This is a genomic window from Modestobacter sp. SYSU DS0875, assembly GCF_054050915.1.
Map to the genome: position 1 here is coordinate 1 of NZ_JBJHAH010000021.1, position 55234 is coordinate 55234.

The 55234-nt window shown below is 74.6% G+C and carries 57 protein-coding genes; 28 read left to right on the forward strand and 29 right to left on the reverse strand.

The window, feature by feature from the left end; genetic code table 11:
* The first annotated feature begins 125 nt into the window (after nt 1–125).
* A complete protein-coding gene (gene pafA / locus ACI79Y_RS13490) occupies nt 126–1484 on the forward strand; it encodes a Pup--protein ligase (protein WP_457158965.1) in 1359 nt (452 codons plus the stop codon).
* A 217-nt stretch (nt 1485–1701) separates the two neighbouring features.
* Here the strand turns inward: pafA and ACI79Y_RS13495 are convergent, their stop codons facing one another.
* Nucleotides 1702–2820, reverse strand: coding sequence for a DUF3866 family protein (locus ACI79Y_RS13495; RefSeq protein WP_457158966.1), 1119 nt, complete (start codon nt 2818–2820; stop codon nt 1702–1704).
* A gap of 57 nt (nt 2821–2877) precedes the next feature.
* Between ACI79Y_RS13495 and ACI79Y_RS13500 the strand changes: the two genes are divergently transcribed.
* The 7 genes from ACI79Y_RS13500 (at nt 2878) to ACI79Y_RS13530 (ending at nt 10117) form a co-directional block, all read left to right on the forward strand.
* Nucleotides 2878–3855 (forward strand): helix-turn-helix transcriptional regulator, encoded by a 978-nt coding sequence (locus ACI79Y_RS13500; protein WP_457158967.1) that lies wholly within the window; start codon nt 2878–2880, stop codon nt 3853–3855.
* The gene (locus ACI79Y_RS13505; RefSeq protein WP_457158968.1) at nt 3852–4832 is read left to right on the forward strand and encodes a helix-turn-helix transcriptional regulator; all 981 of its coding nucleotides are present in this window, start codon (nt 3852–3854) and stop codon (nt 4830–4832) included. The genes ACI79Y_RS13500 and ACI79Y_RS13505 overlap by 4 nt, the downstream gene beginning before the upstream one ends.
* Before the next feature lie 62 nt (nt 4833–4894).
* Nucleotides 4895–5113: a hypothetical protein gene (locus ACI79Y_RS13510; RefSeq protein WP_457141353.1), complete on the forward strand. Its 219-nt coding sequence runs from the start codon at nt 4895–4897 to the stop codon at nt 5111–5113.
* A gap of 97 nt (nt 5114–5210) precedes the next feature.
* Nucleotides 5211–5537: a Sec-independent protein translocase subunit TatA gene (gene tatA / locus ACI79Y_RS13515; RefSeq protein WP_457082835.1), complete on the forward strand. Its 327-nt coding sequence runs from the start codon at nt 5211–5213 to the stop codon at nt 5535–5537.
* A gap of 93 nt (nt 5538–5630) precedes the next feature.
* A complete protein-coding gene (gene tatC, locus ACI79Y_RS13520) occupies nt 5631–6536 on the forward strand; it encodes a twin-arginine translocase subunit TatC (protein ID WP_457158969.1) in 906 nt (301 codons plus the stop codon).
* A gap of 75 nt (nt 6537–6611) precedes the next feature.
* Entirely contained in the window at nt 6612–9452 is a 2841-nt protein-coding gene (locus ACI79Y_RS13525) for a DEAD/DEAH box helicase (protein WP_457158970.1), read from the forward strand.
* 65 nt (nt 9453–9517) lie between these two features.
* Nucleotides 9518–10117: a DUF4333 domain-containing protein gene (locus ACI79Y_RS13530; RefSeq protein ID WP_457158971.1), complete on the forward strand. Its 600-nt coding sequence runs from the start codon at nt 9518–9520 to the stop codon at nt 10115–10117.
* 6 nt (nt 10118–10123) lie between these two features.
* Here the strand turns inward: ACI79Y_RS13530 and ACI79Y_RS13535 are convergent, their stop codons facing one another.
* Nucleotides 10124–11041, reverse strand: coding sequence for a 5'-3' exonuclease (locus tag ACI79Y_RS13535; RefSeq protein WP_457159028.1), 918 nt, complete (start codon nt 11039–11041; stop codon nt 10124–10126).
* Nucleotides 11042–11116: 75 nt separating this feature from the next.
* Here ACI79Y_RS13535 and ACI79Y_RS13540 point away from each other — a divergent pair, with 75 nt between their 5' ends.
* From ACI79Y_RS13540 to ACI79Y_RS13550, 3 genes are read left to right on the forward strand one after another with little or no spacing between them, the layout of a single operon-like run.
* Nucleotides 11117–12262 (forward strand): M24 family metallopeptidase, encoded by a 1146-nt coding sequence (locus ACI79Y_RS13540; RefSeq protein WP_457158972.1) that lies wholly within the window; start codon nt 11117–11119, stop codon nt 12260–12262.
* On the forward strand, nt 12237–12710 hold the full coding sequence (locus ACI79Y_RS13545; RefSeq protein ID WP_457141359.1) for an Lrp/AsnC family transcriptional regulator: 474 nt from the start codon (nt 12237–12239) through the stop codon (nt 12708–12710). The genes ACI79Y_RS13540 and ACI79Y_RS13545 overlap by 26 nt, the downstream gene beginning before the upstream one ends.
* Nucleotides 12711–12753: 43 nt before the next feature.
* On the forward strand, nt 12754–13866 hold the full coding sequence (locus ACI79Y_RS13550) for an Rv2578c family radical SAM protein (RefSeq protein WP_457158973.1): 1113 nt from the start codon (nt 12754–12756) through the stop codon (nt 13864–13866).
* A gap of 6 nt (nt 13867–13872) precedes the next feature.
* Here the strand turns inward: ACI79Y_RS13550 and ACI79Y_RS13555 are convergent, their stop codons facing one another.
* A complete protein-coding gene (locus ACI79Y_RS13555; protein WP_457158974.1) occupies nt 13873–14685 on the reverse strand; it encodes a hypothetical protein in 813 nt (270 codons plus the stop codon).
* 377 nt (nt 14686–15062) lie between these two features.
* On the opposite strand from ACI79Y_RS13555, the gene ACI79Y_RS13560 reads away from it, so the two are divergent.
* Nucleotides 15063–16031: a carboxylate-amine ligase gene (locus tag ACI79Y_RS13560; protein WP_457158975.1), complete on the forward strand. Its 969-nt coding sequence runs from the start codon at nt 15063–15065 to the stop codon at nt 16029–16031.
* A 38-nt stretch (nt 16032–16069) separates the two neighbouring features.
* A complete protein-coding gene (locus tag ACI79Y_RS13565) occupies nt 16070–16936 on the forward strand; it encodes a lysophospholipid acyltransferase family protein (protein ID WP_457158976.1) in 867 nt (288 codons plus the stop codon).
* A 1-nt stretch (nt 16937) separates the two neighbouring features.
* Here ACI79Y_RS13565 and ACI79Y_RS13570 read toward each other — a convergent pair whose 3' ends face one another.
* The 3 genes from ACI79Y_RS13570 to ACI79Y_RS13580 all read right to left on the reverse strand — a co-directional run bounded on the left by ACI79Y_RS13570 (nt 16938) and on the right by ACI79Y_RS13580 (nt 19498).
* Nucleotides 16938–18371, reverse strand: a complete 1434-nt coding sequence (locus ACI79Y_RS13570; protein ID WP_457158977.1) for a lipase maturation factor family protein — start codon at nt 18369–18371, stop codon at nt 16938–16940.
* 7 nt (nt 18372–18378) lie between these two features.
* On the reverse strand, nt 18379–18891 hold the full coding sequence (locus ACI79Y_RS13575) for a GNAT family N-acetyltransferase (RefSeq protein WP_457158978.1): 513 nt from the start codon (nt 18889–18891) through the stop codon (nt 18379–18381).
* A 274-nt stretch (nt 18892–19165) separates the two neighbouring features.
* The gene (locus ACI79Y_RS13580; RefSeq protein WP_457158979.1) at nt 19166–19498 is read right to left on the reverse strand and encodes a hypothetical protein; all 333 of its coding nucleotides are present in this window, start codon (nt 19496–19498) and stop codon (nt 19166–19168) included.
* Between the two features lie 40 nt (nt 19499–19538).
* On the opposite strand from ACI79Y_RS13580, the gene ACI79Y_RS13585 reads away from it, so the two are divergent.
* The 5 genes from ACI79Y_RS13585 to ACI79Y_RS13605 all read left to right on the forward strand — a co-directional run bounded on the left by ACI79Y_RS13585 (nt 19539) and on the right by ACI79Y_RS13605 (nt 24777).
* On the forward strand, nt 19539–19664 hold the full coding sequence (locus ACI79Y_RS13585; protein ID WP_457158980.1) for a hypothetical protein: 126 nt from the start codon (nt 19539–19541) through the stop codon (nt 19662–19664).
* Complete coding sequence (locus tag ACI79Y_RS13590; protein ID WP_457158981.1) at nt 19661–21175, forward strand: amidohydrolase; 1515 nt, start codon at nt 19661–19663, stop codon at nt 21173–21175. The genes ACI79Y_RS13585 and ACI79Y_RS13590 overlap by 4 nt, the downstream gene beginning before the upstream one ends.
* A 591-nt stretch (nt 21176–21766) precedes the next feature.
* Nucleotides 21767–23377: an apolipoprotein N-acyltransferase gene (gene lnt / locus ACI79Y_RS13595; RefSeq protein ID WP_457158982.1), complete on the forward strand. Its 1611-nt coding sequence runs from the start codon at nt 21767–21769 to the stop codon at nt 23375–23377.
* Nucleotides 23374–24168, forward strand: a complete 795-nt coding sequence (locus tag ACI79Y_RS13600) for a polyprenol monophosphomannose synthase (RefSeq protein WP_457158983.1) — start codon at nt 23374–23376, stop codon at nt 24166–24168. Before lnt ends, ACI79Y_RS13600 begins: the two co-directional genes overlap by 4 nt.
* A gap of 42 nt (nt 24169–24210) precedes the next feature.
* The gene (locus ACI79Y_RS13605; protein WP_457158984.1) at nt 24211–24777 is read left to right on the forward strand and encodes an FxsA family protein; all 567 of its coding nucleotides are present in this window, start codon (nt 24211–24213) and stop codon (nt 24775–24777) included.
* A 111-nt stretch (nt 24778–24888) separates the two neighbouring features.
* Here ACI79Y_RS13605 and ACI79Y_RS13610 read toward each other — a convergent pair whose 3' ends face one another.
* The 5 genes from ACI79Y_RS13610 to ACI79Y_RS13630 form a co-directional block, all read right to left on the reverse strand.
* On the reverse strand, nt 24889–25233 hold the full coding sequence (locus tag ACI79Y_RS13610) for an RNA polymerase-binding protein RbpA (RefSeq protein ID WP_457158985.1): 345 nt from the start codon (nt 25231–25233) through the stop codon (nt 24889–24891).
* A 194-nt stretch (nt 25234–25427) separates the two neighbouring features.
* The gene (locus ACI79Y_RS13615) at nt 25428–26165 is read right to left on the reverse strand and encodes a thymidine kinase (protein WP_457158986.1); all 738 of its coding nucleotides are present in this window, start codon (nt 26163–26165) and stop codon (nt 25428–25430) included.
* Entirely contained in the window at nt 26162–27538 is a 1377-nt protein-coding gene (locus ACI79Y_RS13620; protein WP_457158987.1) for an MFS transporter, read from the reverse strand. Before ACI79Y_RS13620 ends, ACI79Y_RS13615 begins: the two co-directional genes overlap by 4 nt.
* 46 nt (nt 27539–27584) lie before the next feature.
* A complete protein-coding gene (locus tag ACI79Y_RS13625) occupies nt 27585–28484 on the reverse strand; it encodes a lysophospholipid acyltransferase family protein (RefSeq protein ID WP_457158988.1) in 900 nt (299 codons plus the stop codon).
* Nucleotides 28481–29257: a glycerophosphodiester phosphodiesterase gene (locus ACI79Y_RS13630; RefSeq protein ID WP_457158989.1), complete on the reverse strand. Its 777-nt coding sequence runs from the start codon at nt 29255–29257 to the stop codon at nt 28481–28483. The genes ACI79Y_RS13625 and ACI79Y_RS13630 overlap by 4 nt, the downstream gene beginning before the upstream one ends.
* Nucleotides 29258–29373: 116 nt before the next feature.
* Between ACI79Y_RS13630 and ACI79Y_RS13635 the strand changes: the two genes are divergently transcribed.
* Entirely contained in the window at nt 29374–29772 is a 399-nt protein-coding gene (locus tag ACI79Y_RS13635; RefSeq protein ID WP_457158990.1) for a hypothetical protein, read from the forward strand.
* An 85-nt stretch (nt 29773–29857) separates the two neighbouring features.
* On the opposite strand, the gene ACI79Y_RS13640 is transcribed toward ACI79Y_RS13635, so the two are convergent.
* Nucleotides 29858–30118 (reverse strand): hypothetical protein, encoded by a 261-nt coding sequence (locus ACI79Y_RS13640; protein WP_457158991.1) that lies wholly within the window; start codon nt 30116–30118, stop codon nt 29858–29860.
* A gap of 488 nt (nt 30119–30606) precedes the next feature.
* A complete protein-coding gene (locus tag ACI79Y_RS13645) occupies nt 30607–31161 on the reverse strand; it encodes an isochorismatase family protein (protein WP_457158992.1) in 555 nt (184 codons plus the stop codon).
* 574 nt (nt 31162–31735) lie between these two features.
* Between ACI79Y_RS13645 and ACI79Y_RS13650 the strand changes: the two genes are divergently transcribed.
* Nucleotides 31736–33526, forward strand: coding sequence for a glycoside hydrolase family 15 protein (locus ACI79Y_RS13650; RefSeq protein ID WP_457158993.1), 1791 nt, complete (start codon nt 31736–31738; stop codon nt 33524–33526).
* Nucleotides 33527–33569: 43 nt separating this feature from the next.
* Here the strand turns inward: ACI79Y_RS13650 and ACI79Y_RS13655 are convergent, their stop codons facing one another.
* On the reverse strand, nt 33570–34355 hold the full coding sequence (locus tag ACI79Y_RS13655) for a hypothetical protein (protein ID WP_457158994.1): 786 nt from the start codon (nt 34353–34355) through the stop codon (nt 33570–33572).
* The gene (locus tag ACI79Y_RS13660) at nt 34352–35263 is read right to left on the reverse strand and encodes an ABC transporter ATP-binding protein (RefSeq protein ID WP_457158995.1); all 912 of its coding nucleotides are present in this window, start codon (nt 35261–35263) and stop codon (nt 34352–34354) included. Before ACI79Y_RS13660 ends, ACI79Y_RS13655 begins: the two co-directional genes overlap by 4 nt.
* A 139-nt stretch (nt 35264–35402) precedes the next feature.
* Here ACI79Y_RS13660 and ACI79Y_RS13665 point away from each other — a divergent pair, with 139 nt between their 5' ends.
* The 3 genes from ACI79Y_RS13665 to ACI79Y_RS13675 are packed head-to-tail and all read left to right on the forward strand — an operon-like array spanning nt 35403 to nt 37572.
* Complete coding sequence (locus ACI79Y_RS13665) at nt 35403–36710, forward strand: sensor histidine kinase (protein WP_457158996.1); 1308 nt, start codon at nt 35403–35405, stop codon at nt 36708–36710.
* Nucleotides 36707–37381 (forward strand): response regulator, encoded by a 675-nt coding sequence (locus ACI79Y_RS13670; protein ID WP_457158997.1) that lies wholly within the window; start codon nt 36707–36709, stop codon nt 37379–37381. Before ACI79Y_RS13665 ends, ACI79Y_RS13670 begins: the two co-directional genes overlap by 4 nt.
* Entirely contained in the window at nt 37378–37572 is a 195-nt protein-coding gene (locus ACI79Y_RS13675) for a hypothetical protein (protein ID WP_457158998.1), read from the forward strand. Before ACI79Y_RS13670 ends, ACI79Y_RS13675 begins: the two co-directional genes overlap by 4 nt.
* Before the next feature lie 20 nt (nt 37573–37592).
* Here ACI79Y_RS13675 and ACI79Y_RS13680 read toward each other — a convergent pair whose 3' ends face one another.
* The gene (locus ACI79Y_RS13680; RefSeq protein ID WP_457158999.1) at nt 37593–38198 is read right to left on the reverse strand and encodes an antibiotic biosynthesis monooxygenase; all 606 of its coding nucleotides are present in this window, start codon (nt 38196–38198) and stop codon (nt 37593–37595) included.
* Nucleotides 38199–38292: 94 nt separating this feature from the next.
* On the opposite strand from ACI79Y_RS13680, the gene ACI79Y_RS13685 reads away from it, so the two are divergent.
* Complete coding sequence (locus tag ACI79Y_RS13685; RefSeq protein WP_457159000.1) at nt 38293–39066, forward strand: M50 family metallopeptidase; 774 nt, start codon at nt 38293–38295, stop codon at nt 39064–39066.
* Here the strand turns inward: ACI79Y_RS13685 and ACI79Y_RS13690 are convergent.
* The 3 genes from ACI79Y_RS13690 to ACI79Y_RS13700 all read right to left on the reverse strand — a co-directional run bounded on the left by ACI79Y_RS13690 (nt 39044) and on the right by ACI79Y_RS13700 (nt 43508).
* On the reverse strand, nt 39044–40330 hold the full coding sequence (locus tag ACI79Y_RS13690; RefSeq protein ID WP_457159001.1) for an alkaline phosphatase family protein: 1287 nt from the start codon (nt 40328–40330) through the stop codon (nt 39044–39046). The genes ACI79Y_RS13685 and ACI79Y_RS13690 overlap by 23 nt on opposite strands.
* A 77-nt stretch (nt 40331–40407) precedes the next feature.
* Entirely contained in the window at nt 40408–42780 is a 2373-nt protein-coding gene (locus ACI79Y_RS13695; RefSeq protein ID WP_457159002.1) for a glycoside hydrolase family 65 protein, read from the reverse strand.
* Nucleotides 42777–43508 carry an HAD family hydrolase gene (locus ACI79Y_RS13700; protein ID WP_457159003.1) on the reverse strand — a complete coding sequence of 244 codons (732 nt, stop codon included), beginning with the start codon at nt 43506–43508 and terminating at the stop codon, nt 42777–42779. Before ACI79Y_RS13700 ends, ACI79Y_RS13695 begins: the two co-directional genes overlap by 4 nt.
* 245 nt (nt 43509–43753) lie before the next feature.
* On the opposite strand from ACI79Y_RS13700, the gene ACI79Y_RS13705 reads away from it, so the two are divergent.
* Nucleotides 43754–44299, forward strand: a complete 546-nt coding sequence (locus ACI79Y_RS13705; protein WP_457159004.1) for a YbhB/YbcL family Raf kinase inhibitor-like protein — start codon at nt 43754–43756, stop codon at nt 44297–44299.
* Between the two features lie 36 nt (nt 44300–44335).
* On the opposite strand, the gene ACI79Y_RS13710 is transcribed toward ACI79Y_RS13705, so the two are convergent.
* Nucleotides 44336–45187: a GNAT family N-acetyltransferase gene (locus ACI79Y_RS13710; protein WP_457159005.1), complete on the reverse strand. Its 852-nt coding sequence runs from the start codon at nt 45185–45187 to the stop codon at nt 44336–44338.
* Between the two features lie 92 nt (nt 45188–45279).
* Here ACI79Y_RS13710 and coaA point away from each other — a divergent pair, with 92 nt between their 5' ends.
* Nucleotides 45280–46245, forward strand: a complete 966-nt coding sequence (coaA, locus tag ACI79Y_RS13715; RefSeq protein ID WP_457141803.1) for a type I pantothenate kinase — start codon at nt 45280–45282, stop codon at nt 46243–46245.
* An 88-nt stretch (nt 46246–46333) separates the two neighbouring features.
* On the opposite strand, the gene ACI79Y_RS13720 is transcribed toward coaA, so the two are convergent.
* The 8 genes from ACI79Y_RS13720 to ACI79Y_RS13755 all read right to left on the reverse strand — a co-directional run bounded on the left by ACI79Y_RS13720 (nt 46334) and on the right by ACI79Y_RS13755 (nt 52269).
* Nucleotides 46334–46933: a MerR family transcriptional regulator gene (locus tag ACI79Y_RS13720; protein ID WP_457159006.1), complete on the reverse strand. Its 600-nt coding sequence runs from the start codon at nt 46931–46933 to the stop codon at nt 46334–46336.
* A gap of 235 nt (nt 46934–47168) precedes the next feature.
* Nucleotides 47169–47660 carry a bifunctional nuclease family protein gene (locus tag ACI79Y_RS13725; RefSeq protein ID WP_457159007.1) on the reverse strand — a complete coding sequence of 164 codons (492 nt, stop codon included), beginning with the start codon at nt 47658–47660 and terminating at the stop codon, nt 47169–47171.
* Between the two features lie 115 nt (nt 47661–47775).
* Complete coding sequence (gene ftsR, locus ACI79Y_RS13730) at nt 47776–48486, reverse strand: transcriptional regulator FtsR (RefSeq protein ID WP_457159008.1); 711 nt, start codon at nt 48484–48486, stop codon at nt 47776–47778.
* A gap of 79 nt (nt 48487–48565) precedes the next feature.
* The gene (odhI, locus tag ACI79Y_RS13735) at nt 48566–49111 is read right to left on the reverse strand and encodes an oxoglutarate dehydrogenase inhibitor Odhl (RefSeq protein ID WP_457159009.1); all 546 of its coding nucleotides are present in this window, start codon (nt 49109–49111) and stop codon (nt 48566–48568) included.
* 418 nt (nt 49112–49529) lie between these two features.
* Nucleotides 49530–50342 (reverse strand): DUF881 domain-containing protein, encoded by an 813-nt coding sequence (locus ACI79Y_RS13740; RefSeq protein ID WP_457159010.1) that lies wholly within the window; start codon nt 50340–50342, stop codon nt 49530–49532.
* Complete coding sequence (locus ACI79Y_RS13745; RefSeq protein WP_457159011.1) at nt 50339–50671, reverse strand: small basic family protein; 333 nt, start codon at nt 50669–50671, stop codon at nt 50339–50341. Before ACI79Y_RS13745 ends, ACI79Y_RS13740 begins: the two co-directional genes overlap by 4 nt.
* A gap of 3 nt (nt 50672–50674) precedes the next feature.
* Complete coding sequence (locus ACI79Y_RS13750) at nt 50675–51607, reverse strand: DUF881 domain-containing protein (protein ID WP_457159012.1); 933 nt, start codon at nt 51605–51607, stop codon at nt 50675–50677.
* On the reverse strand, nt 51604–52269 hold the full coding sequence (locus ACI79Y_RS13755; protein WP_457159013.1) for a CDP-alcohol phosphatidyltransferase family protein: 666 nt from the start codon (nt 52267–52269) through the stop codon (nt 51604–51606). Before ACI79Y_RS13755 ends, ACI79Y_RS13750 begins: the two co-directional genes overlap by 4 nt.
* Nucleotides 52270–52517: 248 nt before the next feature.
* Between ACI79Y_RS13755 and ACI79Y_RS13760 the strand changes: the two genes are divergently transcribed.
* Both ACI79Y_RS13760 and ACI79Y_RS13765 read left to right on the forward strand, forming a co-directional pair.
* Nucleotides 52518–53318: a TIGR02587 family membrane protein gene (locus ACI79Y_RS13760; protein WP_457159014.1), complete on the forward strand. Its 801-nt coding sequence runs from the start codon at nt 52518–52520 to the stop codon at nt 53316–53318.
* Between the two features lie 10 nt (nt 53319–53328).
* On the forward strand, nt 53329–53745 hold the full coding sequence (locus ACI79Y_RS13765) for a hypothetical protein (RefSeq protein ID WP_457159015.1): 417 nt from the start codon (nt 53329–53331) through the stop codon (nt 53743–53745).
* A gap of 60 nt (nt 53746–53805) precedes the next feature.
* Here the strand turns inward: ACI79Y_RS13765 and ACI79Y_RS13770 are convergent, their stop codons facing one another.
* Entirely contained in the window at nt 53806–55023 is a 1218-nt protein-coding gene (locus ACI79Y_RS13770) for an acyl-CoA dehydrogenase family protein (protein WP_457159016.1), read from the reverse strand.
* Nucleotides 55024–55234 lie beyond the last annotated feature (211 nt).

Here is a 55234-nt window from a genome sequence, read left to right on the forward strand (position 1 = left end):
CCCCCCCCCCCCCCCCCCCCCCCCCCCCCCCCCCCCCCCCCCCCCCCCCCCCCCCCCCCCCCCCCCCCCCCCCCCCCCCCCCCCCCCCCCCCCCCCCCCCCCCGCGGCGGCATAGGCTCGGTGAGGTGGAACGACGGATCTTCGGCATCGAGACCGAGTACGGCGTCACCTGCACCTTCCGGGGTCAGCGCCGCCTCTCCCCGGACGAGGTCGCCCGGTACCTGTTCCGGCGGGTGGTCTCCTGGGGGCGCAGCTCCAACGTCTTCCTGCGCAACGGGTCCCGGCTCTACCTGGACGTGGGCAGCCACCCCGAGTACGCCACCGCCGAGTGCGACGACCTCACCGAGCTCGTCGTCCACGACAAGGCCGGCGAGCGGATCCTCGAGGGGTTGATGGTCGACGCCGAGGAGCGCCTCAAGGAAGAGGGCGTCACCGGCGACATCTACCTGTTCAAGAACAACACCGACTCCGCGGGCAACAGCTACGGCTGCCACGAGAACTACCTCGTCGGCCGGCACGGCGAGTTCGGCCGGCTCGCCGACGTCCTCATCCCGTTCCTGGTCAGCCGGCAGATGGTGGTCGGCGCGGGCAAGGTGCTGCACACCCCGCGCGGCGCCGTCTACTGCGTCAGCCAGCGCGCCGAGCACATCTGGGAGGGCGTCTCCAGCGCCACCACCCGCTCCCGGCCGATCATCAACACCCGCGACGAGCCGCACGCCGACGCCGAGAAGTACCGCCGGCTGCACGTCATCGTGGGCGACTCGAACATGAACGAGACGACGACGCTGCTCAAGGTCGCGATCACCGACCTGGTGCTTCGGATGATCGAGCAGGGCGTCGTCGTGCGGGACATGGCCCTGGAGAACCCGATCCGGGCCATCCGCGAGATCAGCCACGACATGACCGGACGGCGCAAGGTCCGGCTGGCCAACGGCCGCGAGATGTCGGCGCTGGAGATCCAGACCGAGTACCACGACCGGGCCGCGGAGTTCGTCGACCGGGAGGGCCTCGGCCCCGTGCACCGGCAGATGCTCGAGCTGTGGGGGCGCACCCTCAAGGCGGTCGACACCGGCGACCTCGGCCTCATCGACCGGGAGATCGACTGGGCCAGCAAGTACCGGCTCATCGAGCGGTACCGGGCCAAGCACGACCTGCCGCTGTCCAGCCCACGGGTGTCCCAGCTCGACCTCGCCTACCACGACATCCGCCGTGGCCGGGGCCTGTACTACCTGCTGGAGAAGGCCGGGCAGGTCGAGCGGGTGGCGCACGACCCGCTCGTCTTCGAGGCCAAGAACGTGCCACCGCAGACCACCCGGGCCAAGCTGCGCGGTGAGTTCATCCGGCGGGCGCAGGAGAAGCGCCGCGACTTCACCGTCGACTGGGTGCACCTCAAGCTCAACGACCAGGCGCAGCGCACCGTGCTGTGCAAGGACCCGTTCAAGTCCGTCGACGAGCGGGTGGAGAAGCTGATCTCCAGCATGTGAGGAAGGACCCCGTCCTCCGCATCCTCCGCACGCTCGGGACGATCCTCTGGACGCGGCCGTACTTCGCGGGCGTCCACCGCACTCGTCACCGGGGTCAGCCGGCGCGCCGGCATCGGGTTCGCCATCGTCCGCCGGCTCCCGGTCACGCGGCACCCGCATCCCCTGTCCACGGCGCAGGCGGGAGCGCGGGAGCGCGGGGGAGTGGCGGCAGGGCGGGTCAGGCCGGCGGGGCGCCGAACAGGGCCAGCTGCGCGGCGAACCGGCCGGCGGCGGCCGCGGCCAGGAAGTACGCGCGGTCCTCGGCGACGCTCCGGCCCATCGTCGACAGGGTCACCGGCGAGCCGGCCAGCGCGTCGTCCAGCCCCTCGGTGTCCACCCACTCCACCACGTTCCGCTCGGGCTGCCCGGCGAGGTCCTCCTCGACCTGCTTGCCCAGCTCCGAGCCGATGCCACGGGGCGCCACCAGGGTCACCCCGCCCATGGCCACCCGGCCGAACGCGGTCAGCGAGTGGTGGGAGACGCCGCGGTGCCGGGGCCGCGGATCGGCCTCGGAGATGCGCAGCGCCCCGATCGTCTGCCCGCCCAGCACGTGGACGGCGTTGCACGCCTCCCCGGCGGCGACCCCGGAGAAGCCCCACGGCGTCCCGGTGCCCAGGTTGCCCGGGCCCTGCGCCACCACGGTGACGTCGGCGTGCAGCACGTGCCGCGCGGCGAGCAGCCCGGTGTGCACGGTCACCGCCTCCAGGTCACCGCCGAACGCCTGCCCCACGGTGACCACCCCGGCCAACGACCCGGCCAGCGCGTCCAGCGTCCGGGAGAACGCCGCGGGCAGCGCCCCGCCGTCGGTCATCACGTAGGCCACCCGCAGCGCCGGATCGGTGACGTGGACGCCGGCGAGCACGGCCGGCAGCGCCGAGTGCAGGTCGGCCACGACGACCGGCATGCCACCGAGGTCCTCGGCGGCGGCGAGGACCTCGTGGTGCTCGGTCTCCTGCTCGTCGACGCCCTGCACGGTCGCCTGCAGCGGCGTGTACCGGCCCTTGACCAGGTGCCCCGGACCGGTGGGGTCGGCCGGCAGCCGGTCGGGCACGGCGACGACCAGCGCGTACCCGCCGGTGCCCAGCTTCTGGGCCCACGCGGTGGTGTTCAGCAGCACCTCGTCGTCGACCTGGGGAGTGCCCACGAGCGAGGGGTGGGCCAGCGCCCGCACCGTCCCGTCGCCGGGCACCTCGACGGTCATCTCCTGCGCGTCGCGCCAGGCCCGGCCCAGCTCGGTGACCCGCCCGCGTCGCCAGCGGATCCGGGAGGCCGGGGCAGGGGAGGGAGGAGTCGTCACCGTCGCAGGCTAACCAGCGGGCGAGCCGCGGGCAGCCGGAGCCGTAACCTGTGCGACGTGGCAGCCAAGCGGGCGGAACGACTGGTGAACCTGGTCATCGCCCTGCTCGGCACCCGGCAGTACGTGTCGGCGGCCCGGATCCGGGCCACCGTGCCCGGCTACGAGCCCGACGACGGCACCGACCGCGCCGACGAGGCGTTCAAGCGGATGTTCGAGCGGGACAAGGCCGAACTGCGCGAGATCGGCGTCCCGCTGGAGACCGGCCGCACCAGCGCCTTCGACACCGAGGACGGCTACCGGATCGCCCGGGCCGACTACGAGCTGCCCGAGATCACCCTCACCGGCGAGGAGGCCGCCGCGGTGGGCCTGGCCCTGCGGCTCTGGCAGTCCGCCCAGCTGGCCGGCGCCGCGCAGAGCGCTCTGGTGAAGCTCCGGGCCGCCGGTGTCGACGTCGACCCGGGCCGGGTGCTGCCCATCCAACCGCGCCTGGACGCCGGGGAGCCGGCCTTCGAGCCGTGCTACGCCGCGGCCCGGGACCGCCGGGTGCTGACCTTCGACTACCGCCGTCCCGACGAGCAGCGCCCGGCCCGCCGCCGGGTGCAGCCCTGGGGCGTGGTCGCCTGGCACGGCCGCTGGTACCTGGTGGGCCACGACCTGGAGCGGCAGGCCCCGCGGGTCTTCCGGCTCTCCCGCGTCGTCGGCACCCCGAAGGCCAGCGGCCCGGCGGGGGCCTTCGCCCCGCCCGCCGACCTGGACCTGGCGTCGGTGGTGGCCGGCTCCGAGCAGCGCGAGGAGCAGGTCGTCGTCGTCCGGGCCCGCCCGGGGACGGCGATCGGCCTGCGCCGGCACGCGACGGTGGTGGGCACCGCCGAGGACGGGGACGACCGGCTGGAGCTGCGCACGACCGAGCCGTGGGCGCTCGCCGACCAGCTCGCCGCCTACGGTGCCGACGTGCTCGTCGAGTCCCCGCCCCGGATGCGCGAGGCGGTCGTCGAGCGACTCACCCGCCTCGCCGCGCTGGGGGAGCGGGCATGACCGCGCCGAGCACCGCCGAGCGGATGACCCGCCTGCTGGCCCTGGTGCCCTACCTGCAGGCCCGCCCGGGCGGCGTCCGGCTGGCCGACGCCGCCGCGGACTTCGGCGTCCCCGAGGCCCAGTTGCGCCGCGACCTGGACCTGCTGTGGGTCTGCGGGCTGCCCGGTCACGGCCCGGGCGACCTGATCGACCTGGCGTTCGAGGGTGACCGGGTGCGGGTCACCTTCACCGCCGGCATGGTGCGCCCGCTGCGGCTGACCACCGACGAGGCGGTCGCGCTGATCGTCGCGCTGCGGACCCTGCTGGAGCTGCCCGGGCTGGCCGAGGGCGAGGCGGTCAGCCGCGCACTGGCCAAGGTCGCCACCGCCGCCGGGCAGCCCGCGGAGCTCGCCGCACCGGTCGCGGTCAGCGTGGGCGCGGGGGAGGAGTCCCTCGCCGTCGTCCGGCAGGGGCTGGAGCGCCGGCGTGCCCTGCACCTGCGCTACTACGTGCCCAGCCGCGACGAGCGCACCGACCGGGTCGTCGACCCCATGCGCCTGCTGCTCGTCGACGGCCACTGGTACCTGGAGGCCTGGTGCCGCAACGTCGAGGGCGTGCGGCTGTTCCGGCTCGACCGCATCGACGACGTCACCGTGCTCGACTCCCCGGCCGCCCCACCGCCGCAGGCCCACGAGCGCGACCTCGAGTCCGGCCTCTACCAGCCCAGTGGCGAGGAGCCGCTCGTTCGTCTCCGGCTGGCCCGCGCCGCCCGCTGGGTGGCCGACTACTACCCGGTCGAGGAGCAGTCCGAGATCGACGACCCGCCCGGCGGGCTGGCGGTCGCGGTGCGGACGTCGGACCTGGGCTGGGCACGGCGCCTGGTCGCCTCCCTCGGCGGCGCCGCGCTCGTCGACGAGCCGGCCGGGCTGGCCGGGCAGGTGGCGGCCGAGGCCCGGGCCGCCCTGGCCCGCTATGCGGACCGGCCGACGGCGGACTGACCGACAGCGGCTCCCGGCCAGGCGCACAGCGCGCGCCTGGCCGGCCCCGTTATGGTCGTGGCGTGCTGCTGATCGTCTGGATCGTCGTCGCCGTGCTGGCCGTCGTGGTGCTCGGCAGCATCGCCTACAGCCTGTTCGGTGCGCTGGGCCGGCTCACCCGCGAGCTGCGCCGGCTCGACGGCGAGGTGCGCCCGGTCCTCGCCGAGGTCCAGGCCACCCTCGACCGGGCCGCCGCCCAGCGCGCCGCGGGCACGCCGGACCCGGCGCCGACGGCTCGCTGAACAACAGGTGGACGGCGGCTGCACACCCTCGCCGAGGGGCTGTCCGGCCGTCTCCCCGGCGTAGAGTCAGCGCCACCACGACCACTCGGAGGACCCGATGAACCTCGGCCCGATGGAGATCGGCCTGATCATCCTGGCCGTCCTGCTCCTCTTCGGCTACAAGAAGCTGCCGGAGGCCTCCCGCTCGATGGGGCGCTCGATGCGCATCTTCAAGAGCGAGATGAAGGGCATGAAGGACGACGACGTCCGCACCAAGGACGAGGCCAAGACCACGCCGGTCCGCGGCGAGATCGTCCCCCCGACGCCGGTCACCCCCGCGGCCACCGACTACGAGGCGGAGCTCCGGGCCGCCGAGGCCCGGGCCGCGGAGGCGCGTGCCCGCGCCGAGCAGGCCCGCGCGTCGGCCGCCGCCGACGGCCGCTGACCTCCCGCACGTCCGGAGCACCCGCCCGTGACCCTGGCAGGGCGAACGCGTGATCGCCGTCCGCGGCGTCCCCCTCGGGACGCCGCGGCGACGATGTCCCTGATCGGCCACCTCCGCGAGCTGCGCAACCGGGTCGCGAAGGCGCTGCTGGCCCTGCTGGTCGGCACCGCGGTGGCCTTCTGGTGGTACGAGCACGGGCTGGGCGACTTCATCCGCGCGCCGTACTGCGGCCTGCCGACCGACCTGAGGTTCGAGGGCGGCAGCGAGCAGGAGTGCGGCCTGCTGATCACCAACGTGCTCGGCGGTGTCTTCATCCGGCTCAAGGTCAGCTTTCTGGTCGGTGCAGTCCTCTCCGCGCCGTTCTGGCTCTACCAGCTGTGGGCGTTCGTCACCCCGGGGCTGAAGAAGAACGAGAAGGCCTGGGGTTCCGGCTTCGTCGCCGTTTCCTCGACGCTGTTCGCCCTCGGAGTGGCGCTGGCGTACATCTCGCTGTCCAAGGGCCTGGAGCTGCTGCTCAGCCTGGCCGGCAGCGGCACGATCGTCATGCTGACCGCGCAGGACTACATCGGCTTCGCGCTCTCGCTGCTGATCGCCTTCGGGGTCAGCTTCGAGGTGCCGCTGTTCGCGGTCGCGCTGAACCTCGTCGGCGTCCTCAGCCACGAGACGCTGTCCAAGGGCCGGCGCTGGATCTTCTTCCTCACCATCGTCTTCGCCGCGTTCATCACGCCCACCCAGGACCCGTTCACCATGATCCTGATGGCCGGGCCGATGATCGTGCTGTTCGAGATCGCCATCCAGATCGCCCGCTTGGTCGACCGGCGCCGGGCCAAGAAGGCCGCCGCCGCGGGCCTGACCGGGCTCGACGACGACGAGGCCTCCCCGTTCATCGGCGGCCCGTCGGCGCTGGACACCACCCCCAGCGGCCTCGACACCACCCCCAGCGGCCTCGACACCACCCCGAGCCCACTCGACGAGCCGGACCCGGTCGAGCGCCGCTGAGCCCACGGGCTCCTGGCAGGGGCCGGCTGCGAGCGCGCGAGTGGCGGGGGGCCGGGAGGCGCCTAACGTGGGGGCATGTCCAGCCCGGCTGAGCGGTACGCGGCTGCCCGCCGGCGTAACGCGCACCCCACCCTCGCCGACTTCACCGCCGAGCTCGGCTTCAGCCTCGACCCGTTCCAGGTCGAGGCCTGCGAGGCGCTCGAGCGCGGCTCCGGCGTGCTGGTCTGCGCGCCCACCGGCGCCGGCAAGACCATGGTGGGGGAGTTCGCCGTCCACAAGGCGCTGCAGGAGGGCCGCAAGGCCTTCTACACCACCCCGATCAAGGCGCTGTCCAACCAGAAGTACAACGACCTGGTCGACCGGTACGGGTCGAGACGGGTCGGCCTGCTGACCGGCGACAACGCCATCAACGGCGACGCACCGATCGTGGTGATGACCACCGAGGTGCTCCGCAACATGCTCTACGTGGACTCCCCGGCGCTCACCGACCTCGGCTACGTGGTCATGGACGAGGTGCACTACCTCGCCGACCGGTTCCGCGGCGCGGTGTGGGAGGAGGTGATCATCCACCTCCCCGAGCACGTCCGGCTGGTGTCGCTGTCGGCGACGGTGAGCAACGCCGAGGAGTTCGCCGACTGGCTGGTCAGCGTCCGCGGGGACACCGCCGTGGTGGTCAGCGAGGTGCGGCCGGTACCGCTGTGGCAGCACATGCTGGTCGGGAGCCGGGTCTTCGACCTGTTCGCGCTGCGACCGGCCGCGCACGCGGGGGAGTGGGAGCAGACCCCGCGCGGGCAGTCGACCCGGGAGCGCGGCCGGGCCGTCGTCGACCCGGAGCTGGTTCGCTTCGTGCACGAGCAGGAGCGCCGGTACGACTCCTTCTCCGGCGGCGGGGGCGGCTCCCGGGGCGGGTTCAGCCACAAGCCGCGGTTCCGTCCGCCGTCGCGGCCCGACGTGGTCGAGCGGCTGGACCGGGCCGGGCTGCTGCCGGCGATCACCTTCGTGTTCAGCCGCAACGGCTGCGACGCCGCCGTCCACCAGTGCCTGGGGTCGGGGATGCGGCTGACCGACGAGACCGAGCGGGCCGCGATCGCCGAGGTCATCGACCGGCGCACCGGGTCGCTGCCCGAGGAGGACCTGCACGTCCTCGGTTTCTGGGAGTGGCGCGAGGGGCTGCTGGCCGGGTTCGCCGCACACCACGCCGGGCTGGTGCCGGCGTTCAAGGAGACCGTCGAGGAGTGCTTCGTCCGCGGTCTGGTCAAGGCCGTGTTCGCCACCGAGACCCTTGCGCTGGGCATCAACATGCCCGCGCGCACCGTCGTCCTCGAGCGGCTGGTCAAGTGGAACGGCGAGGCGCACGTCGACGTCACGCCGGGGGAGTACACCCAGCTCACCGGCCGGGCCGGACGGCGGGGCATCGACATCGAGGGCCACGCGGTCGTGGTCTGGGCCCCCGGCGTCGACCCGGCGGTGGTCGCGGGGCTGGCCAGCACCCGTACCTACCCGCTGAAGTCGTCGTTCCGGCCCAGCTACAACATGGCGGTCAACCTGGTCGGCACGCTCGGCCGGGAGCGGGCGCGGGAGCTGCTCGGCTCCTCCTTCGCCCAGTTCCAGGCCGACCGCTCGGTGGTCGGCCTGGCCCGGTCCGCCGCCCGGCACGAGGAGACCGCGGCGCAGCTGGAGCGGGAGATGAGCGGTGGGCTGACGAACGCCGCGCTCGACGTCGCCGGCTACGCCAAGCTGCGGCTGGAGATCTCCGAACGGGAGAAGGCGCTGTCCCGCGACACCCAGGCCCGCCGACGGCTCGAGGCCGCGGAGTCGCTGGAGGCGCTGCGGCCCGGGGACGTCATCCGGGTGCCCTCCGGTCGGCGGCAGGGCCTGGCCGTGGTGCTCGACCCGGGCATCACCGAGCTCACCGACCCCCGGCCGCTGGTGCTCACCGAGGACCGGTGGGCGGGGCGCCTGGCAGCCGTCGACTTCCCCAGCCCGGTCAGCGCGCTGGCCCGGGTGAAGGTGCCGAAGAACTTCAACCACCGCAGCCCGCACGCCCGCCGCGACCTCGCTTCGACGCTGCGGAACGCGCGGGCGGAGAACGGGCTGGGTGCGCGCCGCACCAAGGGCCGCTCGGCCGCCGACGACGACCCGGTGCTCGCCGACCTGCGGCACGCCCTGCGCGCGCACCCCGTGCACGGGCTCCCCGACCGGGAGGAGCGGGTGCGCGCTGCCGACCGCTGGCTGCGCGAGGTGCGGGATGCCGAGCGGCTGCACCGGCAGATGGCCGAACGCACCGGCTCGCTGATCCGCCAGTTCGACCGCACCTGCGACGTCCTCACCGAGCTGGGCTACCTGGTGCCCGAGGCGCCGCCCGCCGCCGAGGCCGTCGGGGAGGGGGAGCCCGACCGGGTGACCGACGCCGGCCGGCAGCTGGCCCGGCTGTGGACCGAGACCGACCTGCTCACCGCCGAGTGTCTGCGCGCCGGTGCGTTCCGCGGCCTGACCCCCGCCGAGCTCGCCGCCTGCGTCTCGGCGCTGGTGTTCGAGGCCCGCCGGGAGAGCCCGGCCACCCCCTCGGTGCCGGCCGGCAAGATCGCCGGCGCGCTGGCCGAGATGCGCCGGGTGCGTGCCCGGCTGTTCGACGTGGAGACCGAGCACGGCGTGCCGGCCACCCGCGACCTCGACCTGGGCTTCGTCTGGGCCGCCTTCCGGTGGGCCGACGGGCAGTCCCTGGACCGGGTGCTCGCCGGCGCCGAGCAGGCCGGCACCGAGCTCTCCGGCGGGGACTTCGTCCGCTGGGCCCGGCAGCTCATCGACCTGCTCGACCAGCTGGCCAAGGTCGCCGACGAGCCGCTGGCCGGGGTGGCCCGGTCCGCCGTCGGCCGGGTGCGGCGCGGGGTCGTGGCGGTCGCCGTCACCGGCTGACCGTCGCGGCGCCCACGCAGTCGGGCAGGATCCGAGCCGCCCGCCCCCTCGACGGAGGAGCCACGATGAGCCAGCCACCGCCGGGACCGCCCGAGCCCGGCTCCCACCCGCGCCCGGCGGCGCCCGGCTGGGGCGGGCAGGGCGGCTGGGGGCCACCGGTGGGCCAGCCGGCCCGCCTGCCGCCGTACGGGCAGCCGGGCCGCCCCGGGCCACCGCAGTACGCGCCCTCACCGCAGTGGGCACCGCCCACCTACGGCCAGCCCCCGTACGGCCAGCCCCCGTACGGCCAGCCCCCGTACGGCCAGCCCCCGTACGGCCAGCCCGGCTACGGACCGCCGCCCGGCTGGGACGCACCGCCGGCCCCGCCCCGCCGCTCACGCCGGGGGGTGCTCGCCGTGCTCGCCGCGGCCGTGTTCGCCCTGGTGGTGCTGCTGACGCCCGGGTTCGGCTCGACCCGGCTGGACCCCGACGCGGTCGAGCGGGACGTCGCCGAGCAGTACGAGGAGCTGCGTGGTGTCCCGCTGGAGCTGCGCTGCGAGGAGCCGATGCCCGTCGAGGAGGGCGGGACCTACGCGTGCGCGGGGACCACCGTCGAGGGCGATCCGGTGACGGTCACCATCGAGGTCACCGGCGCCGACGGCGCCTACACCTGGGCGGACAGCTGACCTGGCTCAGCCCAGCGCGTCCTCCGGCCAGCCCAGGGCTGCGCCCAGCCGGCGGACCGAGGACTCCAGCCCGTGCCGCTCGGCGAGTACCGCGAGGGTGTCCGGGTCGGCCGGGCGGGACGGCAGGTCGCCGCTCACCGGGGGCAGGTCGATCGAGGTGACGACGGCGACCACCGCCGGCGCGGCGTCCAGGTAGTCGGCGGCAGCGGTGAGCTTCTTCAGCACCCCAGCGGTGAGCGGCGCCTTCGGGACGACGGTGCGGGCGGCGGCCGCCCGGATCCCGGCGAGGGACCCGTACTCGTTGATCAGCGCGGCGGCCGTCTTGGCGCCCACCCCGGCGACGCCGGGCAGCCCGTCGCTCGGATCGCCGCGCAGCACGGCGAAGTCGGCGTAGGCGCGACCGGGGATGCCGTACTTCGCCGCCACCGCGGCCTCGTCGACGAACTCCAGGTCGGTGATCCCGCGGTTGGTGTACAGCACCCGCACGCCACGGGCGTCGTCGACCAGCTGGAAGAGGTCGCGGTCCCCGGTGACGACGTCGACCGGGCCCCGCGCGCGGGCGGCCAGCGTGCCGATGACGTCGTCGGCCTCGTACCCCGGCGCACCCACCCGGGCCAGCCCGGCGGCCCCGAGGACCTCGACCAGCACCGGCACCTGCGGCGCCAGCTCGTCCGGGGTCTCCTCCCCGCCCTCCGGCGCCACCCGGTGCGCCTTGTAGGAGGGGACGGCGGCCACCCGGAACGCCGGCCGCCAGTCGTCGTCCCAGCAGGCGATCAGCCGCTGCGGCCGGTGGGCCACCACCAGCCGGGCGGTCATGTCCAGGAACCCGCGCACCGCGTTGACCGGCCGCCCGTCGGGGGAGGTCACCGATGTGGGGACGCCGTAGAACGCGCGGAAGTAGAGGCTGGCGGCGTCCAGCAGCATCGTCGTCACGCGCGCGACGGTAACGGCCTGGTGACGACGGGGGACCACGTCGGTGGCCGTGGTTAGTCTGCCGAGGTGTCCGGATCAGTTCCCCCGTCCCCGCTGGTGTCCATCGACCGGGTCCGCGCCGCCCGCGCGGTCGCCGACGAGGTCGGTGTCGACGTCGTCGTGGTCACCCCGGGGTCGGACCTGCGCTACCTCTGCGGGTACGACGCGCACGCCATGGAGCGGCTGACCGCGTTGGCCGTGCCCCGCCGGGGCGAGCCGCTGCTGGTCGTGCCCCGGCTGGAGGCGCCGATGGTCGAGGCATCCCCGGCCGGAGCGCTCGGCCTGGAGGTGCTGGCCTGGGACGAGACCGACGACCCGTTCGCCCGGCTGGCCGACGCGCTCACCGCCCGGCTCGGGTCCGCCCCGCAGCGGGTGGCGGTGGGCAACCGCACCTGGGCCGAGCACGCGCTGGGCATCCAGCGGGCGCTCCCCGGCTCGACGCTGGAGCTGGCCGCCCCGGTGGTCGACCGGCTCCGGATGGTCAAGACCCCCGCCGAGGTGGAGGAGCTCGCGCTGGCCGGCGCCGCGATCGACCGGGTGCACGCCCGGATGGGCGAGTGGCTGCGGGTCGGGCGCACCGAGGCCGAGGTCGGCGCGGACATCGCCGGGGCGATCCTGGCCGAGGGGCACGTGGGCGTCGACTTCACCATCGTCGGCTCCGGGCCGAACGGGGCCAGCCCGCACCACGAGCTCTCCGACCGCGTCATCCAGGCCGGCGAGCTGGTGGTGGTCGACATCGGCGGGGAGACCGCGACCGGCTACCGCTCGGACTGCACCCGCACCTACGTGGTGGGCGGCTCGGCCGATCCCGAGACCGCCGAGTGGTACGCCGTGCTCCAGCGCGCGCAGGAGGCCGCGACGGCCGCGGTGCGACCGGGCGTGACCTGCGAGCAGATCGACGCGGTGGCCCGCGAGGTGATCACCGAGGCCGGCTGGGGCGAGCAGTTCATCCACCGCACCGGGCACGGGATCGGGCTGGACACCCACGAGGCGCCCTACGTCGTCGCCGGCAACGACCTGCCGCTGGAGCCGGGCATGGCGTTCTCCGTGGAGCCCGGCATCTACCTGGCCGGCCGCTGCGGCGCCCGGATCGAGGACATCGTGGTCTGCACCGACGACGGCGTCCGCACGTTGAACGAGGGCCCCCGTGAGCTCGTCGAACTCCCCGGCTGACCCCGGCCCCGCGCCCGACGTCGACCGGGCGCTGCTGTCGGCGCTGGCCCGGGACGGGCGGGCCAGCTACACCGACCTGGCCGAGCGGGTCGGGCTGTCGGTCTCCGCGGTGCACCAGCGGGTGCGGCGGCTGGAGCAGCGCGGGTTGATCACCGGGTACGGCGCGCACCTGGACGCGAAGTCCCTAGGGCTGCCGCTGACCGCCTTCGTGTCGATCACCCCGATCGAGGCCGCCCAGCCCGACGACGCCCCGGCCCGGCTGGCGCACCTCAGCGCGATCGAGGAGTGCCACTCGGTCGCCGGGGTGGAGAGCTACATCCTCAAGGTGCGGGTGGCCTCACCCGACGCGCTGGAGGTGCTGCTGCAGGAGATCCGCGCGGCGGCGAACGTCACCACCCGGACCACGGTCGTGCTCTCCACCGCCTACGAGAAGCGCCCGCCGATCTGAGCTCCGCAGCGCCGACTGGACACCCACTCGAACATGTGTTCGGATGAGCGACATGCGGTGGGACGCCCAGAAGCTCGACCTCGACCAGCCGACGACGCTGCCCGGGCTGCCCACCGTGCGCGGGCTGCTGCGCCGGGTGCAGGTGCCGGAGTTCCCCGGGCTGACGTTCCACGAGGTGCGAGCCAAGAGCGCGCTGAACGCCGTCCCGGCGGGTTCGGCCATGCCGTTCGGCCACACGATCAACCCCTACCGGGGCTGCTCCCACGCCTGCGTCTATTGCTTCGCCCGCGGCACCCACGAGTGGCTGGAGCTGGACACCGGCACCGACTTCGACCAGCAGATCGTGGTCAAGACCAACATCGTCGAGGTGCTCCGGCGCGAACTCGCGCGCCCGTCCTGGCAGCGGGAGCACGTCGCGCTGGGCACCAACACCGACCCGTACCAGCGGGCGGAGGGGCGCTACCGGCTGATGCCCGGGATCATCGGCGCCCTGGCGTCGTCGGGCACCCCCTTCTCGGTGCTGACCAAGGGCACGCTGGCCCGCCGCGACGTCCCGCTGCTGGCCGCCGCCGCCCGGGACGTACCGGTCGGCATGGGCGTCTCGTTGGCGATCTGGGACGACGACCTGCACCAGGCGCTGGAGCCCGGCGTCCCGACACCCCGGGCCCGACTGGACCTGGTCCGGGCGATCACCGACGCCGGGCTGCCGTGCGGGGTGTTCCTCGCCCCGGTGCTGCCCGGGCTCACCGACCGGCTCGACCACCTCGAGACTGCGATCGCGGCGATCGCCACGGCCGGCGCCACCGGGGTCACCGTGCTTCCGCTGCACCTGCGCCCGGGTGCCCGGGAGTGGTTCACCGCCTGGCTGTCCCGGGAGCACCCGACTCTCGTGCCGCGCTACCGGCAGCTCTACGGCCGGGGCGCCTACGTCCCCGCCGAGTACCGCACCTGGCTCGCCGGCCGGGTCGCGCCGCTGCTCGCGCGGTACGGCCTGGACCGGCAGAGCGGTGGCACCGCCCGCGGGGTGGCCGGCGGCTCGGCGAGCGGACTGCCCGGCGACGAGTCGGCCGGCTTCCCCGCCGGCAGCCTGCCGGGCCGCGCAGCGACCTCGGACCGGGGACCGGCCGCCGAGCCCGAGCAGCTGGCGCTCTGCTGAACCGGGTCAGCCGGCCAGCCGGGACGTCCGGTGCACGCTGCGCAGCGCCCGCACCGTGCCCCGGGTGGCCACCGGCGGTGCGCCGGCGGCCAGGGCCAGGCGGCGGTAGGAGTCATAGGAGAGCGTCAGGTAGACCGCGGCCAGGGCATCGACCGCGGCGCGGCGTCGGGGGAGCGCGGTGGCCTGCAGGTGGCGCCCGGTGTTGGCCGCGTGCTTGGCGAAGGTGGTCTGCAGCGCCTGGGTGGACAGCCGACCACCGACGTGGCTGTCCACGCCCGGCCCCCGGCGCAGCGCCGGCAGCACCCACGGGCTGGCGGCCAGGGTCGGGAAGCGGTCCCGGGTCGCTTCCCACGCCGTCCACGCCTGGGTGGCGCCGCGGACGGTCCAGTCGCCGTCGTCGGTTCGGATCCGCAACCCGCGCCCGGACACCTCGACCTGGTCCCGGCGCAGTGATCGGAACTGGCCCACCGTCGCCGGCCACTGCAGGGCCAGTGCACACCACGCCACGGTGCGCAGGTGCTCGGGGTCGTCGCTGCGCAGCTCGGTGAGCGGCCGCAGGTCCAGCACCGGCGGATCCGGCTCGGGGGTGTGGGGGAGCGGCAGGTCCAGCCCGCCGTAGCGCGCGACCTTGCTGTAGAGCGTGACGGTCGCCGGCTTCCACTCCCGCGCGGCGGCGAGCTCCTCGAGCCCTCCGGCTGCGAGGTCGTCCGGCCCCAGGTCGAGTTCCAGCGCGGCCTCGACCAGTCGGCGCCACTGCGTCTCGTACCCCCGGGGCACCGCCAGTCGGCGCCAGGCGCGCTCGGGTGGCGGAGCAGGCATGTGCGGCAGCGGAGGCTGCCACCGACCGGACATGACCGGACACTACCGTTATCCCCAACAAACCAGCAAAAAATTGTCGTCGTCACCTGCCGAGACCGGCATCACGGCACCCTTCGGGCGCCGCCGCAACGACACCACCCCGCAGAACAGACGCCACCGTCTCGATGGGCGCCGCGAACGGCGCACCGGTGATCATCGCGACGTGCGCACGGTGGGAGTCGAGGAAGAACCGCTGGTCGTCGCCGAGTCGGGCACTCCGGTACCGCTGGGCCCCGAGGCGCTGGAGGCCGCCGCGCGCCGCGGGGAGGGAGAGACCGTCGAGGACCACGACCGCGCCGAGCGGGGGGGTCGACGACGCTGCGTCCGGGGCGCACCTGGTGCCCGAGCTGAAGGAACAGCAGATCGAGCTGGGCACCCGGGTCTGCCGGGACCTGGACGAGGTGACCGCCGAGCTCGTCTGGTGGCGGTCCCGGGCCGATGCCGCCGCCGCGGCGGTGGGCGCGCGGGTGGCGGCCCTGGCCACCTCGCCGGTGCCGGTGCAGCCGGTCGCCACCCCGGGCCGGCGGTACACCCGGATGATGGAGGCGTTCGGCCTGACCGCCGAGGAGGTGCTGACCTGCGGCTGCCACGTGCACGTGTCGGTGTCCGACGACGAGGAGGGCGTCGCCGTCCTCGACCGGATCCGCGTCTGGCTGCCGGTGCTGACCGCGCTGACCAGCAACTCCCCGTTCTGGGCCGGCCGGGACACCGGGTACGCGAGCTTCCGCCCCCAGGTCTGGAACCGCTGGCCCTCGGCCGGCCCCACCGGGCGGTTCGGCACGCCCGAGGCCTACCACCGGCTCGTCGCCGACCTCACCGCCACGGGAACGGTCCTGGACGAGGGGATGGTCTACTTCGACGCCCGCCTGTCGGCGTCCTGGCCCACGGTCGAGGTGCGGGTCGCCGACGTGGTGCTGCGGGTGGCCGACGCCGTCCTGCACGCCGGACTCGTCCGGGCTCTGGTCGAGACCGCCGCCCGCGAGTGGCGGGCCGGGGTGCCCGGCCCCGACGTCCCCACCGAGCTGGTCCGCGTCGCCGCCTGGCGAGCCGGTCGCTCCGGCCTGGACGACGTCCTCGTCGACCCCCGCTCGGGCCGACCGGCGCCCGCGGGCGAGGTGCTCGACGCGCTGCTGGCGCACGTCCGCCCCGCGCTGGACGACGCCGGCGACCTCGAGCGGGTCGAGGAGGGCCTCGCCGAGTTGCGGCGGCGCGGCACCGGTGCCCGGTTGCAACGGCGGGCCTTCGCCGAGACCGGGGACCTCGCCGCCGTCGTCCGGGAGGCGGTGGCGGCCACCCACGTCGGGTGAACGGGCCAACCTACGGGACCGTTGGTTAGGGTCCGCTCATGTACACCGCCAGCTGGGGCGACATCGTCCGTCGCGATCTGTTCGGGCCTCGTCCGGACCGGCGCGACCGGCCCTACCGGTTCGTCATCCGGGTGGCGCTGGTCGTGTTCCGGCTCTTCGGCTTCCGCTTCGACGTCCGGGGCAGCGAGCACGTGCCCACCTCCGGCGGCGCGATCGTGTGCAGCAACCACGTGAGCTACCTCGACTTCACCTTCCTCGGGCTGGCGGCGCTGCCGCAGCACCGCCTGGTCCGGTTCATGGCGAAGGCATCGGTGTTCGGGCACTGGCTCGCCGGCCCGTTCATGCGGGCCATGCAGCACATCCCGGTCGACCGCAAGGCCGGCGCCGCGGCGTTCGACTCCGCGGTGCGGGCACTCAAGGACGGCCAGGTCGTCGGTGTCTTCCCCGAGGCGACGATCAGCGGCTCGTTCACCGTCAAGGACCTGAAGGCCGGTGCCGCGCGGATGGCCCTGGACGCCGGGGTGCCGATCCTGCCGGCCGCCGTGTGGGGCGGGCAGCGGATCGCCACCAAGGGGCACAAGGTGATGCTCACGCGCGGGGTCGCGGTCACGGTGGTCGTCGGCGCGCCCATCGTCCCCGAGCCGGGGGAGAAGGCGCAGGCCCTGCTGCGCCGCACCCGGGCGGCGATGGAGGAGCTGCTGGCCGAGGCCCAGCGCACCTACCCCGACCAGCCGTCCGGCGACGACGACCGCTGGTGGCTGCCGGCCCATCTCGGCGGCTCCGCACCGACGCCGGAGCAGGCCGCATCGCTGGACACCTCGCACGCCGGGGGCAGCCGGGCCAAGCCGAAGGCCCCGCACCCGGTGGCCCGCCTGCGCCGCCGGCTGGCCCGCCGCGGCCGCTGAGTCAGCGCACCGGCCCCAGCTCCGCCCGCGTGACCGGCGGCACGAGCTCCCGCTCGTAGCTGCGGTGCCAGAAGGCGCCGGACTCCCGCCGCTCCGCGCGGGTGGTGAACCGGTAGCGGTAGACCAGCACCCGGACGGCGGACGGCGGCCGATCCCCGAACGGTGCCGAGCGGAGCAGCCGGAGCGTGGCGGGGTCGGCGTCCAGCAGCTTGCCGAGGAACGCGGTCAGCCAGCTGCGGCCGTAGGCGGGGGAGAGGGCGACGAACCACATCAACCAGTCCAGGCGCAGGTGGTACGGCGCCCACTGCGGGGGGCGACGGTACGGGTCGCCGGGCTTGCCGCGGAACTCGTACTCCCGCCAGACGGCGTCCGGCCCCGGATCGTCGGTCGCCTCGACCACCAGCTCCCGGCGCACCCGGGTGACCGACCCGAAGGCGCCGTAGCTGTTGACCAGCCGCAGCGGGTCGAAGCTGGTGTTCATCCGCTGCTGCCGGGACAGCAGGTTGCGCACCGGTGCGACGCTGAGCACGGCGACCAGCACCGTCAGCGCGATGGAGACGGCGGCGAACCAGGGAGGGGAGTCCAGCTGCGCCGGCGGGTCGACCGGCAGCACGGCGGCGTACCAGCTGCCGTCGATCAGCCCGAGGGCGAGCACCAGGGTCAGCCAGTTGAGCCAGGCGAAGTTGCCGCTGATGACCAGGTAGCCCTGGGTGACCACGACGACGAGCGCGGCGGCGCTCGCGACCGGCTGCGGCGCGAGCAACCCGAACACGACCACCAGCTGGGTGACGTGGTTGGCCAGCGTCTCCACCCGGTGCAGCCGCGGCGGCAGCCGGTGGAACCACCAGCTCAGCGGGCCGGGCATCGGCTGGGTCTCGTGGTGGAAGTCCAGGCAGGTCAGGTCGCGCCAGCAGCGGTCGCCGCGCAGTTTGATCAGCCCGGCGCCGAACTCCAGCCGGAACAGCAGCCAGGCCAGCAGCCACAGCACCAGCGTCGGCGGCGCGACGTGCGCCGGGCCGAGGAAGACCATCAGGAAGCCGGTCTCCAGCAGCAGGGTCTCCCAGCCGAATCCGTACCAGATCTGGCCGACGTTGACGATCGACAGGTACAACCCCCAGAGGGCCAGCCACAGCGCCATCCAGCCTGGCACCGGCAGCCGGTCGGCCAGCCCGGTCAGGACGGCGAGCGACAGCGCGATGCCCGTCCAGCAGACGCCGGCGAACAACCCGTCGGACCAGCGCCAGTGGAAGAGACTGGGCGCGCGGCGGAACGAGCTGTGCCGGAGGAAGCGGGGGACCGGGGTCAGCCCGTGCGTGCCCAGCAGCGCCGGACCCTGGCGCAGCGCCGCGATGAACGCGAGCAGGTAGACCACCGCCACGCCCCGGGTGACGACCAGGCGACTGAGCCAGGCGTCGGGGTCGCTGAACCACTCCACCGGTCGCTCACTCCTCCGGTGCGCTGAGCCGGAACGCCTCGACCTCGGTGCCGTACCAGCGGCGCGTGCGGCCCAGTGGCGCCATGCCGAGCCGGTCGCAGACGGCCAGCGAGCGGGTGTTGTCCGGCCGGACCACCGCGTACACCTCGGCCAGCCCCTGGCCGAAGGCCCGGTCGACGACGGCGCGGGCGGCCTCGGTGGCGTAACCGGAGCCCCAGCTGTCCGGGTGCAGGTGCCAGCCGACCTCCACCTCGCCGACCCCGTTGGGCAGCGGCTTGAGCAGCACCGTGCCGGCAACCGGGCCGCCGTCGCGGGGCTCGATCGCCCAGCACCCGTGCCGGGCGTCCAGCTGGTGCACCAGCTCCCAGCGCTGCACCAGCTCGGCCGGCGTCACCGTGGGCGGGCCGCCGAGCCAGCGGGTCACCTCCTCGCGGCTGTACAGGTCGGCCAGCCGGGCGAGGTCGGCGGCGTCCCTCGTCCACGCGCGCAGCCGCAGCCGGTCGGTGCACAGCAGGTCCACCGGTCCTGGCTACCGCCGTCGTCCCCGCCGGAAACCCCCGCCGGCGCCGCTGCAGGGACCCGTCGCGAGCGTGCGAGTGGTGGTGGGGGGGGTACGGCGACACGTAGGGAGAAGCGTTGGACATCACGCCGGGTCCGAGCCCGGTGAGCCACTGCGGGCACCCCCGACGACGAGGGCACGACCGACTTCAGCACGTCAAGATCACATGGCACAGCGATGGAGATCCCCGACGCTTCCCCGGACCTGCCGCCGCACTGGGGGGGCAGGGGGTCTTTCAGCAGCCGGCGGGGGAGAGGGCGCCGGTGCGCTGCCCGGCCCACCACGCCCGCCCCGCCCCCGCTCGATCGCCGCCGTCCTCCCCGACGACGTGCCGCAGCAGGTCGCGCTGGCGGTGCTGGACGTCTGCGGTGCGCCGGCCGCCACCGAGCGGGTCGTGCACCGCGCCGGGCACCGCCCGTCGGTCGCCGTCCTCGGCGCGGCCGGCACGTCCGGCTGCCTGAGCCTGGCCGCGGCGCGCGACGGCCGCCTGGTGTGCCGACGTCCCCGGCGCCGAGCACGGGGCGGTCCTCGCGACGGCCGACGGCGGCATCGTGGTCTTCTTCTCCATGGCCACGTCCTTCTCGGCGGCGGCCCTGGGAGCTGAGGGGATGGCGGCAGACGTGACGATGCTGGTGGGCAACGGCTACACACCGGGGCACGCGGCCCTGGCGATCGACCTGTACCGGCGCACGCCGGGGGTGCGGGCGCTGATCGACCCGCGAGTGGCCCGGTGAACCAGCTGGTCACCGGCGTGACCGTGGGCGACCGTCCGGGCCGAGCGGTGCACGTCGTCGACGGCCGGATCGCCTGGCTGGGCGACGCGGCCGACGCCCCGCGGGCGGACCTCACCCTGGACGGCGGGGGAGCGCTGCTCACCCCGGCGTTCGTCGATGCCCACGTGCACGCCACCGCCACCGGGCTGGCGCTCACCGGGCTGGACCTGGCCGGCGCCGACAGCCTGCGCTCGGCGCTGGCCCGGGTCGCCGGGCACGCCGCGGCGACCCCCACCGGCGTGGTGCTGGGCACCGGCTGGGACGAGACGGCCTGGCCCGAGGGGCGCGGGCTGACCCGCCACGACCTGGACGCCGTGGTGGGGGACCGGCCCGCGTACCTGGCCCGGATCGACGTCCACTCGGCGACGGTCTCCACCGCCCTGCTCGACCGCCTCCCGCGGGTCACCGAGCTACCCGGCTTCTCCGCCGACGGCCGGGTGCGACTGGACGCGCACCACGCCGCCCGCCAGCTCGCCTACGGCTCGGTCGACCCGGTGCAGCGGCGCACCGCCCAGCGCGCCACCCTGGACGCGGCCGCGGCCCTGGGCATCGGGACGGTGCACGAGATGGCCGGCCCGGAGGTCTCCGGCGCCGACGACCTGTCCGGGCTGCTGCGGCTGGCCGGCGAGCAGCCCGGTCCGCGGGTGCTCGGGTACTGGGGCGAGCTGTTCGAACGCGGCGGCCTCGACGTCGTCGCCGAGCTCGGCCTGGCCGGTGCCGGCGGCGACCTCTTCTGCGACGGGGCGTTCGGCTCGCACACCGCCGCGCTGACCAGCCCGTACACCGACCGCCCGGAGACCACCGGGGCGCTGCGCTTCGAGACCGGTCAGCTGGTCGAGCACCTGCGCGCCTGCACGAAGGCACAGGTGCAGGCCGGCTTCCACGTGATCGGCGATGCCGCGGTGGCCCAGGTGCTCACCGCCGTCGGCGCCGTCGTCGAGGAGCTGGGACGCGACGCCGTCCGGGCCTGCCGGCACCGGCTGGAGCACCTGGAGATGGTCGACCTCGACGCGATCGACCAGCTGCGCCGCTGGGGGCTGGTGGCCAGCGTGCAGTCGGCCTTCGACGCCCTGTGGGGCGGGCCCGAGGGCATGTACGCCGAGCGGCTCGGCGTCGCCCGGGCGGTGGCGACCAACCCGCTGGCCGACCTGGTCGACGGCGACGTTCCGGTCGCACTGGGCAGCGACGCCCCGGTGACGCCGATGGACCCGTGGGGCGGGGTGTACGCAGCGATCGACCACACCACCCCCGGCTCGGGCATGCGCCCCTTCGACGCCTTCGACGCCGCCACCCACGGCGGCTGGGTGGCCGCGCGCGCCGAGCACCCGGAGGGGCCGCTCGCGGTCGGCGCGCCGGCGGACCTGGCGCTGTGGGCGACCGAGCAGACCCTGTCCGCGGTACTCGCCACCCGCAGCCGCCCGGCGTGCCGGCAGCTGATCGTCGCCGGCCACCCGATCGGAGACCCGCGATGACCCCCGCCGCGCCCCGCGCTTTCGCGCGCGAAAGCACCGGCGCTTTCGCGCGCGGAGCCGTCCCGCGGCGCATCCGCCGCCCGGGTGCTCGACCCACCGCTCCGGGTGGTCGAGGCGGTCGCGACGCTGGTGGTGCCCGGCCCCACCACCTGAGCACCGGAGGGCGCGCCCGTGTCGACATGGCGACACGTCGACCGGTCCGGATCGCCATGTCGACCTGGCACGCCGCCTCCAGGTAACGGTCGGGTAACGGTCCGACCCGTTGGTCACCGCACGGCCCCCGGTGGTTCCTTCGCACGCCGCCGGTCCCTACTCTCGGCCCGGTCCGTCCCGGGCGGACCGGACACCTCCCGGTCCGGCTCTCCGGGGCTCCGCGTCACCAGAAAACGGCGCAGCGGTCGCACCCAGCCGCCGCTGCACCGGCCCGAAGGCGCGGGGCCCCGAGGCCGACCGGCACGTCCGGCCGGGACGGCGTCCCGGGATGGGATGCTGGACGGAGGCCGCCGCACCCGGTGCGGCGGCCCCCGGCCCCGTTCGCCACGCGGCCGACCATCTCCCGGACCGTCGTCCGGGCAAGCGCGGAGGGCGGCGGTGTCGGCAGTGACGGTGAGCGGCACGGTGACGGCGGACCCGGCCGGGGTCCCGGCCGAGGGAGCCGTGCCGGCGCGCACCCGCCGGTGGCCCTGGCGCACCGCGGTCGCCGCCCTCGGCGGGCTGGCGCTCTACCTGGCGTTCCCCGGGCACGACCTCTCCGCCCTCGCCGTGCTCGGCCCGGCCGCGCTGGCGCTCGCCGTCCGCGGTCAGCGGGTGCGCGGCGGGCTGTGGCTGGGCCTGGTCCTCGGGCTGGTCACCATGGTCCCGCTGCTGTCCTGGAGCGGGATCTACGTCGGCTCCTTCCCCTGGTTGGCGCTCGCGGTCACCGAGGCCCTGTACTTCGCCCTGCTCGGCGGCGCGACGGCGCTCACCTCCCGGCTGCCCGGCTGGCCGGTGTGGGCGGCGGCGCTGTGGGTCGCGCAGGAGGCGCTGCGGGGCCGCTGGCCGCTGGGTGGCTTCCCCTGGGGCCGGCTCGGTTTCAGCCAGGCGGAGGGGCCGTTCACCGCACTGGCCGCCTACGGCGGCGTGCCGCTGGTCGGGTTCGCCGTGGCGCTCACCGGGACGCTGCTGGCCGCCGCCGTCGTCCGGGCGCGGAGGGCCGGAGCGGGGATCAGCCGCCGGGCGGCGCTGCGTTCGGCCGCCGTCCCGCTCGTCGCCGCCCTGACCGTGCCGGCCGTCGGCGCGCTGGCCTGGCTGCCCCTGGCCGGCTCCTCGCTGACCGAGGGCGGCCCGACCCGCACCGTCGCGGTGATCCAGGGCAACGTGCCGCGCGCCGGCCTGGACTTCAACGCACAGCGGCGGGCGGTGCTGGACAACCACGCAGCCGAGACGATCCGGCTGGCCGACGCCGTCGCCGCGGGGGAGGCCGACCAGCCCGACCTGGTGATCTGGCCGGAGAACAGCTCCGACATCGACCCGTACACCAACGCCGACGCCGCCCGGGTGATCAGCCGCGCCGCCCGGGCCATCGACGCCCCGATCCTGGTCGGCGCCGTCGTCCGAGGACCGGGGGAGAACATCTCCAACACCGGCATCGTGTGGGATCCGGTCACCGGCCCGGGGGAGACCTACGTCAAGCGGCACCCCGTGCCCCTGGCCGAGTACGTCCCCGCCCGGCCGTTCTTCCGCTTCTTCAGCCCGCTGGTCGACCGGGTCACCGACTTCGCGCACGGCACCGAGGTGGGCACCCTGGACATCGGGGGAGCACGGGTCGGCGACGTCATCTGCTTCGAGGTCGCCTACGACGGCCTGGTGGCCGCCGTCGTCGACGACGGCGCGGGCATGGTCGTCGTGCAGACCAACAACGCCACGTTCGGCTACACCGACGAGACCGAGCAGCAGCTGGCGATGAGCCGACTGCGGGCGGTGGAGTTCGGCCGGACGGTGGTGGTGGCCGCGACCAGCGGGGTGAGCGCGATCGTCGCGCCGGACGGCACGCTGGTGCACCGCTCGGAGCTGTTCACCGCCGACTCGTTCGTCGAGCCGATCGCCCAGCGCGACCAGCGCACCGTCGCCGAGCGGCTGGGCGCGACCCCCGAGTGGGTGCTCACCGCGGTGGGCGTGGGCGCCGTCCTGGCCGCCCTGGCCCGCCGGCGGAGCGCCCGGTGACCGACGTCGGCGGCCCCGTGCTGGTCGTGATCCCCACATACGAGGAGGTGGGGAACCTGGGCACGGTGCTCGACCGGCTGCACGCCGCGGTCCCGGGCGCCCACGTGCTGGTCGTCGACGACGCCTCGCCCGACGGCACCGGCGAGCTGGCCGACGCCCGGGCCGCCGAGGACGAGCGGGTGCACGTGCTGCACCGGGCCGGCAAGCAGGGGCTGGGCCCGGCCTACGTCGCCGGCTTCCACTGGGCCGCCGAGCACGGCTACGCCGTCGTGGTGGAGATGGACGCCGACGGGTCGCACCCGCCGGAGCGGCTGCCCGCCCTGCTGGCCGCCCTGGCGGACGCCGACCTGGTGCTCGGGTCGCGCTGGGTGCCGGGCGGGCGCGTGCTCGACTGGCCCCGCCACCGCCTGGCCATCTCCCGAATCGGCAACCTCTACACCCGCTGGGCACTGCGCCTGCCGCTGGCCGACGCGACCGGGGGCTTCCGGGCAGCGCGCGCCGACCTGCTGGCCCGCTTGCCGTTCGACCAGGTGGCCAGCCAGGGCTACTGCTTCCAGGTCGACTGGGCCTGGCGGGCGGTGCGCTCCGGCGCCCGGGTGGTGGAGGTGCCGATCACGTTCAGCGAACGAACGGTGGGCCGGAGCAAGATGAGCGGCTCGATCGTTGGAGAGGCGTTGGCACGGGTCACCTGGTGGGGCGTGCTCGACCGGCTGGCCGACCGGCTGCCCGGGCGGGTGCGCCGTCCCGTACCCGCGCGCAGCCGCGGCGGGCGGACACAGGCGCTCCGGTAGGGAGCGCCGGCCGGCCGTGCCGCGGCAGGAGAGGAGAGATCCATGACCATGGGCTCCGCGATCGGCGGGCACACCCCACGACGGCGGGCGTCCTCACGCTGGCGGACGGCGGTGGGTCTCGGCGCGCTGGCCGAGGTCGTCGTGTTCGTCCTCGTCGCGAGCTGGATCGGCGTGGGCTGGACGCTGCTGCTGGCGCTGGCCACGAGCGCCCTGGGCGGGCTGCTGCTGGCGCGCCAGGGCACCCGCGCCCTCACCGAACTCCGGCTGCGCGCCGAGGAGCACCGCGACCCGGGCCGCGCCCTGGGCGATGCCGGCCTGGTCGCCCTCGGCGGGCTGCTGATGGTGCTGCCCGGCTTCCTCGGCGACCTGCTCGGCCTGATGTGCCTGCTGCCGGTCACCCGGGCGCTGCCCCGGGCGCTGATCGCCCGGGGGATCGCCCGCCGGCTGCCCGACCGCTGGCTGGGCCCGGTCCGGGTGCGGGCCACCCGCACCGTCGACGGCACCGTCGCCGACGGCCCCTCCGACGTGTACCGCGCGGGCCCCGCGCACCGGGTGATCGAGGGACGCGTCGTCGAAGGTGAGGTCGAGGACGGGCCTGCCGGTCGCTGACCGCACCCCTGACGCAGAACGGCCCCGGTGGGAGATCTCCCACCGGGGCCGTTGGCCCCCTGCAGGGTCCCGCGCCGAGCGTGCGAGGCGTGGGGGGCAGGGGGTCCTTGTTCAGCTGGCGCGGGTGCGCCGCCCGCGGAGCACCTCGAGGCGCTCGGCGAGCACCTCCTCCAGGTCGTCCACCGAACGACGCTCCAGGAGCATGTCCCAGTGGGTGCGCGGGGGCTTGACCTTCTTGGGGGCGGGCTCGGAGCCACCGACCAGCTTGGCGGCCGAACCGTCGTACTTGCACTCCCAGGTGTCGGGGAGTTCCGCGTCGTCGGCGAAGGGCACCGTGACCAGGTGGCCCTGGGTGCACTTGTACTCGGCGTACTGCCGCTCGATGGGCGCGGTGTTGCGCTCGGTCTCGTAGCTCACGCTGCCCAGTCGGCTTCCGCGCAGGGAACGCTCGCCCATGGCACACCGTCCTCTCGTGCTGATCTCGGTCAGGTCTGGGACTGCCCGGACAGCCGATTGCTCACGCATCCGGCTCGGGGTGTCGCAGAGGTCAACGACAGATGACGGAAAGAGATTCCGTGTCGTTCGACTGGTCATCATCGCATGGGGTGATGCGCCAACGTTCAACCACCCCCACGGGGGAGTGGCACCACTCAGCGGAGCGCCAACTGCCCCGGACCGGTCGGCGTCGGCCCCAGCTGGCCGCTCGCGTGGTGGCGGCGACACAGCACTTGGTAGCGCACCGCGGCCTCCCCGGTCGCGCCGTCCGGCGGCGCCGGGGGCTCGGTGTCGGCGACGACGACGGTGGCGCCCTCCCGGACCATCGCCCCGTCGACCACCCGTGCGTTGAGCAGCCCGGGCAGGCCGCACCAGCACAGCACCATCACCTGGACCCGCTGGACGTCGTCGGCGAGCTCGAACAGCCGCTGGGTGCCGGGGAAGAGCCGGGCCCGGAAGTCGGTGGTCAGCCCGAAGGCGAACACGTCGACGTGCGACTCGTCGACCAGCTCGGCCAGCTGCTCGACCTGCCCACCGGTGAGGAACTGCGCCTCGTCGACGATCAGGTAGTCGACCCGCTGGCCGGCCGCCCACCGGTCCCGGACCAGCAGCCGCACGTCGGTGCCGGCGTCGACCTCCACCGCGTCCTGGCGCAGCCCGACCCGGGAGCTGATCTGCGCGGGCCCCGAGCGGTCGCCCTGGGTGAGCAGCAGCCCGTGGCGGCCCTGCCGGCTCTGGTTGTGGTCGACCTGCAGCGCCAGGGTCGACTTCCCGCAGTCCATCGGACCGTGGAAGAACGTCAGGTGCGCCGGAGCCGGGTGCCGGCGGCGGTCGCCGGCGGCGGGCACCACCTCCAGCAGGTGCGTCGGGCCGTCCAGAGGGGCGGGTGTCACAGGCGCTCCGGGGGTGTGTTGCCGGCCTCGACGATGGCCCGGCGCATGTCCAGCCGCGCCAGCAGGAAGCCGCCGAGGACGAAGAAGAGGACGAGGCTGAAGATCGCGTACCGGTAGGAGTCGGTCAGCTGGTAGGTGAGGGCGAAGAGGAAGGGGCCCAGCCAGCTGGTGCCGCGGTCGCTGATCTCGTAGAGGCCGAAGTACTCGGCCTCCTTGCCCGGCGGGATCAGCTGGCTGAACAGCGACCGGGACAGCGCCTGGGTGCCACCGAGCACGAAACCGATGACGACGGCGAGCAGGTAGAACTGCACCGCCGCGCCGGCCTGCACGAAGTAGGCGGCCACGAGCACACCGGTCCACAACACCAGGCCGCCGAGCACGGTGCGCTTGGCGCCGATCACCGCGGCGATCCGGCCCATGCCCATCGCCCCGAAGAAGGCGACCACCTGCACCAGCAGGATGGTGGAGACCAGGGTCGTCTGGGACAGCTCGAGCTCCTCGGCGCCGTACTGAGCCGAGACGCCGATGATCGTCTGCACGCCGTCGTTGAACAGCAGGTAGGCACCGAGGAACCACAGCGTCAGCCGGTAGCGGCGCATGTCCCGCAGGGTGGCGGCCAGCTGCCGGAAGCCCCCCGACAGCGCGCCGCCACCGGCCGGGACGACGGCGGACTCCCGCGGCCTGCGGTTCCGCAGCAGCGAGACGCTGACGACGGTGAACCCGGCCCACCAGAGGCCGGCCGAGGCCAGGCAGATCCGCACCGCCTCGCCCTCGGTCAGCCCCAGGGACTCGTACTGGGTGAACAGCGCGAGGTTCGCCGCGAGCAGCAGGGCGCCGCCGAGGTAGCCGAAGGCCCACCCACGGCTGGAGACGGCATCCCGCTCGTCGGGGCCGGCCAGGTCGGGCAGCCAGGAGTAGTAGACGACGGTGGCCGCGCCGAAGGCGAGGTTCGCGACGACGAACAGCGCCGCACCCAGCAGGTACCGCTCCCCGGCGACGAAGAACAGCGCCATGGTGGCCACCGAGCCGACGGTGGCGAAGCCGGCCAGCAGTTGACGTTTGCGTCCGCTGCGGTCGGCGATCGCCCCGGTGACCGGCAGCACCAGCACCTGGAGCACGACCGAGAGCGACAGCACGTACCCGAACCAGCTGCCCGGCGGGATGCTGATGCCCAGCGGGTGGATCCGCCCCTGCGCGTCGGCGGCCGCCTCGGCGATCGAGGTGAGGTAGGGGGCGAGGAAGACGGTCGTCACCGAGGTGTTGAAGACCGACATCGCCCAGTCGTAGGAGTACCAGCCGGCGCGCTCGCGGCGCAGTGTCCGGTCGGCGCGGGGGACGTCGGACCCGGCGGGTGCGGGCGGTGCGTCGGTCACCGGCGCAGGGTGTCAGCCGCACGAGGGCGGGTCCAGCACCGCCCGATCACGGGATGTCCTCGGGCACCACGCCGCCCGGGAACGCCGCCACCGCGGTGGTGGGCCGGGTGGGGTCGGCGAACGCGATCCGGTCGGTCGGCTCGCCGGCCCGCAGCGGGGCCAGGCCACGGGTCAGCGCGGCGGCGATCCGGACCCGCGCCCGGTTGGCGTCACCCACCCGGCCCGGCTGCAGGTCCCGGAAGAACACCGGGGCACCGATGTCCACCCGCAGCGCGGGCTGCCGCCACAGCGCCCGGAGCAGGGTGCGCAGCTTGCCCCAGTCGTTGGCGTACTGCAGCACCTCGTGCGCGCCCCACTGGCTGACCGGGATGACCGGCACGTCGGCGGCCAGGGCCATCCGGGCCAGCCCGGTGCGCCCACGCTCGGGCCAGCCGTCGGCGGTCAGCCCGACCCGCCCTTCGGGGTAGGCGACGACATGGCCACCGGCGGCCAGCGCCACCTGGGTGACCCGGAGTGCGTGGGCGGCGAGGTCGGTCCCGCGGTCGACCCGGATGCCACCGGAGCGCTCCAGCAGGGGCCCGACGACCGGGGCGGTGATGATGCCGCGGGTCGCCATGAACCGCGGGGTGACGCCGGCCCGGTGCAGTGCCGCGGCGACGACGAAGCTGTCGAAGTCACCGATGTGGTTGACCGCCAGGAGCAGCGGCCCGTCCAGCCACTCCTCGGGGATGCTCCCGGTCACCTCCAGGCGACCGAAGACGCCCGGCAGCCGGTGCAGGCTCCGCAGCAGCCCGCGCCACAACCACCACGGCGGCGCTGCGGCGATGGCCAGCTCGCGGGCGAACCAGTCGGGGTCCTCGGGGCCGACGAGACCGGCGAGCTCCGGGGGCAGGGGTGGCGGGGCCGGCCGCCAGGAACGGAGCCGAGCGGACAGCCGGCCGGTCACGCTCCGGTCCACTGACCGCGGGCCACCAGCAGGTCGCGGAGCATCGCCGGACGGTCGGTCATCACCCCGTCGACGCCCAGGTCGAGCATCTGCTTCGCGTCGGCCTCGTCGTCGACCGTCCACACGTGCACCTGCAGGCTCCGGGTGTGCGCGGCCTCGATGAAGCGCTCGTCGACCAGCGGGCGGCCACCCAGCACGAGCGGCACCTGGGCGCACCCGGCCTGGATGCGCACCAACCCGGCGGCGCGGGGCGAGTAGGAGGACAGCCGCAGCGCGGCGACGCCCTTGGGCCCCAGGGAAGTGCAGACGTCGGGCCCGAACATCCGGCGGGCGGCCGCGATCCGGGCGTCGGAGAAGGAGCCGATGCAGATGCGGTCCTCGATGGCCAGCCGCCGCACGGTGCGCACCAGCGGGGCGAGCACCCCGGCGGCCTTGACGTCGAGGTTGAAGCGGACGTCCGGCCAGGCGCCCAGCAGGTCCTCCAGCGCCATGATCGGTTCGCGGCCGCCGATCAGCGCCGTCTGGACCTCGCTCCACCGCATGCTCTCCACCCGGCCGGTGCGGTCGGTGACCCGGTCCAGGGTGGCGTCGTGGAAGACCACCGGGACCCCGTCGGAGGTGACGCGGACGTCGGTCCCCAAGTACCGGTAGCCCAGCGCCACGCATGCCTCGAAGGCACCGGCGGTGTTCTCCAGGTGCTCGATGGCGCCGCCGCGATGGGCCATCGCGAGGGGAGTGGGCCCGTCGAGGAAGGCGTAACGCGAGCCTGGCACCCCATCACGCTAGCGGCGTCCGTCGACGGCCTCGCGCAGGGTGCCGGACGGGCCGGAAAGCGACCACGGGCGTGTCCCCGGGGAGCTGTCGGACCCGCCGTCTACCGTCGTCACTCGTGGAGGTCGAGCAGCACACGGGTGCGCGCCCTGGGGCACACCGGCGCCAGCGCGACGGCGAGGAGCGCCGCTGCGGCTGGTGCCGCAGCCTGCTCCCGGTCCAGGAGTCGGTGGGCCGGCCTCGCCTCTACTGCGGCCAGGCATGCCGGCAGCGCGCCTACGAGCAGCGCTCGGCCAGCGCCAAGGCCGGGCTGTCCGACGACGTCATGCTGGTGACGCGGGCCGAGCTCGACGCCCTGCAGGACCGGCTGTACCAGCTGCGCTGCGCGATCGAGGACGTGCAGACGATCCTGTCGGAGAAGCCGACCAAGGCCGAGCTGGAGCGCTCGCTCGAGGAGCTGGTGCGCTCGACCGGCCGGCTCGACCGGCTCTGGCTCAACGGGCGCAGCGCCGGCTGATCCCCCGGGCGGCCCTGACGAAGCGTCACAGTGACGCAACTCGCCAGGTCGTCGACCACCCGGGGGAGCGGCCGATCAGTGAGGGTCAGCCGCCGTTGTCGGCATCCTCGTTGCGGTCCTCGTTGCCCTGGTCGGTCTCCGAGTCGTGGACATCGGGCAGACCACCCTGCTCGACGTCGTTCTCGTCGTTGCCCGAGGTGTTGGTGCTCTCGTCGTCGGTCGTGCCGTCGTTGCGCTGGTCGCTGTTCGGGCCACCACTGGGGTCGGCGCACGCGGTCAGAACGGCCGGCCCGCCGGCCAGGGTCAGCGCGACGAACAGAGCAGCCACCGGGCGTCGAATCCTCATGCCTCGACCCTAAGGACGCATGACGCGGACCGCCCGTCGAGGCGGCGATCTACCCCTCATTACGTCAGAGTGACGTAATGAGGGGTAGACAGGTGCGCCAGGGGGAGCGGGCCTTCGGACCCGATGCCCACCCGCGGTCGGTCGATCAAGATCGGAACGTGCACGGGCGACCCCGGGCGAGCCATGATCATCTGCAGCGACCCGGGAGGGCGAGGCGACAGACGGTCGGTGACCCGAGCGGCCGACGGGCTGGGTGTGCGCGTGAGTGACCCACCTGGCCGCCGACTCGTAGGCGACGAGTGCGCCGAACGCGACACCCGTCGGACGCGACACCCGGGACGGGTCATGACGACGTCGTCGAGGGCGGGCATCGCCGTGGACGACACCGGACGAGCCAGGAACCCGGCGAGACCGAACCGTGCGTTCCGACTGGTCGGCTTAGCGCCGATAATCGACATTATGTCAACTAACGAGCGCGACGACCGCTCTCAGCCCGCGAACGACACCTCGGCGGTCGGCAGGACCTGAGCACTCCGTCCGGGGGCTGTTTGGAACTGCCAGTACAGGTTGGTGTGCGCGATGACCTGCTCGACCGGCGGTGCTCCCCAGGCGCTCTTGTCACCGGCGGTGTGTGCGTCACCGACCAACGTGACGTCGTAGCCCCGGGTGAACGCCCCGTGGATGGTCGACCGGATGCAGGCGTCGGACTCGGCGCCGGTCACGACCAGGTGGCCGACGCCCGCCGTGGCCAGCACCTGCTCCAGGTCAGTGCCCTCGAAGGAGTCGCCGTAGGACTTGTGCACCAGCGGCTCAGGCTCGGCACGGACCAGCTCCGGGACGTGCTTCCAGGCGTCGCTCCCCTGGGCCAGTTCCGCGTCGGAGTGCTGTACCCAGACGACCGGGATGCCCGTAGCGCGGGCCTGCTCGACCAGGGTGGCGATGTTGGCGACGACCTCGTCGCGCCGGGCTGCGCCGTCGACGACGCCCCGCTGGACGTCGACGACCATCAGCGCGGTGCCGGGTCGATCGGTGAGCGTGGTCATGGTGGGTCTCCCCTGCTGGGCGGCGACTGGTGCGGGCAGCGCGCACGCTAGACCAGGCCGACGTCGGCAACGCCCCGCTCGACACAGGGCAATCGCACCGTGGGGACCACGGCGGCCTGCTCGTGGTCCGGATGCGGGATGACGCGCACGTCACGTCGGTCTCGTCGCGGGTCACCACGACGGCGATCCCCCGCGCAACCCGGTCGAGCACCTCTCCCCCGTGCCCGCGCTGTCACCCACACCCCGAGACCGACGGTGTCACCAGCACGTGCCGCGGAACTCCACGCCTGGCCGGCGGCCGGCATCCTCGATGCCCAGCACCTCTTCGACCAGGTCATCGATGTGCTCCCGCATGACCACCACGTCGCTCATGCGGGCCGACTGTGTCCATTCCAGCCTCAACAGCTGGTCTTCGTGGTTGGACTTCCATCTGCGTCAGGTTGTTGGGGATAACGGTTCAACGGTCCTGGGCGGCGGGTTTGCCGGGCGAGGCAGGTCGGTAGGTGGCTGTGGCCGTCGTCTGTGCGCCACCGGCGCGGCCCAGCCCCGGCCACCCACCTCCAGGAGGACGTCCATGCCCAGCCCGATCGAGGACTACGGCCTGATCGGCGACCTTCAGACGGCCGCGCTGGTCGGCAAGGACGGCTCGATCGACTGGCTCTGCCTGCCGTCGTTCGACTCCGCGGCCTGCTTCGCCGCCCTGCTCGGCGATGAACGCAACGGCCGGTGGCAGCTCGCCCCTGCCACCGGGGGCAGCTGCACGCGGCGCCGGTACCGGGGTGACTCCCTGGTCCTGGAGACCGAGTGGGAGACCCCGACCGGGACGGTCCGGGTCATCGACCTGATGCCACCCCGCGGCGAGAGCCCCGATGTCGTCCGGATCGTGGAGGGCGTCTCCGGCCGGGTGCCGATGCGGCTGGACCTGGTGCTGCGGTTCGACTACGGCCACCTGGTCCCGTGGGTGCGGTCGGTCGACGGTGACCTCGTCGCCGTCGCCGGCCCGGACGCGGTCACGCTCGTCACGCCGGTCCGGCTGCACGGGCAGGACCACACCACCTCGGCGGAGTTCGAGGTGGCCGCCGGCGAACGGGTCCCCTTCGTGCTCACCCACTCCCCCTCGCACCTGCCGCGTCCGGCGCCGGTGGACGCCGAGGAGGCCCTCGCCAGCACCGAGGCGTTCTGGGCCGACTGGATCGGCCAGTGCCGCTACGACGGCGAATGGGCGCCGGCCGTCCGCCGCTCGCTGATCACCCTCAAGGCGCTGACGTACCGGCCCACCGGCGGCATCGTCGCCGCGGCGACCACCTCCCTGCCCGAGGAGCTGGGCGGGAGCCGCAACTGGGACTACCGGTACTGCTGGCTGCGCGACGCGGCGTTCACCCTGCAGGCCCTGCTCGGCACCGGATACCTGGAGGAGGCGTCGGCCTGGCGGGAGTGGCTGCTGCGGGCCGTCGCCGGCGACCCCGGTGACCTGCGGATCATGTACGCGCTGGACGGCTCCCGGCGGATCCCGGAGTACGAGCTGCCGTGGCTGCCCGGCTACGAGGGCTCGGCCCCGGTGCGGGTCGGGAACGGCGCCGCCGGGCAGTTCCAGCTCGACGTGTGGGGCGAGCTGCTCGACGGCCTGCACCTCGCCCGCGAGTCCGGCCTCGCGCCGCTGGCGGACGCCTGGGCCGTGCAGAAGGTGCTGGTGGAGTTCCTGGAGACCGCCTGGGAACGCCCCGACCACAGCCTGTGGGAGGTCCGCGGTGCGCCGCGGCACTTCGTGCACTCGAAGGTGTTGGCCTGGGCGGGGGTCAACGGCGCGATCGAGGCGGTGGAGCAGCACGGGCTCGACGGCCCGGTGGAGCGCTGGCGGGCGCTGCGGCAGCGCATCCACGACGACGTCTGCGCCCGCGGCTACGACCCGGTGCGCCGGACGTTCACCCAGTTCTACGGGTCCGAGGGGCTGGACGCGTCCCTGCTGCTGATCCCGCAGGTCGGCTTCCTGCCCTGGGACGACGAACGGGTCGTGGGCACCGTGGAGGCGGTCCAGCGCGAGCTGACCTCCGACGGCTTCCTGCTCCGGTACCACACCTCTGCCGACGGCCGGGTCGACGGCCTGCCGGGCGACGAGGCGCCGTTCCTGCTGTGCAGCTTCTGGCTCGCCGACGCGCTCAACGGCATCGGCCGCACCGCCGAGGCCCGGGAGCTGTTCGAGCGGCTGCTGGGCCTCGGCAACGACCTGGGCCTGATGAGCGAGGAGTACGACCCGCGGACCGGCCGGCACCTGGGCAACACCCCGCAGGCCTTCAGCCACGTCGGCCTGGTCAACACCGCCCGGCACCTCAGCGGCGCGCTTCGGGTGCCCGGCGAGCACGCCTGAACCGGCCCGGCGGCGGGTGGGCTCCCGCCGCCGGGCCGTCGGGTCAGGCGATCTCGCTCCGCTGGATGCGGATCCAGCCGAGGAGCATCGGCAGCGCCACCCACAGCGCCGCCGACGTGCCGAACTGCAGCCAGCCCTGCCCGTCGAGCCCGTCCTCGAACAGCGGCATCGAGGTGGTCGACAGGTCCAGCCAGTCGCGGACCCAGTCCAGCGCAGACACCAGGCTCACCAGGATGGTGAACACCGTCGGCAGCACGAAGAACAGCACGATCGCCAGCGGAGAGCTGAGCAGCAGCATGCCGAACGCCACACCGGCCAGCACGGTCACCACCTGGACGACGAGCACCTGGCCCACCAGCGCCGCGCTGATGCCCCAGTCCATCTCCCGATCGGTGAACACCGGGGTGAGCACCGTCGCGAGCGCGGAGGCGGCCGCTGCGGCGACCACGCCCAGCACGGCCAGCACGGCGGCGGCGAGCACCTTCGCGACGAGCACCCGGGACCGACGCGGCACCAGGGTGAACGTCGTCATCGCGGTGCGCTGCGACCACTCACTGGTGACCAGCAGGATGCCGAGCACCGGCAGCAGCAGGCTGATCGGCAGCTGGGTGAAGCCGAAGTGGTCGGTGAACGTCTTGGGCGTGTCCTCGACGAACAACGACAGCGCGACGACGGCGAGCACGGCCAGCCCGATGACGATCAGCAGCCAGCGCCCCGCGCGGGTGTCGTAGGACTTGCGCAGCTCCACCCGGAGCAGCGTGAGCAGGGACGGCGCGCTGGGCGCGGCCCCGGTGCGGGGACGCTCGGCGTCCAGCGTCGCGGTGCTCATGCCAGCACCTCCTGGACCTGCTGGCCGTCCGCGTGGCCGGTGAGCGAGCGGAAGAGGTCCTCCAGCCCCGCTCCCCCGGCCGGCCGCAGCTCGGTGAGGACGACGCCCGCCGCCGCCACCGCCTGCCCGACGGCGAGCGCCTCGGCGTCGGCCACCAGCGCGTCGTCCGGGCCGGGCGAGATGCCGATGCCGGCCGCCTCCAGCGCCTTGGCCAGCAGGGCCCGGTCCGGTCCGCGCACCAGGGTGCCGCCGGTGCCGGCGAGCAGCTCGGACTTGCTGCCCTGCGCCACGATCCGGCCGCCGGAGATCACCACCAGCTGGTCGGCGACCGCCTCGACCTCGTGCAACAGGTGCGAGGAGAGCAGCACCGTGCCGCCGCGGTCGGCGAAGCCGCGCAGCAGGCCGCGCATCCAGAAGATGCCCTCGGGGTCCAGCCCGTTGGCCGGCTCGTCGAGGACCAGCACCTGGGGGTCGCCGAGCAGTGCCGTCGCCAGCCCGAGCCGCTGGCGCATGCCGAGGGAGTAGTTGCCCAGCCGCTTGCCCGCCGGGCGGCCGGCGAGGCCCACCCGGCCGAGCACCTCGTCGACCCGCTCCCGGCCGACGCCCAGGACCATCGCCGACAGGGTGAGGACCTCGCGGCCGGTGCGGCCGGCGTGCTGCGCGCCGGCGTCCAGCAGCACCCCGACCTGGCGCCCGGCGTTGGGCAGCTCGCGGTAGTGCTTGCCGGCGAACGTCGCCGTACCGCTGGTCGGCTGGGCCAGGCCGACCAGCGCCCGCATGGTGGTCGACTTGCCGGCACCGTTGGGGCCGAGGAAGCCGGTGACCGTGCCCGGCTGGCAGGTGAACGAGACGTCGGAGACGGCGACCTGCGCGCCGTACCTCTTCGTCAGGTGCTCGATCGTGATCATGGGCAGAGCCTGCTCCGGCCGGCCCGTCCCCCGCATCGGCCGGAAGTAGGTGATCGCCGGTCGGCTGCGCCGGGGCGGCGCCGGCGAGGTAGACCTTGGTCGGTTCCGGCGGCGCTCCTCCGTCCGTAGCCTCCGGGAGGTGAGCGTGTCCACCCACCCGGCATCGGCCGCGAACGAGGGCGTCGAGCACCCCTCGCTGGTGCCGGCCCAGCTGCTGGCCGATCCCGGTGCGCCTCCCGAGCGCGGTCCGGACACCGGTGGCACGACCGCCGGCCGTCGCCGGGTGCACCGTTCGCTGCGCGACTGGACGGTCGACGTCACGGCCTTCACCGCCTCGGTGCTGATCGGGCTGGTGCTCGTGGGCAGCGCGCTCAGCCAGCCCGTCCCGCCGCCGGACGGCCTGCTGGTCGCCGACCTGGTGCTGGGCTCGCTGGGCTGCGCCGCCCTGTGGCTGCGGCGGCGCTGGCCGGTCGGCGTCGCGATCGGCCTGTCCCTGGTCGCGTCGTTCTCCGACATGGTCGCGGTCGCCTGCCTGTTCAGCCTCTTCACCGTGGCCGTGCACCGCCGGTGGCCGACCGTCACCGCGGTCACCGCGGTCAGCCTCGCCTCCTTCGCCGTGTACGTCGTCGTCCGCCCCGACCCCGAACTGCCGGCCTGGGTGTTCGCCGTCCTCGGTGTCGTGCTCACCGCCGCCGTCGTCGCCTGGGGCATGTTCGAGCGGGCCCGCCGACAGCTGGTGCTGTCCCTGCACGACCGGGCGGTGCGGGCCGAGAACGAGCAGCTGCTGCGGATCGAGCAGGCCCGGCACACCGAGCGCACCCGGATCGCCCGGGAGATGCACGACGTCCTCGCCCACCGGCTGTCGCTGCTGAGCATGCACGCCGGCGCGCTCGAGTTCCGCCCCGATGCCCCGCCGACCGAGGTCGCGCAGGCCGCGGGGGTGGTGCGGGCCAGCGCCCGCCAGGCGCTGGAGGACCTGCGGGAGGTGATCGGCGTGCTCCGCAGCAGCGCGGACGGCGACCCCGGCACCCGGCCGCAGCCGACCCTCGCCGACGTGCCGGCCCTGGTCGAGGAGAGCCGCCGCGCCGGCGTGCGGGTGCGCGTCCGGTACCGGGTGCCCGAGCTGTCCACCGCCCCCAGCGGCGCCGGCCGCAGCGCTTACCGGGTGCTGCAGGAAGGCCTGACCAACGTGCGCAAGCACGCTCCCGGCACGGTCGCCACCGTCCTGGTCGAGGGGGGCCCGGGCGCCGGGTTGGTGGTGGAGCTGAGCAACCCCGCACCCACCGGCGGGGAGACCGGCACCCCGCTGCCCGGCGGCGGCACCGGTCTGGTCGGGCTGCTGGAGCGGGTCAGCCTGGGCGGCGGACACCTGGAGCACGGCTGGACGCCCGACGGGGAGTTCCGGCTGCGCGCCGAGCTGCCCTGGCCGGCGGACCAGCCGGCGTGACCGCCCCGGTCCGGGTGCTCGTCGTGGACGACGACCCGCTCGTCCGCGCCGCCCTGGCGATGGTGCTCGGGGGTGCCGACGGACTGGCGCTCGCCGGCGAGGCGAGCGACGGTGCGGAGGTGCCCGCCGCGGTGGCCCGCACCTCCCCCGACGTCGTCCTGATGGACATCCGGATGCCCGGCGTCGACGGGCTCACCGCCACCGAGCGGCTGCAGCACCAGCGGGACGCCCCCGAGGTGATCGTGCTGACCACCTTCGACGCCGACGACCAGGTGCTGCGGGCCCTGCGGGCGGGCGCCAGCGGCTTCCTGCTCAAGGACACCCCGCCGGCGGCGATCGTGGACGCCGTGCGCCGGGTGGCCGCCGGCGAGCCGATGCTCTCCCCCACCGTCACCCGGCGGCTGATGTCCCACGTCGCCACCGCCACGGCCACGGCACCCGCGGTCGACGACCGCCGGGAACGCGCCCGCGCGCAGCTGGCGGTGCTCAGCGACCGCGAGCGGGACGTGGCGCTCGCCGTCGGCCGAGGGCTGTCCAACGCCGAGATCGGCGCCCAGCTGTACCTCAGCGTGGCCACCGTCAAGGCGCACGTGTCCCGGCTGCTGGTGAAGCTCGAGCTGACCAACCGGGTGCAGATCGCGCTGCTCATCCACGACGCGGACCTGCTGTGACGCCCGCCGCCGCCGGCGGCGGCAGCGGGCTGTCCGCGCTGTTCGGCCTGCTGGTGTCCGACCCGGTGTGGACGACCGTGATCGGCGTGGGCATCGGCGTGGTCGTCGCGGTGGTCGCGACGTGGTGGCGACGTGGTGGCGACGTGGTGGCGACGTGGTGGCGACGCCGGTCCGGTGACGACCGCGACTGACGGAGGACCGACGTCCGTGGTCAGTACCGCGAGCGGTCGCGCCAGCGGCGCCCGGCCAGCCACCAGGACAGCCGTCGGGTGACCCACGGCAGCAGCAGGTAGGTCATCACCGGGGTCAGCGCCAGCGTCATCGCCGCGACCCGGGCGACCACGTGCACGTCGGCCAGCAGCGTCCCGAGCGTCAGCGTGGCGAGCAGGTTGAGCGGGAAGAAGACCAACCAGATCGTCGTCGCCTGCTTCCAGCGGGGTGGGGCCGGCGGCGGCGTCACCTCCGCGGCGGCGGCCACCGGGGCGTCGAACCAGCCCTCGATGCCGGTGCGCCGCTCGGTGCGGGTCATCTCGGCGAGCCCCTGCGCCGAACCCAGCCACCAGCGTCGTTCCGGGCTCGCCTCCCAGGCGGCGAGGGTGGCCGGGGAGTCGAACCGGCACAGCATGTGCCACTCGTCCGCGCCGTGCCGGGGCTGGACCCAGCCTCCGCCGAGGAAACCGGGGAACCCCTCGGCGAGGGTCAGCCCCGCCCGGATCCAGGCGCTCATCTGCACCGCGTGCGCCGGGTCGGCGCGCCGGGTGAAGGAGACGGTGACCGGGAGATCGTCCGCGGTCACCGCCTGCTGCGTGCTCGTCATGCCCCCAGCATCACCGCCGACTGTGACGTCCGCGTGACGCGGGTCCCGCGCGGCGCACGGCCCGCACACAGCCGCAGCGGTGATGATGCCCCGCGTGAGCGTCGTCGAGGAGCTCTGGCGCCAGGTCAGCGCCACCTCTCCCCCGCTGACGGCCGGCCTGCTGGCGCTGAGCGCAGCTGCGGCGCTGCTGCTGGTCCGGGTGCCCGGCCTGTGGCGGCACGCCCGCCACGCGGTGACGATCGCGCACGAGGGCGCCCACGGGCTGGCGGCGCTGGTGACCGGACGTCGGCTGGCCGGGATCCGCCTGCACTCGGACACCTCGGGGGTCACCGTCTCGGCCGGCCGGCCCACCGGGGCCGGCATGGTGCTCACCGCTGCGGCCGGCTACACCGGGCCCGGGCTGTTCGGGCTGGGCGCGGCCGCGCTGCTGGCCGCCGGGTACGCCGTCGGCCTGCTGTGGGCGCTCCTGGGGCTGCTGGCGCTGCTGCTGGTGCAGATCCGCAACTGGTACGGGCTGTGGTCGGTGCTGGTCACCGGTGCGCTGGTGTTCGCCGCGACCTGGTGGCTGCCGGCGCAGTGGCAGGCGGTCTTCGCCCACGGCGTCACCTGGTTCCTGCTGCTGGCCGCGCCGGTGACCGTGTGGGAGCTGCAGGCCAAGCGGCGCCGGGGTGCGGCTCGGGACTCCGACGCCGACCAGCTCGCCCGCCTCACCCGGCTGCCCGGCCTGGTGTGGGTCGCGATCTTCCTCCTGGTCGACGTCGGTGCCCTCGTCCTGGGCACCTGGTGGCTGGTGCGCAGCGCCGGGGTGCTCGGTGACGCCGGGGTGCTCGGTGACGCTGGGGTGCTCAGCGCAGTGGGAGCAGGGTGAACGCCTCCCGCCGAGGAGCGCCGTCGTACCCGCTGGTGGGCTGGGCCAGGCCGAAGCATGCACCGACCGTCGGGGCGACGTCGATGGTGCGCGCCTGCGCGCCGCTGCTCGCACCGCGCCGGACGGCGGGGTGCCCGCCGGAGACGAGGAACGGGATGGGCTCGGTCACCGGGTGGCCGTGGTTGCCCGGGATCGGGTTGGAGAACGGCTTGGGGTCGGTGAAGCGCCACCCGGGCCTGGCGTAGGCCACCAGGTCGCCGGCCTCCCTGCCCAGCCGGAGCGACCCCGGCACGTGCACGGAGAGAACGCCGGGATGGGCCTGAACGAGGCGCCGGACCTCGGCCAGGGCGACGTCGCGTCGCCGCGGTTCCCCCGTCCAGTAGAGCAGGTCGGCCCCGCCGTTCTGGGCGATCTGCACGTTCTCCCGCAGGTCCGGCCGAGCGCTCAGGATCTCGGCGACGGAGATCAGGGCGGTGGGCAGTGACCAGTCCATCGAGTGGTCGGCCAGCACCAGCAGGACGCTGCGCTCCCAGCGGCCGGTCCACTGCAGGTGGTCGACGAACCGGCCCACCTGGAGGTCGGTGGACAGCAGCGCCAGCTGCCGGGCCACCTGCAGCGACGTCCCGGTGACGTCGGAGTGCCCGACCCGGTCGACGTCGCCCAGGTTGACGAAGACGAGGTCCGGGTCCGGTCCGTCGACCATGGCCACCGCCGCGTCCATCGTCGCCGCGTCGGGCGCGTGTCCGGTCACGGGCAGCAGCGGGAACGGCTCCCAGCGGTAGGTGGCCCGCTCCCCGAAGATGCCGTACAGGTAGTCCTTGGACAGCACGGTCCCGGTGGTCCGGCCCTGCTGCTGCAGCCGCTCGAGCACGGTCGGGAAACGGAGGTCGGTCGGCCGGTCCAGGTCCCGGACCACTCCCTCCGCCCGGTCGTAGATCGCGTTGGCCGGCACCCCGGTCCGGTCCGGCCGCACCCCGGTCATCATCATCGTGTGGTTGGGGATCGTCTCCATCACCGGCAGCGACCGGGCCTGGCTGAACCAGGTGCCCCCGGAGCGCAACGCGTGCAGCCGCGGGGTGAGCACGGGGGTGATCTCGTCCGGCCGGCAGCCGTCGATGACGAGCACGTACACCCGTGGTCCGCCGGCGGCCGCGCGCGCAGCCGGCACGCCCGCCGCCGCGGAGAGGACGACCGCCGTCCCGGTCACCGCCCCCGTTGCCAGGAAGCGCCGTCGGCTGAGCTGTCCATCGGCATGCGGCGTCATGCAGGCAGGATGACGGCCGATGTCCGGAGTCCGACACCCCGCGCACAGGGTTCACCAGCCGTTCGCCGGCCGTCCGATCAGTCGCTGGTGGCGCGGTGCCGCCGGCGCGGGGACGCGTGCGGCGGCTGGTGCACCGGCTCGACGTCCGGCGGCGGCGGGACGTCGCGGGTGACCGGCTCGGCGGTGACGGTCAGCGGCTCGCCGTGGTGGGCGATCCGCAGCGCCTCGCCGCCGTACACCAGCCGGTAGGTGGCCTGCCGCTCGGTGACCGAGACCGCCAGGCACCTGCCCTGGAAGACCACCCGGAAGGCCAGCCGGCGCAGCCGCGGGGACAGCCGCGGGGCGAACGTCAGCGTCCCGCCGTGGTCGCGCATGCCCCCGAACCCGGCCACCGCCACCGTCCAGCCCCCGGCCAGGGAAGCGATGTGCAGCCCGTGGCCGCTGTTGCCGTGCAGGTTCTGCAGGTCGGTCAGCGCCGCCTCGCCCCAGTAGTCGTGGGCGAGCTGCAGGTGCCCGGTCTCCGCGGCCACCACCGCCTGCTGGGCGGCGGACAGGGAGGAGTCGCGGACCGTGCGCGCCTCGTAGTAGGCGAAGTCGGCGATCTTCTCCTCGAGGGTGAAGGCGTCCCCGCGCAGGTGCAGCGCCATCACCAGGTCGGCCTGCTTGACGACCTGCTTCCGGTAGATCTCGAAGTAGGGGAAGTTGAGCAGCAGCGGGTACTGGTCGGGCGCGGTGCCCTCGAAGTCCCACTCCTCGTGGTGGGTGAAGCCCTCGCTCTGCTCGTGCACGCCGAGCTGGTCGTTGAACGGCACCCGCATGCTGTCGGCCGCCCGGGTCCACAGGGCGACCTCGTCGGGGTCGACCTGCAACCGGCCGGCGGCCTCCGGCTGGCGCGCCACCGCGGCCACCGCCTCGCGCAGGTTCCGCTGCGCCATCAGGTTGGTGTAGATGTTGTTGTCGACCACCGCGGTGTACTCGTCGGGCCCGGTCACCCCGTCGATGCGGAACTCCCCGTCGCTGTTGACGTGCCCCAGCGACGCCCACAGCCGGGCGGTCTCGACCAGCAGTTCGGTGCCGTGGTCCCGGTCGAAGTCGGAGTCCAGCGTGGCCCACCAGTAGCGGGCGACGGCGTCGGCGATGTCGGCGTTGATGTGGAACGCCGCGGTGCCCGCCGGCCAGTAGCCGGAGGTCTCCTCGCCGCGGATGGTGCGCCAGGCGAACGCCGCGCCGTCGTGGCCGAGCACCTGGGCCCGCTCCCGGGCCATGTCCAGGATCGAGTGGCGCCACAGCAGGGCGTCGCGCACCGCGCCCGGCGCGGTGTAGGTGAGCACCGGCAGCACGTAGGTCTCGGTGTCCCAGAACGTGTGCCCGTCGTACCCGTCGCCGGTCAGGCCCTTGGCCGGGATCGGCTGCCGCTCGGCGCGCAGCCCGGCCTGCAGGACGTGGAACATGCCCACCCGGACGGCCTGCTGGAGCTCGTCGTCGCCCTCGATCTCGACGTCGGCCTCATCCCAGTGGCGGTCGAGCAGTTCGCGCTGCTCGCAGACCAGCCGGTCCCAGCCGGCCAGCTTGGCCGTCGCCAGCGCGCCCTCCACCTGGTCGCGGACCGCCGCCGCGGAGCGGCGGCTGGACCAGCCGTAGGCCAGGTACTTGCGCAACCGCACCGGGGAGTCGTTGCTCAGCCGGGCGGCCAGGGTGTAGCGCGCCAGGTCCGGGGAGACCTCCAGGTCCTCGGTGGCCGCCGAGGGGACCTCGATGTCGTGGTCCATGCCGGCGGCCATCCGGAGCCGGCTGAGGGACGTCTGGTGCACCAGGACGGCGTGCCGACCGCGCCCGACGTGCAGCTCGGACTGCAACGGCCTGGCCAGAGCGGACCCGGCACGCGGGTCGCCGGACGGGCCGGAGAGGACGTCCTCGTTGGCCAGCAGGTCCGACTGCAGGGCGATGTAGAGGTCGCCCTGGTCGTCGGTGCACTCGACCTGGAACTCGATCGCCGCGATCGACCGGCGGACCAGCGAGACCAGCCGGGTGCTGGTGACCCGCACCTCCCGGCCCGCCGGGGACCGCCAGTCGGTGACCCGGCGCAGCACCCCGGCCCGCAGGTCCAGCGTGCGCCGGTGGGCGATGACGTCGCCGTACTGCAGGTCCAGCGGGGAGTCGCCGACGAGCAGCCGGATGAGCTTCCCGTCGGTCACGTTGACCACGGTCTGCCCCATCTCCGGGAAGCCGTAGCCGGCCTCGGCGTAGGGCATCGGCCGCTCCTCGAAGAAGCCGTTGAGGTAGGTGCCGGGCACCACGATCGGCTCGCCCTCGTCGAACGTGCCGCGCATGCCGATGTGCCCGTTGGCCAGGGCGAACACCGACTCGTTGACCGCCAGGGAGGCCATGTCGACGCCGACCTCGGTCAGCGACCACGGCTCGACCAGGAAGTGCGCGCGCCCCTCGGTCACGGCTGGCCGTCCAGCAGCTGCGCCAGGTCGGTGACGACGACGTCGGCGCCCTGTGCGCGCAGCTCCTCCGCCTGGCCGACCCGGTCCACGCCGACGACGTACCCGAACTCCCCCGCCCGCCCCGCGGCCACCCCGGACTGCGCGTCCTCGAAGACGACCGCCCGCGCCGGCTCGACGCCCAGCAGGCGGGCCCCGGCGAGGAAGGTGTCCGGCGCCGGCTTCCCGCGCAACCCCTCGCGCTTGGCCACCAGCCCGTCGACCCGCGCGTCGATCAGGTCGGCGAACCCACCGGCGGAGACGACGTGCCCGCCGTTGGCCGACGCGGTGACCACCGCCGTCGCCAGACCCGCGTCCCGCACGGCCCGCAGGTAGCGCATGGAGCCCTCGTAGACCTCGACGCCGTGCTCCTCGAGCTCGCGCAGCAGCAGCTCGTTCTTGCGGGTGGCGAGCGCGACGACGGTCGCGGCGTCGGCCGGGTCGCCGACGGCCCCCTGCGGCAGGGTGATGCCCCGGCTGGCCAGGAAGTCGCGGACGCCGTCCTCCCGCGGTTTGCCGTCGACGTGGCGGTTGTAGTCGTCGAGGGAGAACTCCCCCGCCACCGGGTCCCGGCGGCGCAGGAACTCGTCGAAGGTGCGCTTCCACGCGGCCTGGTGCACCGTCGCGGTCCGGGTCAGCACACCGTCGAGGTCGAAGAGGCAGGCCTGGATGTCGTCGGGGAGTCCCAGCACGGTGATCACGCTACGGGCAGATCCGGCCCGGTACCTCCCGGGCGGCAGTTGTTCTCCGTCCGCAGGGCGCTGGGTGACGGGATCACTGTAATGGCGTACCGCTCTGTTGGGGATAACGGTCGAGGCGAGAGCATGGACGCCGTCGCCGGGCACGCCGTTCCCGGGCTGCCTAGGGTCGGGGCCGGCGCGGCACCCGCTGCTCCCCCGGCACCGACCGGGCAGCTCCCAGCCCCAGGAGAGACCGCATGGCCGACCGCCCGTCACCGCCGAGCCCGTACGACTTCCTCCCCCAGGTCCCCTCGTTCACCGTCACCAGCTCCGACATCGCCTCCGGTGAGCGGCTGGCCCGGCCGCACGTGAGCGGGCTGATGGGCGCCGGGGGCGAGGACGTCTCCCCTCAGCTGTCCTGGTCGGGCTTCCCCGAGGAGACCAAGGGCTTCGCGGTCACCGTCCTCGACCCCGACGCCCCCACCGGCAGCGGGTTCTGGCACTGGGCCGTCCTCGGCATCCCCGCCTCGGTCACCGAGCTGCCCCGCGGAGCCGGCGACGACGCGGGCTCCGGCCTGCCCGCCGGCGCGGTGCAGCTGCGCAACGACGCCGGCCTCCCCCGGTTCGTCGGTGCCGCACCGCCGGCCGGGCACGGCACGCACCACTACCACGTGGTCGTGCACGCGGTCGACACCGACGACCTCGGCGTCCCGGCCGACGCGACGCCGGCGTTCCTCGGCTTCACCCTGTTCAGCCACACCCTCGCCCGCGGCGAGATCGTCGCCACCTACGACGTGGAGTGACCCGCGCCGCCCCGCTGGGGTCGCCCGTCGGCGGGCTCAGCGGGACGGCCGCTCCGCCACGCAGGTGGTGCCCACCCGGGCGAAGCCGGCCCGCTCGTACATCCGGGCGACGTCGTCGTCACCGGCGGAGAGGAACACCAGGTCGGCGGTCTGCCGGGCGTGGTCGACCAGCGCCGAGGTGAGCCCGGCGCCCAGCCCGCGGCCGCGGAAGCGGGGCAGCGTCGCCACGCCGACCACCTCGCTGACCTCGGTGCCGTCGACGTCGACCGGCTGGTGGCAACCGATCGCCACCGGCTCGCCGTCGTCGACGGCGACCATCATCACCGTGCGGCCGGAGGCGACCCGCTCGCGCAGCAGCTCCGTCGGCGGGACCTCCGCCGGCCCGGGGTCGGCCGCGGCCACGTCGGGGACGCCCGGGGGGCGATCGCCGGGAGGGCGGTCGCCGGTGTCCGGCCGGTCCGCCGGCGTGGCGAAGGCGAGGGCCGCCAGCCGCTGGTAGAGCCCCAGCCGCGGGTCGTCGGCACCGACGAGGTAGAGCCGCACCTCGTCCGGCAGCAGGATCTCGACCGGGTCGTCGACGACCAGCAGCGGCAGCTCCTCGACGTGCAGGCCGGCTGCCCGGGCCACCCCGGCCAGGCCGCGGCAGCGGTCGCCCAGCCACTCGACCGACGCCGGCAGCCCCGCGGCCTCCTGCAGTGCCACCGCGGCGCGCACGTCCTCGACGGCGACGGCGTCCTGCCCCGGGCGCGGGCGCGCCGGGTAGGGCCACTCGGGCAGGCCGATCGGCACGACGAGCCCGCCGACGGACTCGACCCGCGTCAGGCCGTCGGCCTCCGGCGCGAGGGAGAAGTAGCGCTCGATCCGGTCGAGGAGCCCGGTGGACGACACGCCCTGGACCCTAGACGCCACGGTGCCGCGGGTGGGCGGGCAGCCGTTCGGAGACCACCCCGTCGGGGGACCGGGTCGGGACGGACGGCACGATGGGCGGCGTGACGGCCGGAACGCGAGCCCAGGTCTCGCCCTTCACCGCCTTCGACCGCGACTCCTGGCGGGCGCTGGCGGCCGGCGGTGAGCTGCCGCTGGACGACGCCGACGTGCGCGCGCTGGCCACCCTCGGCGACCGCATCGACCGCGACGAGGTGGCCACGGTCTACCTGCCGCTGGCCCGGCTGCTGCACCTGCACGTCACCGCCAGCCGCCGGCTGTGGGCCGCGCAGACCGCCTTCCTCGGCACCCCCACGGAGAAGGTGCCGTTCGTGATCGCGGTGGCCGGCAGCGTCGCCGTCGGCAAGAGCACCACCGCCCGGCTGCTGCAGGCGCTCCTCGCGGCGGCACCGGACACCCCGCGGGTCGACCTGGTGACCACCGACGGGTTCCTGCTGCCCAACGCCGAGCTCGAGGCGCGCGGGCTGCTGGGCCGGAAGGGGTTCCCGGAGAGCTACGACCGCCGGGCGCTGCTGCGGTTCCTGGCCGACGTGAAGTCGGGCAAGCCGGCGGTGAGCGCGCCGACGTACTCCCACCACGCCTACGACGTGCTTCCCGGCAGCCGGCAGGTGGTCGACCGGCCCGACGTCCTGGTGCTGGAGGGCCTGAACGTGCTGCAGGCCGGCGGCGGCCGGGGCGACGGCCGGGTGCCGGAGGTCTTCCTGTCGGACTTCTTCGACTTCTCGGTCTACGTCGACGCGACCGAGGCCGACATCCAGCAGTGGTACGTGGAGCGGTTCCTCGCACTGCGCCGGACCGCGTTCGCCGACAGCGCCGCCTACTTCCACCGCTTCGCCGACCTCACCGACGACGAGGCCCGGTCGACCGCCCGCGGCATCTGGTCGGCGGTCAACGAGCCCAACCTCCGGCTGAACATCGCCCCCACCCGCTCCCGGGCACGGCTGGTGTTGCAGAAGGCGGCCGACCACTCGGTGCGCCGGGTGCTGCTGCGCAAGATCTGACCGGGCGCGCCCGCACCGCGGCGGCAGCTGGGAGAGCGCCGGGAGGCGGCCGCTCAGGGGCGGGGGCGCCGCACCGTCGGGCCGGCGGTCAGGCGGAGGCGGCGCGGCGACGGCGGCGGGCGGACAGCTCGTCGTCCACCTGCTGGCCGTGGGCGTCGAGCCGCTCGGCCGGCAGCTCGGCCAGTTCACCGGAGAGCTCGCGCAGGGCCCCGGAGACGGCGATGCCGAAGACCCCCTGCCCGCCGGCGAGCAGGTCGACGACCTCCTCGGCGGAGGTGCACTCGTACACGGTCGCACCGTCGGAGAGCAGCGTGATGTTGGCGAGGTCCTTGACCCCGCGGGTGCGCAGGTGGTCGACGGCCTTGCGGATGTTCTGCAGCGAGACGCCGGTGTCCAGCAGCCGCTTGACCACCTTGAGCACCAGGATGTCGCGGAAGGAGTAGAGCCGCTGGGTGCCCGAACCGGTGGCGGTGCGCACCGAGGGGGCGACCAGGCCGGTACGGGCCCAGTAGTCGAGCTGGCGGTAGGTGATGCCGGCCGCGGCGCACGCGGTCGGGCCGCGGTAGCCGACCTCGTCGGTGTCGACCTCGTCGTAGGCAGGCGCGCCGACCGCGGAGTCGCTGAACAGCTGCCCCTGCTGAGCCTCGCTGAACGGCCGGCGGCCGGAACCGTTGTCCAGGTCGCTCACGTCAGCGCCTCCTCCAGATCAGCACCCAGCACGGGGGACGTCGCCTGCTCGTGCCGGGACGGCCACCCGGGCGCGACCGTGGAGTCACAGCTGGGTGATTTCGCCTGACGGTAGGCCGGGGCAGGACACCGGTCAACCGCGGCGGGCGGCGTGTCGTCCCGCTCACCCGGAGGGGTGCCCCCTGTCGTCCTCGGCAGTCGTCACCGGGAACGGGACCGTCCCCACCGCGACCGGCTCAGGCGGGACCCCCGCCGGAACCCGAACCGGCACCGAAGTCCTCCGGGCTGATGTTGTCGAGGAACTCGCGGAACTTCTCCACCTCGTCCTCCTGCTCGTCGGGGATCTCGATGCCGACCTCGTCGAGCAGCGTCTCGGCGCCGAAGATCGGCGCCCCGGTGCGAACGGCCAGCGCGACGGCGTCGGACGGCCGGGCGCTGACGGTCCGCCCCTCCCCCAGCTGCAGCTCGGCGATGTAGATGCCGTCCTGCATCTCGGTGATGTGCACTGCCTCGACGGCGGCCCCCAGGGCGGTGACGACGTCCTTGAGCAGGTCGTGCGTCATCGGCCGGGCCGGGCGCACCCCCTGCTGCTCGTAGGCGATCGCGGCTGCCTCGACCGCGCCGATCCAGATCGGGAGATACCGCTCCCCCTGTGTCTCCTTCAGCAGCAGGATCGGCTGGTTGCCGGGCAGCTCGACCCGGACGCCGACGACTCTGAGCTCCTGCACGGTTGGCTCCCCTCCCGCTCCGCTGACCCTCCGGGACCGCACCGACGACGGCCCGCCCGGGCCGGTGTCCGCGGCGCTCCGCTGCGGACAACGGTACGCCAGGGCGCCCGCCGCCTCAGCCCCCGAGGACCTCGCGCAGTCGGGCCTCCAGCAGGGCGGTGTGCAACTGCACGGACAGCCCGGCCAGCTCCTGCACCTGCTCGGCGGCGCGGCTGCGGGCCTCGTCGGAGCGTGCCCGCAGCACCGGTGCCACCAACTGCTCCAGCAGAGCCGCCTCCCGGTCTGCCCCGGTGCGCCAGGCACGCAGGTGCCGGGCTTCCAGACCGTGCCGGGCCAGCGCGGCGGCGGCGCGCGCGACCGGCAGGTCGCTGGCCTGCAGCCGGCCGCGGCGGTCGGTGCCGACCAGGCCGAACTGCACGAAGTCGGCGAGCTGCAGCTCGTCCACGCCGGCGGCCTCGGCGAACTCGGCCGCCGGCATCGGCCCGGCGGCCGCCAGGGCCCTGTCGGTGGCGCCGCCACCGACCTCGGGTTGCCCGGGCAGCGGCTCGCCCCGGTCCAGCGCCTCCAGGTGCTCCTTGATCACCCGCAACGGCAGGTACTTGTCGCGCTGGGCGGCGAGCACGTAGCGCAACCGGGCCACGTCGGCGGCGGAGAACTTCCGGTAGCCGGACGGGGTGCGCTGCGGGTGCACCAGCTGCTCGGACTCCAGGTACCGGATCTTGCTGATCGTGACGTCCGGGAAGTCACCGCGCAGAGCGGTGAGCACCTCCCCGATCGTCAGCAGGGCACCGTTGCCCCCGGTGTCCCGCCGGGGCACCGCGCTCATCGTCCCGACCCGCCCCTCGTTCGCTCGTTCGGCGATCGCGGCCGCCCGGCGCCGGAGGGCGCCGGGCGACGCGGTCGGGTCAGGCGCCGGCGGTCTCGCCGGTGCGCGGGCCGGTCAGGTAGACCAGCCGGAACTTGCCGATCTGGACCTCGTCACCGCCGGCCAGCGAGGCCACGTCGACCGGCTCGCGGTTGACGTAGGTGCCGTTCAGGCTGCCGACGTCGTGCACGGTGAAGCCGCCACCCTCGCGGTGGAACTCCACGTGCCGCCGACTGACGGTCACGTCGTCGAGGAAGATGTCGGAGTCCGGGTGCCGGCCCGCGGTGGTGACCTCCTGGTCGAGGAGGAACCGGCTGCCGGCGTTCGGCCCCCGCTTGACCACCAGCAGGGCCGACCCGGCCGGCAGCGACTCGACGGCGCCGGCGTGGGCGTCGGCGGTGGTGTCGACCGCCTCGGGCTGCTCGCCGGAGTCGTCACCGCCGACCTTCGGGATGATGCTGGTCGACTCACCGACGCGCTCCTGGCTCAGCGCCGCCCCGCACTGGGCGCAGAAACGGCTGCCCTCGGGGTTCTGGTGGCCACATCGAGTGCAGAGCACGTCGGTCTCCTCCGGTGCAGGTGGCACCGCCGCAGCCTGGGGCCGCGGTCGGCCGGCGGACGACGAGCCGGACGGCCCGTCGCTGGTCGGCCACCGCGGGGTCGCGGTCGGGCCGGGGGTCATGGAACCAGCGGCCGACCCGGGGGTCAACCGCACGTACAGGGTGAGGGTGCGACCGCTCGGGTGGAGCGTCCGACCTCGGCGATGATGATAGTGATCGCGTCCGACGGTGGCGGGACGGGAGGGGCTGGGGTGGCGTCCAGCCCGCCCCGGGTCGCTCAGGAGGCCGCCACCAGGGGCTGGTGGGCCGCCGCGTCGAGCGGGCCGGCGGTCGGGTCCCCCCCCACCGCTGGCGGACGGTCACCTCCACCAGCCAGCCCGTGCCGCAGGGGTCGGCGTCGATCGTCTCCGGGGTGTCGCCCTCGCGCGGCGACCGCCGTGCGCGTCAGTCCGGGTCGGACGGCTCAGCGTGTCGAGGCGTGACCACCGGCCGCAGCGCATCGACCACGAGCAGCTCAGCCTGCCGGATGACCACGGTGCCCAGGCGTCGTGTCAACCGGTCGACCGCCCCGTTGGGGATGTTCAGCGCGGTCTCCATCGACTGCGGAGGGCCGATGACCAGCACCGTGTAGGGCTGCTCCACCGGTGTTCCGTCGATGGACAGCTCCCCCGGGTCACCGGTGACGTCGCTGTCCGGGCCGATGCGGACGCCGTCGATCTGCATGGTCTCCGCACCGGCACCGCGCAGCTCGTGGATCACGTTGATCAGCTCGACGGACCCGATCCGGCCCCCGGCGTCGGAGACGGTCATCTCCAGCCCCGGGCCCTGCGCCGGGAGCGTGCCGTTGAGCAGCCCGAGGGTCCGCGCGCGCTCCCGGGCCTCGGCCAGGGCGGCGGCCGATGCGCTGTCGGCGTTCCCCAGCTGTTCCTGGGCGGCCCGCTGGTCCTCGATCTGCTGGCGCAACCGCTGCTCGCGGGCGGTGAGGTCGTCGAGGATCCGGACCAGGTCCTCCTCCCGCTGGCCGGCCAGCGCGGCCGCGGTGTCGGCGCTGCGGACCTGCACCGCGAAGGCGAAGCCCAGCAGGAGGGTGAGGACGCTGATCAGGACCGCGGCGACCAGGCCCCGGCGCCCGCGGACGACCCTCCCCCGCCACGGGGCGGGGAGCGGGGTGGTGGCCGGTGGCCCGCTCCCGGCGGGGGCGCTGCCCGGGACCGGGTCCTCGCCGGCCGGTCGGTCCCCCGTGGTGCCCCCGGTCATGCCCGGAACAGGTGACGGCGGATCGCCGCCGCGTTGCCGAAGATCCAGATGCCGAGGACGACGACCACCGCGGTGGAGAGCTGCGCGCCGACACCCAACTGGTCACCGAGGAAGACGATCAGCGCGGCGACGACGACGTTGGAGACGAAGGAGACGACGAAGACCTTGGCGTCGAAGATGCCGTCGAACCGGGCGCGCACGCCACCGAAGACCGCGTCCAGTGCGGCGACGACGGCGATCGGCAGGTACGGCTGGAGCCAGAGCGGGACGCTCGGGTCCAGCACCAGGCCCAGCACCACACCGATCGCCAGTCCGATGATCGGGATCACGCGTCAGCCTCCGTCGGTGGGGGTCGATGGCGCGGACGGGCCCGGGCCGGTGGCGGGGTCGAGCACCGTGGCGTGCCGCAGTTCGGCACCGGTGCCGGCCGGCAGGTCGAGGGAGTCCTCGCGGACGTACTCGAACAGCAGGCCGAAGTCGAGCGTGTACTGCCCCAGCAGGCTGGCCTCCGGGGTGCTGAGCAGGTCCCGCGCCAGCGTGTCCGGGTCCCCGATCGCCGAGACCTCGTACGGGCTGGCCACCGGCCGGAAGTCGACGAGGATGGCGTCACCGGCCTGCCGGATGGCCGAGGTCGGCCCGAGGCGCTGCCCGTTGATGCTGATCGCCTCGGCGCCGACCGACCACAGCGCGTTCACCAGCTGCTGCAGGTCGCGGTCCTGGACGATGCCGCCGAGCTGCACCTCCGCGGACCCGCCGACCGGGTCGCTGTCCGACGGCGGTGGCGCGTTGCCCAGGGTCACCACGACCCCGGGCCCCTCGACCGCCACCGTCCCCGCCTGCTGCTCGGCCACGGCGAGCCGGTCCAGCGCCCGCTGACCGACCACGCTCGCCGCCAGCGCGTCCTCGCGGGCGGCGGTGACCTCCGCGGTCAGCCTCTCCAGCCGGCCGGCCAGCTCGTCGGTGGTGTCCGACTGCTCCACGATGTCCTCCCGCAGCGCCTGCCGCACCACCTCGCGTCCCTGGGCGCCGGCCGCCGCCTCGCGGTAGGTGACCGCGGCGAGGAAGCCGGCGACGGCCAGGGTGGCGGCGACCAGCACCTGCCCCCGCCGGCGGCGCAGCCACGAGCCGCCGGGCCGGGGGTGGGACGCCTCGCGGGCCGCGCGCGTGGCAGCGGCCTCCGCGTAGGAGGGGTCGAGCGTCTCGGCGAGCACCTGGTCCAGCAACGAGGACCCCAGCGACCGCGCTCCGCGCGGTGGGGCGCTCATCCCCGGGCTCCGGCGCGCCGGTCGCCGTGCAGCAGCCCGACGGCCTGCACGACATAGAAGACCCCGGCCAGCACGTAGAGCACCCCGCCCCAGATCGTGAGCGCGTAGGCGACCGGGCGGGCCACCGAGGCCAACGCCCCCGCGCCGTCGGCGAGCAGCAGCAGGGGGAAGGCGTACAGCAGCAGGAACGTCGCGGCCTTGCCGAGGTAGTGCACCTGCAACGGCGGCCATCCGGCCCGGCGCAGCACCAGCAGGGTCACCCCGAGCACCACCTCGCGGCCCAGCAGGACGAGGACGGCCCAGAGCGGGACGACGTCGCGCAGCGCGAAGGCCACCAGCGTGGCGACGATGTAGAGCCGGTCGGCGGCCGGGTCGAGCAGCGCCCCGAGCCGGCTGGCCTGCCCCAGCCGGCGCGCCAGCTTGCCGTCGGCCCAGTCGGTGAACCCGGCGACCATCAGCACGAGCACGGCCCAGCCGTCGGCCTCGGGGCCCAGCAGCAGCCAGAGGAAGACCGGGACCCCCAGCAGACGCACCACCGAGAGCGCGTTGGGCAGCGTGAACACCCGGTCGCCGAGCTGGTCCCGGTCCCACTGCCCCGACCGACCGGCCACCGTCGCCGGCCTCGCCCGGACCTCGGCTTCCTGGTCGTCCGCCGTCGTCATCCCCGCTCCCCCTCCACCTCGTGGATCAGGTTAGTGCTCCCCGGCGTCGGTCCCGGCCGCGACCGGCCCGGCTGCTCCCCCGGTGCCCGGACGGGCCAGCCGGGTGCTGCTCGACAGGGGTGAACCGCACCGGCGCGGGTAGGGCGGTGACCATGATCATCACTCGGCTCACCCCGGCCGGCCGCCAACCGCTGCTGCCGTGGCGGGGCACCGCGCCCGGCGACGGCAGCTGAGCGGCGGGCCCCCGGGTGGCCGGCGGGCACCAGCTCGCCCAGAGCAGCGGCCGGGCGTTCGGCGGCGCGTTGCTCTTCGCCCTGCCGCTCCTGATGACGATGGAGATCTGGCAGCTGGGGCTGACCATCCCGCGGTACCGCCTCGCCCTGCTCCTGGCGACCACCGTGCTGCTCGTCGTCTTCCTGTCCCAGCACTTCGGCGCCGGGTCCCCGGGGGTCGGCTGGCGCGGGTCGCTGGCCGATGCGGGGGTGGCCTTCGTGATGGCCGCGCTCGCCGCCGCCCTGGTGCTCGGGGTGCTGGCCGTGATCGAGCCGATGCGGGGCTGGCGCGACGCCCTGTCGGTCATCGCGATCGAGATGCTCCCGGCGGCCATCGGTGCCTCCTTCGCCCGCAGCCAGCTCGGCTCGGGCGGCCCGCGGGTGCCGACGACGACCTACGGCGGGGAACTGCTGCTGATGGCGGCCGGCGCCGTCGTGTTCGCCGCCAACATCGCCCCCACCGAGGAGGTCGTGCTGCTGGCGGCGAGGGTCGGTCCCTGGCACCCGGTCGCCCTCGTCGTGCTGTGCCTGCTGCTGATGCACGGTTTCGTGTACTGGGTCGGGTTCCGCGGCCAGGAGGAGGCCGTCGGCGGGGTGCTGCGCTCCTTCCTGACCCTGACCGTCGTCGGCTACGCCATCGCACTGGCCCTGTCGGCCTACCTGCTGTGGACCTTCGGCCGGTTCGACGGCGTCGGCCTGGTGATGGCCGCGACCGAGACCGTGGTGCTCGCCCTGCCGGCGAGCCTGGGCGCTGCTGCTGCCCGGCTGATCCTGTGAGGAGGAGCCCGTGAGCGAGGACGACGCGTGGGAACCGGGGAAGGACGCCGAGGGGGCGACCAGCCGCGGCGAGTACGCCCTCGGCGCGTGCGGCGCCCTCGTCGTGCTGCTGGTGCTGGGGTTCCTGGTCCACCAGGCCGTCGTCGTCCGGGACAGCGGCCCGCGGCTGTCGGTCGCCACGTCAGCGGTCGAGCAGGTCGACGGCGGCTGGGCGGTGCCCTTCGAGGTGCTGAACGACGGTGGCACGACGGCCGAGCAGGTCCAGGTGACCGGTGTGCTCTCCCGCGACGGCCAGGACGTCCAGCAGGCCACCGCCACGATCGACTACGTCGCACCGCACAGCCGGCAGTCCGGTGCGCTGCTGTTCTCCGTGGACCCGGGCAGCGGCACCCTCGAGGTGCGGCCGGCCGCCTACACGACCCCGTGAGGACGGTGCCCGAGCCGGGGCCTGCGCGTTCCCCCGGGCTGCCCGGTCGCGGCGGGCCGCTCAGGTGAAGGCGCTGACGCCGGTGACGGCGCGGCCGACGACCAGCGTGTTCACGTCGTAGGTGCCCTCGTAGGTGTAGATGGCCTCGGCGTCGGCGAAGAACCGGGCGACGTCGTGGTCGAGCAGCACGCCGTTGCCGCCGACGACCTCGCGTGCGAGCGCCACCGTCTCGCGCATGCGGACCGAGGTCCACGACTTCGCCATCGCCGAGTCCTGGTCCCGGTAGACACCCGCGTCCTGCTGCTGGGCCACGCGCACCGCCATGCCCAGTGAGGCGACGAGGTTGCCCAGCATGGTGGCGAGCTTCTCCTGCACCAACTGGAAGCCGGCGATCGGCCGCCCGAACTGCACCCGGGAGCCGGCGTACCGCAGCGCGGCCTCGTAGGCCCCGGCCTGCACGCCGGCGGCGAACCAGGCGACGCCCGAGCGCATGGACCGCAGCAGGTCGGCGACGTCGCGGAAGGAGGTGATCCGGGCCAGCCGGTCGTCCTCGGGCACCCGCACCCCGCGCAGCGTGACGTCGGAGTTCTGCACCATCCGCAGCGCCGTCTTGCCGGTGATGGTGGACAGCTCGACGCCCGGCGCGTCCCGCGGCACGAGGAAGGCCTTGACCTGGCCGTCGGCGACGTCGCGGGCCACCACGGCGAGCACGTCGGCGAGGACGGCGCTGCCGATCCAGCGCTTGCGGCCGTCCAGCACCCAGGTGTCGCCCTCCCGCCGGGCGGTGGTCTCCAGCCCGCCGGCCACGTCGGACCCGTGGTCGGGCTCGGTGAGGGCGAAGGCCCCCACCACGGCGAAGGAGTCGACCTGCGGCAGCCACCGGCGGACCTGCTCGGCGCTGCCGCCGCGCTCGATGGTGGTGCGGAAGAGCCCCGACTGGCCGTTGAAGAAGGTGGCCAGGGAGGCGTCGGTGCGGGCCAGCTCGAAGTTCCGGAACCCGGTGAACAGGGATCGCGGGCCCGTTCCGCCGGCGGTGAGCGCGGGTGGGGCGATGAGGTCCAGGTCGGCCAGCGGTGCGATGAGCTGCGTGGGGAACTCCGCGCGCTCCCAGTGCTCGGCCAGCAGCGGCCGCGCCTCGGCGTCCAGGAACCGGCGAAGCCGCCACAGCTGGCCGCGCTCCTCCGCGGTCAGCAACGCCTCGTAGTCCAGTGGATCGCAGCCGGCGTACAGCCGCTCCCCCACCTCGACGTCGGTCTCCCGGCCGGCGTGCTCGCCCATCCCTGCTCCCTGCCCCCTCGGCGGCGCCCCGCCATCGGGGCGGGTCCGCTCCACTGTCCACCACCCTGCACCGGCCGGTGCCGGGGTGGCCCTGGTCGCCGGCGTGGTGGTGCCGGTGACGCCGGGTCCGACGGCTGCCCGGCCGACGTGCACGGTTGGGCTCGGACGGTCGCCGACATCGGCGCGGGGCCGCCGGGATGCGGGCCGTTGA

What these genes read in the sequence shown, in the direction of transcription:
- ACI79Y_RS13690 (WP_457159001.1), bottom strand. Translation starts at nt 40,330, where the DNA reads ATGACGCCGCATGCCGATGGACAGCTCAGCCGACGGCGCTTCCTGGCA.
- ACI79Y_RS13770 (WP_457159016.1), bottom strand. Translation starts at nt 55,023, where the DNA reads ATGGGCGAGCACGCCGGCCGGGAGACCGACGTCGAGGTGGGGGAGCGG.
- ACI79Y_RS13650 (WP_457158993.1), top strand. Translation starts at nt 31,736, where the DNA reads ATGCCCAGCCCGATCGAGGACTACGGCCTGATCGGCGACCTTCAGACG.
- ACI79Y_RS13645 (WP_457158992.1), bottom strand. Translation starts at nt 31,161, where the DNA reads ATGACCACGCTCACCGATCGACCCGGCACCGCGCTGATGGTCGTCGAC.
- ACI79Y_RS13750 (WP_457159012.1), bottom strand. Translation starts at nt 51,607, where the DNA reads ATGAGCGCCCCACCGCGCGGAGCGCGGTCGCTGGGGTCCTCGTTGCTG.
- ACI79Y_RS13740 (WP_457159010.1), bottom strand. Translation starts at nt 50,342, where the DNA reads ATGACCGGGGGCACCACGGGGGACCGACCGGCCGGCGAGGACCCGGTC.
- ACI79Y_RS13580 (WP_457158979.1), bottom strand. Translation starts at nt 19,498, where the DNA reads ATGGAGAAGAAGACCACGATGCCGCCGTCGGCCGTCGCGAGGACCGCC.
- ACI79Y_RS13550 (WP_457158973.1), top strand. Translation starts at nt 12,754, where the DNA reads ATGAGCGACATGCGGTGGGACGCCCAGAAGCTCGACCTCGACCAGCCG.
- ACI79Y_RS13680 (WP_457158999.1), bottom strand. Translation starts at nt 38,198, where the DNA reads ATGACGAGCACGCAGCAGGCGGTGACCGCGGACGATCTCCCGGTCACC.
- ACI79Y_RS13530 (WP_457158971.1), top strand. Translation starts at nt 9,518, where the DNA reads ATGAGCCAGCCACCGCCGGGACCGCCCGAGCCCGGCTCCCACCCGCGC.
- tatA (WP_457082835.1), top strand. Translation starts at nt 5,211, where the DNA reads ATGAACCTCGGCCCGATGGAGATCGGCCTGATCATCCTGGCCGTCCTG.
- tatC (WP_457158969.1), top strand. Translation starts at nt 5,631, where the DNA reads ATGTCCCTGATCGGCCACCTCCGCGAGCTGCGCAACCGGGTCGCGAAG.
- ACI79Y_RS13505 (WP_457158968.1), top strand. Translation starts at nt 3,852, where the DNA reads ATGACCGCGCCGAGCACCGCCGAGCGGATGACCCGCCTGCTGGCCCTG.
- ACI79Y_RS13755 (WP_457159013.1), bottom strand. Translation starts at nt 52,269, where the DNA reads ATGACGACGGCGGACGACCAGGAAGCCGAGGTCCGGGCGAGGCCGGCG.
- ACI79Y_RS13660 (WP_457158995.1), bottom strand. Translation starts at nt 35,263, where the DNA reads ATGATCACGATCGAGCACCTGACGAAGAGGTACGGCGCGCAGGTCGCC.
- ACI79Y_RS13605 (WP_457158984.1), top strand. Translation starts at nt 24,211, where the DNA reads ATGACCATGGGCTCCGCGATCGGCGGGCACACCCCACGACGGCGGGCG.
- ACI79Y_RS13535 (WP_457159028.1), bottom strand. Translation starts at nt 11,041, where the DNA reads ATGCTGCTGGACGCCGCCAGCCTCTACTTCCGCGCGTTCTACGGCGTC.
- ACI79Y_RS13610 (WP_457158985.1), bottom strand. Translation starts at nt 25,233, where the DNA reads ATGGGCGAGCGTTCCCTGCGCGGAAGCCGACTGGGCAGCGTGAGCTAC.
- ACI79Y_RS13655 (WP_457158994.1), bottom strand. Translation starts at nt 34,355, where the DNA reads ATGAGCACCGCGACGCTGGACGCCGAGCGTCCCCGCACCGGGGCCGCG.
- ACI79Y_RS13525 (WP_457158970.1), top strand. Translation starts at nt 6,612, where the DNA reads ATGTCCAGCCCGGCTGAGCGGTACGCGGCTGCCCGCCGGCGTAACGCG.
- coaA (WP_457141803.1), top strand. Translation starts at nt 45,280, where the DNA reads ATGGGCGGCGTGACGGCCGGAACGCGAGCCCAGGTCTCGCCCTTCACC.
- ACI79Y_RS13555 (WP_457158974.1), bottom strand. Translation starts at nt 14,685, where the DNA reads ATGCCTGCTCCGCCACCCGAGCGCGCCTGGCGCCGACTGGCGGTGCCC.
- ACI79Y_RS13585 (WP_457158980.1), top strand. Translation starts at nt 19,539, where the DNA reads ATGGCGGCAGACGTGACGATGCTGGTGGGCAACGGCTACACACCGGGG.
- ACI79Y_RS13640 (WP_457158991.1), bottom strand. Translation starts at nt 30,118, where the DNA reads ATGAGGATTCGACGCCCGGTGGCTGCTCTGTTCGTCGCGCTGACCCTG.
- ACI79Y_RS13565 (WP_457158976.1), top strand. Translation starts at nt 16,070, where the DNA reads ATGTACACCGCCAGCTGGGGCGACATCGTCCGTCGCGATCTGTTCGGG.
- ftsR (WP_457159008.1), bottom strand. Translation starts at nt 48,486, where the DNA reads ATGAGCGCGGTGCCCCGGCGGGACACCGGGGGCAACGGTGCCCTGCTG.
- ACI79Y_RS13705 (WP_457159004.1), top strand. Translation starts at nt 43,754, where the DNA reads ATGGCCGACCGCCCGTCACCGCCGAGCCCGTACGACTTCCTCCCCCAG.